The 57671-nt window shown below is 49.1% G+C and carries 35 protein-coding genes, 1 tRNA gene, 4 pseudogenes and 1 riboswitch (2 of these 41 only partly in view); of the genes and pseudogenes, 6 read left to right on the forward strand and 34 right to left on the reverse strand.

Features of this window, described 5'->3' with window-relative positions; all coding sequences use genetic code 11:
* The 7 genes in view from FND36_08840 to gcvT are tightly spaced (at most 36 nt apart) and all read right to left on the reverse strand, a layout consistent with a single transcriptional unit that may run on beyond the window.
* A protein-coding gene (locus FND36_08840; protein QDW74123.1) for a formate--tetrahydrofolate ligase crosses the window boundary here: on the reverse strand, positions 1-438 show its 5' portion. 1242 nt of this gene lie to the left of the window's left edge; the window shows 438 of its 1680 coding nt (coding positions 1-438); its start codon is at positions 436-438; its stop codon lies beyond the left edge, outside the window.
* Positions 439-464: 26 nt separating this feature from the next.
* Entirely contained in the window at positions 465-1871 is a 1407-nt protein-coding gene (gene lpdA / locus FND36_08845; GenBank protein ID QDW74124.1) for a dihydrolipoyl dehydrogenase, read from the reverse strand.
* Between the two features lie 20 nt (positions 1872-1891).
* Complete coding sequence (locus FND36_08850; protein ID QDW74125.1) at positions 1892-2890, reverse strand: lipoate--protein ligase; 999 nt, start codon at positions 2888-2890, stop codon at positions 1892-1894.
* Positions 2887-4341 (reverse strand): glycine dehydrogenase subunit 2, encoded by a 1455-nt coding sequence (locus tag FND36_08855; GenBank protein QDW74126.1) that lies wholly within the window; start codon positions 4339-4341, stop codon positions 2887-2889. The genes FND36_08850 and FND36_08855 overlap by 4 nt, the downstream gene beginning before the upstream one ends.
* 3 nt (positions 4342-4344) lie before the next feature.
* Positions 4345-5655 carry an aminomethyl-transferring glycine dehydrogenase subunit GcvPA gene (locus tag FND36_08860; protein QDW74127.1) on the reverse strand — a complete coding sequence of 437 codons (1311 nt, stop codon included), beginning with the start codon at positions 5653-5655 and terminating at the stop codon, positions 4345-4347.
* Positions 5656-5681: 26 nt separating this feature from the next.
* Positions 5682-6056 carry a glycine cleavage system protein GcvH gene (gcvH, locus tag FND36_08865; GenBank protein ID QDW74128.1) on the reverse strand — a complete coding sequence of 125 codons (375 nt, stop codon included), beginning with the start codon at positions 6054-6056 and terminating at the stop codon, positions 5682-5684.
* Positions 6057-6092: 36 nt separating this feature from the next.
* Positions 6093-7181 carry a glycine cleavage system aminomethyltransferase GcvT gene (gcvT, locus tag FND36_08870; GenBank protein ID QDW74129.1) on the reverse strand — a complete coding sequence of 363 codons (1089 nt, stop codon included), beginning with the start codon at positions 7179-7181 and terminating at the stop codon, positions 6093-6095.
* A 104-nt stretch (positions 7182-7285) separates the two neighbouring features.
* A riboswitch (glycine riboswitch) is annotated at positions 7286-7384 on the reverse strand.
* A gap of 237 nt (positions 7385-7621) precedes the next feature.
* On the opposite strand from gcvT, the pseudogene FND36_08875 reads away from it, so the two are divergent.
* The 3 pseudogenes from FND36_08875 to FND36_08885 all read left to right on the forward strand — a co-directional run bounded on the left by FND36_08875 (position 7622) and on the right by FND36_08885 (position 9259).
* Positions 7622-8065: pseudogene (locus FND36_08875) on the forward strand (helix-turn-helix transcriptional regulator).
* Position 8066: 1 nt separating this feature from the next.
* A pseudogene (locus FND36_08880) lies at positions 8067-8708 on the forward strand (ABC transporter ATP-binding protein).
* Positions 8692-9259: pseudogene (locus tag FND36_08885) on the forward strand (ABC-2 transporter permease). Before FND36_08880 ends, FND36_08885 begins: the two co-directional pseudogenes overlap by 17 nt.
* Before the next feature lie 55 nt (positions 9260-9314).
* Here the strand turns inward: FND36_08885 and FND36_08890 are convergent.
* The 17 genes from FND36_08890 to FND36_08970 all read right to left on the reverse strand — a co-directional run bounded on the left by FND36_08890 (position 9315) and on the right by FND36_08970 (position 31401).
* On the reverse strand, positions 9315-10544 hold the full coding sequence (locus FND36_08890; protein QDW74130.1) for an NAD(P)/FAD-dependent oxidoreductase: 1230 nt from the start codon (positions 10542-10544) through the stop codon (positions 9315-9317).
* The gene (locus FND36_08895; GenBank protein ID QDW74131.1) at positions 10541-11506 is read right to left on the reverse strand and encodes a MurR/RpiR family transcriptional regulator; all 966 of its coding nucleotides are present in this window, start codon (positions 11504-11506) and stop codon (positions 10541-10543) included. Before FND36_08895 ends, FND36_08890 begins: the two co-directional genes overlap by 4 nt.
* 158 nt (positions 11507-11664) lie before the next feature.
* A complete protein-coding gene (locus FND36_08900; protein ID QDW74132.1) occupies positions 11665-13080 on the reverse strand; it encodes an oxaloacetate decarboxylase subunit alpha in 1416 nt (471 codons plus the stop codon).
* Positions 13081-13102: 22 nt separating this feature from the next.
* A complete protein-coding gene (locus FND36_08905) occupies positions 13103-14254 on the reverse strand; it encodes a sodium ion-translocating decarboxylase subunit beta (protein ID QDW74133.1) in 1152 nt (383 codons plus the stop codon).
* A 56-nt stretch (positions 14255-14310) separates the two neighbouring features.
* Complete coding sequence (locus tag FND36_08910) at positions 14311-14670, reverse strand: acetyl-CoA carboxylase biotin carboxyl carrier protein subunit (protein QDW74134.1); 360 nt, start codon at positions 14668-14670, stop codon at positions 14311-14313.
* 21 nt (positions 14671-14691) lie between these two features.
* Entirely contained in the window at positions 14692-15468 is a 777-nt protein-coding gene (locus FND36_08915; GenBank protein ID QDW74135.1) for a DUF3887 domain-containing protein, read from the reverse strand.
* Positions 15469-15483: 15 nt separating this feature from the next.
* The gene (locus tag FND36_08920; protein QDW74136.1) at positions 15484-16923 is read right to left on the reverse strand and encodes a carboxyl transferase; all 1440 of its coding nucleotides are present in this window, start codon (positions 16921-16923) and stop codon (positions 15484-15486) included.
* A 284-nt stretch (positions 16924-17207) separates the two neighbouring features.
* On the reverse strand, positions 17208-18815 hold the full coding sequence (locus FND36_08925; protein ID QDW74137.1) for an IS1182 family transposase: 1608 nt from the start codon (positions 18813-18815) through the stop codon (positions 17208-17210).
* 115 nt (positions 18816-18930) lie between these two features.
* A complete protein-coding gene (locus FND36_08930) occupies positions 18931-20919 on the reverse strand; it encodes a 2-isopropylmalate synthase (protein QDW74138.1) in 1989 nt (662 codons plus the stop codon).
* A 123-nt stretch (positions 20920-21042) separates the two neighbouring features.
* The gene (locus tag FND36_08935) at positions 21043-22572 is read right to left on the reverse strand and encodes a sodium:solute symporter (GenBank protein QDW74139.1); all 1530 of its coding nucleotides are present in this window, start codon (positions 22570-22572) and stop codon (positions 21043-21045) included.
* 158 nt (positions 22573-22730) lie between these two features.
* Positions 22731-23210, reverse strand: a complete 480-nt coding sequence (locus FND36_08940) for a methylglyoxal synthase (GenBank protein QDW74140.1) — start codon at positions 23208-23210, stop codon at positions 22731-22733.
* A 40-nt stretch (positions 23211-23250) separates the two neighbouring features.
* The gene (locus FND36_08945) at positions 23251-23916 is read right to left on the reverse strand and encodes a UDP-N-acetylglucosamine pyrophosphorylase (GenBank protein QDW74141.1); all 666 of its coding nucleotides are present in this window, start codon (positions 23914-23916) and stop codon (positions 23251-23253) included.
* A 2-nt stretch (positions 23917-23918) separates the two neighbouring features.
* Positions 23919-25970, reverse strand: a complete 2052-nt coding sequence (locus FND36_08950; GenBank protein QDW74142.1) for a type IA DNA topoisomerase — start codon at positions 25968-25970, stop codon at positions 23919-23921.
* 21 nt (positions 25971-25991) lie between these two features.
* Positions 25992-28103 (reverse strand): polyphosphate kinase 1, encoded by a 2112-nt coding sequence (ppk1, locus tag FND36_08955; protein ID QDW74143.1) that lies wholly within the window; start codon positions 28101-28103, stop codon positions 25992-25994.
* Between the two features lie 148 nt (positions 28104-28251).
* Complete coding sequence (gene asd, locus FND36_08960) at positions 28252-29337, reverse strand: aspartate-semialdehyde dehydrogenase (GenBank protein ID QDW74144.1); 1086 nt, start codon at positions 29335-29337, stop codon at positions 28252-28254.
* Positions 29338-29352: 15 nt separating this feature from the next.
* Positions 29353-30732, reverse strand: coding sequence for an argininosuccinate lyase (gene argH, locus FND36_08965; GenBank protein QDW74145.1), 1380 nt, complete (start codon positions 30730-30732; stop codon positions 29353-29355).
* A gap of 60 nt (positions 30733-30792) precedes the next feature.
* Positions 30793-31401: an epoxyqueuosine reductase QueH gene (locus FND36_08970; protein QDW74146.1), complete on the reverse strand. Its 609-nt coding sequence runs from the start codon at positions 31399-31401 to the stop codon at positions 30793-30795.
* A 157-nt stretch (positions 31402-31558) separates the two neighbouring features.
* On the opposite strand from FND36_08970, the gene FND36_08975 reads away from it, so the two are divergent.
* On the forward strand, positions 31559-32323 hold the full coding sequence (locus FND36_08975; protein QDW74147.1) for an ABC transporter ATP-binding protein: 765 nt from the start codon (positions 31559-31561) through the stop codon (positions 32321-32323).
* Positions 32320-33117 carry an ABC transporter permease gene (locus tag FND36_08980; protein QDW74148.1) on the forward strand — a complete coding sequence of 266 codons (798 nt, stop codon included), beginning with the start codon at positions 32320-32322 and terminating at the stop codon, positions 33115-33117. The genes FND36_08975 and FND36_08980 overlap by 4 nt, the downstream gene beginning before the upstream one ends.
* A 274-nt stretch (positions 33118-33391) precedes the next feature.
* Here FND36_08980 and FND36_08985 read toward each other — a convergent pair whose 3' ends face one another.
* On the reverse strand, positions 33392-33730 hold the full coding sequence (locus FND36_08985; protein ID QDW74149.1) for a hypothetical protein: 339 nt from the start codon (positions 33728-33730) through the stop codon (positions 33392-33394).
* Positions 33731-33816: 86 nt separating this feature from the next.
* A complete protein-coding gene (locus FND36_08990; protein QDW74150.1) occupies positions 33817-34560 on the reverse strand; it encodes a hypothetical protein in 744 nt (247 codons plus the stop codon).
* Between the two features lie 192 nt (positions 34561-34752).
* Here FND36_08990 and FND36_08995 point away from each other — a divergent pair.
* Positions 34753-34825: transfer RNA gene (locus tag FND36_08995), tRNA-Thr, on the forward strand.
* Positions 34826-35103: 278 nt separating this feature from the next.
* Here FND36_08995 and FND36_09000 read toward each other — a convergent pair.
* The 8 genes and pseudogenes from FND36_09000 to ylqF form a co-directional block, all read right to left on the reverse strand.
* Positions 35104-36495 (reverse strand): annotated as a pseudogene (locus FND36_09000) (IS1182 family transposase).
* 226 nt (positions 36496-36721) lie between these two features.
* Positions 36722-53080: a hypothetical protein gene (locus tag FND36_09005; protein QDW74151.1), complete on the reverse strand. Its 16359-nt coding sequence runs from the start codon at positions 53078-53080 to the stop codon at positions 36722-36724.
* A 361-nt stretch (positions 53081-53441) separates the two neighbouring features.
* Positions 53442-54344: a mechanosensitive ion channel family protein gene (locus tag FND36_09010; GenBank protein ID QDW74152.1), complete on the reverse strand. Its 903-nt coding sequence runs from the start codon at positions 54342-54344 to the stop codon at positions 53442-53444.
* A 2-nt stretch (positions 54345-54346) separates the two neighbouring features.
* Positions 54347-55183, reverse strand: a complete 837-nt coding sequence (gene pgeF, locus FND36_09015; protein QDW74153.1) for a peptidoglycan editing factor PgeF — start codon at positions 55181-55183, stop codon at positions 54347-54349.
* 15 nt (positions 55184-55198) lie between these two features.
* Complete coding sequence (locus FND36_09020) at positions 55199-55561, reverse strand: YraN family protein (protein QDW74154.1); 363 nt, start codon at positions 55559-55561, stop codon at positions 55199-55201.
* A 19-nt stretch (positions 55562-55580) separates the two neighbouring features.
* Positions 55581-56246: a ribonuclease HII gene (locus FND36_09025; protein ID QDW74155.1), complete on the reverse strand. Its 666-nt coding sequence runs from the start codon at positions 56244-56246 to the stop codon at positions 55581-55583.
* Positions 56239-56805 (reverse strand): signal peptidase I, encoded by a 567-nt coding sequence (gene lepB / locus FND36_09030; protein ID QDW74156.1) that lies wholly within the window; start codon positions 56803-56805, stop codon positions 56239-56241. Before lepB ends, FND36_09025 begins: the two co-directional genes overlap by 8 nt.
* Before the next feature lie 37 nt (positions 56806-56842).
* Positions 56843-57671, reverse strand: the 3' portion of a protein-coding gene (ylqF, locus tag FND36_09035) for a ribosome biogenesis GTPase YlqF (GenBank protein QDW74157.1). Its footprint extends 23 nt past the window's final position; the window shows 829 of its 852 coding nt (coding positions 24-852); its start codon lies off the right edge, out of view — the gene reads right to left on this strand; its stop codon occupies positions 56843-56845.

Here is a 57671-nt window from a genome sequence, read left to right on the forward strand (position 1 = left end):
CATAGCGGCGATCAGGTTATTGGCCGCCCCAATGGCGTGAAGGTCTCCGGTAAAATGCAGGTTAATATCTTCCATCGGAACCACCTGGGCATATCCGCCTCCCGCGGCCCCGCCTTTCACTCCGAACACCGGCCCAAGAGAAGGTTCCCTTAAAGCAACCATGGTCTTTTTCCCCAGCCGGTTCATCGCGTCGGCCACTCCGATGGTGGTCGTGGTCTTGCCCTCTCCCGCCGGCGTAGGATTGATGGCTGTCACCAGGATCAGCTTGGCATCCGGCCTGGATGATAATTCATCTTTGTAATACCGATAGTCGATCTTCGCTTTATATCTTCCGTAATTTTCTACATATCGCTCTGGAATCCCAAGTTCCCCCGCGATCTCATTGATCTCTCTCATCTGCGCTTCCTGGGCAATCTCGATATCACTTTTCCATCCCATTTCTTTCCTCTCCTTTCTTTAGAAATCTACCGTTTCCCGCGCGGCATCACATGGATCGCTCCGCCTTCCAGCTCTTCCAGCGCCTCTCCGATTCCTTCATTATAAGTGGGATGAGCCCGCATCCCTTTTTCCATCTGATGGATGGTAAGCCCATTCGCGACTGCCGTCACAAATTCCCCGATCATATCGGTGGCTCTGGCGCACATCATATGGGCGCCCAGGATCACACCCGTGTCCTCCCTGGCCACGATTTTTATAAATCCCCTGTCTTCCTTTGAGATCAGGCTTCTTCCATTGGCGCTCATGATAAATTTTCCGGTCCGAACCGGTATCTGCTGTTCTTTGGCCCCTTCTTCCGTCAGTCCCACAGAGGCGATCTCCGGATCGGTGTAGACACAGGATGGTACCACATCCAGGTCTATGGCCGGATCCTTTCCCGCAATTTGCTTTGCTACAGCCATCCCTTGAGCGCTGGCCCTATGGGCCAGCTGGACTCCAAAGGTCAGGTCTCCGATGGCATAGACACCTTCCAGGCTGGTCCGAAACCGCTGGTCCACCAGAACTCTTCCCTTTTCCATCTCAGGCTTGGCCTCTTCCGCAAAAAGCCCTTCTGTATTGGGAATCCTTCCCACAGCGCACAGCACATATTGAGCGGACACAGACTGCTCTTTTTCCTTTTCCAAAAAGCGGCAGGCGTATCCCGATCCACCGGCCTCTATCCCCTGAACAGCCGCCGAGGTATGGATATCGATGCCTCGCTTCTTCAAGATCAGTTTCAGATTCTGGGAAATCTCTTTATCCATGTTGGGCACCAGCCGGGGCATAGCTTCCAAAATGGTCACCCGAGTCCCCAAGCCCGCAAAGGCGGCGGCAAATTCCACACTGATCACACCGCCGCCGATAATGATCAGGCTTTCCGGCCGCTCTCTCAATTGGAGCAGGGTATCACTGGTCAAAACCCCCGGAAGGTCCATGCCAGGAAGCGGCAGCAGCAAAGGCTTTGAGCCGGTCGCCAGAATGATATGGTCCCCGGCGTAAGTTTCTTTCCCTTCTCCGGTCTGGACCTGGACTCGTTTCCCCGGAAGCAGCGTTCCTCTTCCGGAGATCCATTTGGCTCCATTGGCCTTCAAAAGCTGTTCCACCCCATGTACCAGAGTTTCCGTTGTTTCCTCTTTATAGGCCAGGATCTTCTCATAATCAAAAGACGCCTCCGGCACCTGGATGCCGAATCTTTCGGAAGCTTTCGCCTCCTGGTAAACTCCCGCCGCGTGTATCATAGCCTTGGCCGGGATACACCCCCGGTTCAGGCAGGTGCCTCCTGCTTTTCCTTCTTCCACCACGGCAACGGAAAGCCCCAGCTTTGCCGCCTCAATAGCCGCCACATATCCTCCCGGGCCCGCGCCGATGATGATACAATCATAATGCCGTTCCATCTTTTCTCCTTACTTTCCATCTATAAATCCACTGTCCGCAGCCATCCGCAGATCTCTTCCACCATGTTTTGTTCCTCCGGGCCGGCCGCCGGAAGCGTCCCAAGAGCCTGAAGGAGCTCCCGCTTCTCATAACGAAGTCCGCAAAGCCACGGGCCGATGGCTTCGATCAGTTCCGGTTTCAGAGAGTCGGAATACACGCCCGCATCCTCCACCTTTCCGCCGCAGATCTGAAACTGTATCTGAAGCGATCCCCAGGGGAACCGATGGGACTGTTCATACTGAAACCTTAGTTTCTTCCCATATTTCCACTCCCAGGAACTATATTTTGCCCGCTCCCGTTCTATCTCCTTCTGGTCTAAGTCCTCATCTCCAATCACTCTGGCCGGATATCCATAGACTTCTTCAAATGCCTCCCGAAGCGCCTTTTTCAACTCTCCTACGGTCAGATCCGGCACGAATTCCTTTAGGTTCGCAACTCTTGACTTGACGGAGGCGACTCCTTTGGAACGCAGTTTCTCTTTGGATACGGTCAGGTACTGAGTCAGATTATCCAAATCCACGTCCACCATCAGGGTCCCGTGGTGATACCACTGTTCCCCCTGTTCATAGAACGCGTTTCCAGAGAACTTCTTCCCCTCCGCCAGAATGTCATTGCGCCCGGACTTCTCCGCCTTTACGCCCAGCTTTCGCGCCGCCTGGAGGATCACCTCCATCTGCCGCTTTATATTGTAATCTTCTTTGCATACCAGAAAGGTAAAATTCAGATTCCCCAGATCATGGAAGACGGCTCCGCCTCCGGAGAGCCGGCGCGCCAGCTTTCCTCCGTCTTCTTCCAGCGCTTCTGTCCTGCACTCCGCCCATGCGTTCTGGTTCTTTCCGATCACTACCGTTTTCTGATTCTGCCATAGGTAGAGGATACACTGGCCTTTCCGGCAGTGCCGCAGCAGATATTCTTCCAGCGCCAGATTCTCATACGGGTCAAAGGAATGGCTCTCCAGATACGCCGTCTGGACGATCATGCTTCTTCCTCCAAAGGATCTGTCTCTTTAAATATATACCGAAGCACCGGATGCCTTGCCGCATTTACCTCATCCAGCCTGGTTACCGGCGTTGTGACCGGCGCCTGATGGAGCCTCTCCGGATCTGTCTCTGCTGCCTGGTACAGCTCCCGGAATACTTGGATGGCCTCATCCAGAGTGTCTTTGGATTCCGTTTCTGTAGGTTCCGCCATCAGCGCTTCCTCCACGATCAGCGGGAAGTACATGGTCGGAGGATGGATTCCCCGGTCCAAAAGGCCTTTCGCAATATCCATGGCAGAAATTCCATCCTTTTTCTTCAGCTCTTTCAAACTCATGACAAATTCATGCATGCAGAGAGTGTCATAAGCCATGGGATACAAGTCTTTCAGACCGTTCATCAGATAATTTGCATTGAGCACCGCGTTCTGGCTTGCCTGGGGGATTCCTTCTCTTCCAAGGGTCAGGATATAAGTCAGCGCCCGCACTACCACCAGGAAATTCCCATAGAAGCTTTTCATCTCTCCAATGCTTCGGGGCGCTTTTTCCACTCCGTATTCCGTCTCCCCAGTCACGCGTATGGAGGGCAGGAAATCTTCCAGGATCTTCTTGCAGCCTACCGGACCGTTTCCCGGTCCTCCGCCTCCATGAGGAGTAGAAAAGGTCTTGTGAAGGTTTAAATGGACCACGTCAAATCCCATATCGCCGGGGCGGGCCATTCCCATGACCGCGTTCAGATTAGCGCCGTCGTAGTAGCATAGTCCCCCGCAGGCATGGATGATATCTGTGATCTCAAGAATATTTTTATCAAACAGCCCCAGCGTATTCGGATTGGTCAGCATAAGCCCGGCCACCTCCGGCGTGGCCGCCTCTCTTAGTTTCTCCAGATCCACACAGCCGTCGGCCCCTGAGGGGATACTGACTACGGTAAATCCTGCCATCACCGCGCTGGCAGGGTTGGTGCCGTGGGCGGAATCCGGAATCAGGATCTTGGTACGCTTCTCGTCCTTCCTGCTCTTATGATAGGCCTTGATCAGCAGCAGTCCCGCAAACTCTCCGTGAGCTCCTGCCGCCGGCTGAAAACTCATAGCATCCATTCCTGTGATCTCGCAAAGATATGTTTCCGCCTTTTTCAAAACTTCCAGACAGCCCTGCACCGCAGAGAGGGGCTGCAGCGGATGGATCTTTGCAAAGCCCGGAAGATTGGCCATTTCCTCATTGATCCTTGGATTATATTTCATTGTGCAGGAGCCCAGAGGATAAAAACCATCGTTCACGCCATGGCTTTTTTTCGCCAGTTCTGTGTAATGTCTGCTAAGTTCTCCCTCGGAAAGCTCCGGCAGGTGTAAGGGCTGTTTTCTCTCATCCTGGGTCTTAAGACTTACGACCGGCACATCACAGGGAGGCAGAAGGTCGCAGTGTCTTCCTGGTCTGCTCTTTTCAAATATCAACATCGCTTACACCTCCTTTAAGATCTGGACGGCCCGGTCCATTTCCTGTTTCGTATTCATTTCCGTACAGCACCAGAGGATCTTGTGTTCATCCAGAGGAAAGCCTCCTAGGATATTCTGCGCTTCCAGCGCGGACAGCGCCTTTTCGGAAGGCACCTCTGACACCGTCACAAATTCATGAAAGAATTCTCCCTGGTTTACTGCATGAAATCCGGCTTTGTCAAGTTCCTCAGCCAGATAATGGGCCTTGGACATACACTGCCGCGCCGCTTCCTTTAATCCTCCGCTTCCCATGGAAGCCAGGTAAGTTCCTACCGCCAGGGCGCACAGCGCCTGGTTGGAGCAGATATTGCTGGAAGCTTTCTCCCTGCGGATATGCTGTTCTCTTGCCTGCAGCGTCAATACATATCCGATTTTGCCATTGGCGTCCGCTGTCTGTCCCACAATCCTACCAGGCAGCTTCCGGGTCATTGCGGCCACGCAGGCCATGAACCCAAGGTAGGGTCCTCCAAAAGCCAGCGGAAGTCCCATGGGCTGGCCTTCTCCTACCGCCACGTCCGCTCCGTATTCCCTTGGCGTCTTTAAAATGCCCAGGGAAATGGGATTCACTCCCATGATGTATTTCGCTCCCGCTTTATGTACGATCTCTCCGATCTCACCAGCCGGTTCCAGATTCCCATAATAATTGGGATGCTGAATGTAGACGCAGGCCGTCTCTTCATCCAGATGGGTTTCCAAAAACGCAAGGTCTGTAACCCCCTCTTTCTCCGGAATCACTTCCACTTCCATTTCATTTCCAAAGCAATAGGTCTTCACCGTCTCTAATACGCCCGGATGTACCGCCGCTGAGATCCATGCTTTCTTTCTTTTCCGCTCCCTGCACATAGCGATTCCTTCCGCCGCCGCGGAGGCTCCATCGTAGACAGAGGCGTTGGAAGCATCCATCCCCGTCAGCTCACAGATCATCGTCTGATATTCAAAGATAGACTGCAGGATTCCCTGGCTGATCTCTGCCTGATACGGTGTATACGCGGTCTGCAGGTCTTCTTTGGAAATCACGTTTTTCACCATAGCCGGAATGTAATGGCGATAGGCTCCGGCGCCCCGGAAAATGGTGGGAAAAATATGATTTTTCGCCGCCATTTCCCCTATGATCCGCCGGACTTCTAATTCCGACTTTCCTTTCGGAAGATCCAATGTCCTTTGAAACCGGACTTCCTCTGGAATATCGCGGAAAAGTTCCTCTATTGAAGCAAGGCCGATGGTTTCCAGCATTGCCTGCTGTTCTTCTTTAGTTCCTGGTACATAACTGCCCATAGCAGGTCACCACCTTTCCGCTGAGTCTAGCCTTCCTCTACAAACGCCTGATATTCCTGGGCGCTTAACAGTTCCTCCATCTCTGTGATCTCCTTTACTTTCACAAACCACGCGTCATAGGGCATCTCATTAATAGATTCCGGCGCGTCCAGAAGCTCCTCGTTGATCTGGCTGATCACTCCTGATACCGGGGAATACACATCAGACACTGCTTTGACAGATTCCACATCCGCAAATGCCTCTCCCACCGTCACTTCATCTCCCTCTTCCGGCAGATTGACAAACACCAGATCCCCAAGCTCAGACTGGGCGAAATCGGTAAGCCCGATGATCACTTCGTCTCCCTCTTCTTTTACCCATTCATGGGATTTTGAATACCTCAGTTCTTCTCTTAATTCCATAGCTGCTTCTCCTTTCTTTTCCCTTGAATTTAAATTTTATCTGCTTCGCTTATAAAATGGCAGGGGCACTATCTGAGCTTCCACCATACGCCCTCTTACCTCCACGCTGACCAGGTCTCCTTCTTCTCCATAAGAAGCGTCTACCAGGGCCATTGCCGCCGGATATCCAAGATATGGGCAGTGGGTCCCGGAAGTAGTCCGGCCGATCGGTTTCCCATCCAGATAAACAGGCTGATCCTCCCGGATGATACCCCGGCCCGTAACTTTCAGGCCTACTCTTTTTCTCCTTGGTTCTCCCATCTCTTTTAAAGCTTTCCTGCCGATAAAGTCTTCTTTAGACATCTTTACGGCAAATCCAAGCCCAGTCTCCAAGGGCGTCACTTCCTCGTCCATCTCATGGCCGTAGAGGGGCATCGCCGCTTCCATGCGAAGCGTATCTCTGGCTCCCAGTCCGCAGGGAATCAGCCCTTCTTCCGTCCCCGCTTCCAGCAGAAAGTTCCACATCTCTTCCCCCCGCCGGCTTTCCAGGTATAACTCCACTCCATCTTCGCCTGTATATCCAGTTTTGGAGACGATACAGGGAATTCCCGCCGCCTCCGCGTCGAATACGGCATGATAATATTTCTTGGGAATATTCTCCTCCGCGGTCAGTTTTCTAAGGATTTCCATAGCCTTTGGCCCCTGCAGCGCCAGCTGGGCATAGGAATCTGACACATCTGTAAAGGTCACCTCCCCAAATTGATGGTCTGACATCCACTGGAAATCCTTGTCTTTGTTGGCCGCGTTGACCACGATCAGATAGTGATCCTCGCATCGCTTGTACACGATCAGATCATCCACCGTTCCCCCCTGTTCATTGCACATGGGGCTGTACCTGGCCTGGCCGTCTGTCAGATTGGTAAAATCATTGGTCAAAAGCATCTGCAGGTTGGCCAGCGCATCCTTCCCTTCGCACAGCACTTCTCCCATGTGAGACACGTCAAACAGCCCTGCCGCCTGGCGCACCGCCATATGTTCTTTGATCACACCGGTCTGGTACTGTACCGGCAGGAGGTAGCCTCCAAAAGGCACCATCTTCCCGCCAGCTTTTACATGGGCTTCGTAAAGCGGGGTTTTTCGTTCCATACTAATTCCCTCCTGTCTGATTCTCTGCAAAAAATAAGGAGATATGGCCCTGCTCCGCCCGGATATGCATAAGCCTCCTATCTCCCTGTCCATCTCCAGAGTCTCGTCCGGATCCAATCCCTTTGCCTGAGAGTTTCGATGTGACTCTTGCCCCTTCGGCGTTACTGCGGGATAGCTGCAATAAACTCTCTTGGATCCATCATCCGATTCTTTGTTTTTTTCTATCATACACGCGCCATAATTGTCTGTCAATAATAGTTTTTAATTTAACATGTTTGACATTTATTGCCGGTTCATTCTATCTACTATTGCGGCCTTGTGCCGCCGGATCTATTGTTTGACAACAGCTTATGCAACCAAACATAACATTTTTGGCTTGCCATAGTTGGTAGAACTTTCAAAAAGCCGTGAGTATAATAAGTTTAGGAGGTGTGAAAAGTATGAAAACGCAGAAAAATAATATTGCCCGCAATTTAATCACCCTGCGGCAGTTTCACAAGTTTTCCCAGGAAGAGGTGGCAGAGCGGATCGGCGTTTCACGGCAGGCTGTCGCAAAATGGGAGGCCGGTCAGTCTCTGCCAGACATCCTAAATTGTGACGCGCTGGCAAAACTGTATGATGTGGAACTCGACGACCTGATCCATTACGACCAAAAGCCAAGCGGCGAGAGCATACCGCCTAAGGGCAAGCACATATTTGGAACCGTACGCGTAGGTGAACGCGGCCAGATCGTACTTCCCAAGCAGGCCAGAGATGTGTTCAAAATAAAGCCGGGAGACATGTTCGTTGTTTTAGGAGATGAAGATCCAGAACATCCGGGAATCGCGCTGATGAAAGAAGATTTTTTCCTGGGCATTGCGCGGCTGTTCAAAACTGCTTTGGATTGGGAAAAGTACAGCCTTAAAGGCTGTTCTCAACATGGCGTCTCCGGAAAGCGGCAGTGTCACCATGTTCCAAAAGAATTTCCGCCAGCATGAAAAGGAGTGTAAACAGCGAATAGGCGTTGTGTTTGGCGGGATTGACTTTTATCCGCTGAAGAAGCTGTCTGCCATCACGTCTGTTACTCGGAAATTTTACGCAAACTGGGACCAGACCCAGTATCAAAAATATATCAAGCGTTTTGCTTTGGATGAAAGCAAAAGATTCAAAGAACTTTCAAATGGAATGAAAGTAAAATACCTGCTTGCGCTGGCCTTGTCCCACCACGCCGAGTTATTGATCTTGGATGAACCGACTTCTGGTTTAGACCCGGTATCCCGCGAGGAACTGCTTCATATTTTCCGGCAAATTGTTAAAAATGAAAATTGTTCTATTCTGTTTTCCACGCATATCACTTCTGATTTGGACAGATGTGCAGATGATATTACCTATATTCAAAATGGACGGGTATTACAAAGCGCAGATAAAGATACGTTCCTGCGATCCTTTGAGCATTTGAAAACTCCGGACGACACAGGGCCGCTTACTTTAGAAGAAATAATGCTTCGCACAGAAAGGAGTGAATGGGATGATGACATTACTGTATAAAGAAATGAGGCTTGCAGCCCATCCAACCTCGATTGTTTTTGCCTTTTTGGGCTGCCTTGTCCTGGTGCCCGCTTATCCATACAGTGTTATTTTTATGTTTGGGTGTTTAGCGCCTTACCTTACTTTTTTGAACGCGCGGGAGACGAATGATGTCTGGTACACAGCTGTTTTGCCGGTGACAAAGCGGGAAATTGTTCTGGGAAAATGCCTGCTGGTTGTTTTCTTTCAGCTGTTCCAACTGCTTTTTTCTGTCCCGTTTGCGATTCTGCGAAATACTCTGGATATCGCCAATAACCCTGTCGGTTTAGACGCGACCGCCGCATGGTATGGTTTTGGGCTCCTTCTATACGCGATGTACGATCTGGTATTTCTAACGGCATTCTATAAAAACGGCTACAAGGCAGGAACAGCATTTGTTCTCGCGGCAATTCCCATGCTGCTTCTTATGGCAGCGTCAGAAGCCCCCGCCCATATTCCAGCGCTTGTTTGGATGGACTGTCCCTCTGGCATACCGGATTTCCGCAAAACACTTTGAAAAGGTTGATCTGTAAAGTCAATATATTCGCAAAAGCCCGCGGCGTTTGATCGTTTGACACACCTGCCGCTCTACAAAATCCCATTTCCGGCAGCATAGGCCGTTGACCAGGCGATCTGCAGATTAAAGCCTCCGGTAACTCCGTCCAGATCCAGTACTTCGCCCGCGAAATAAAGATCCTTCACCAGTTTTGATTCCATAGTCCCAGGATCGATCTCCTTTACATTCACGCCTCCCTTGGTGATGATCGCTTCCTCAAATCCCCGCAGCCGGGTCAATGTCAAAGGCAGCTTCTTGACCAGCGCCGCGAAATTCCTTCTCTCTTCTCTGGAGATTTCATGGACCTTTTTCTCCGGCGGGATCTGACTGAGGTCTATCATTACCGGTATCAGCTTGGCTGGGAAAAGCTTTCCCAGAGAATTTTTAAACTGCCTGTTTTTGTTTTCCTCAAAATCCCGCAGGATCCTTTGATCCAGCTGGTCCGCCGAAAGGGCGGGTTTCAGATCAATATAAAGCTGCAGCTTTTTCTTCGCGAGCCGTTCTCCAACATAGCTGCTGGCGCTTAACATCAGCGGGCCGCTGACTCCATAATGGGTAAAGAGCATCTCCCCGAATTCTTCATACAATTTCTTCTTTCCATCGCGGATTTCCGCCGTCACGTTGCGCAGGCTCAGCCCCTGGAGCTGTTTGGTCCAGGCTTCCTCCGTCTCCATGGGAACCAGGGATGGACGGCACTCTTTGACCGTGTGGCCCGTTTCTTTCGCGAAGCGGTAGCCGTCTCCGGTAGAACCTGTAGAAGGGTAGGAAATCCCACCAGTAGCAATGATACACGCATCTCCTTGCGCCTGTCTTCCGTCCGCCAGCAGAATTTTGCGGAACCGGCCATATTCCGCCTCTACCTTTCGGACCTCCTCCCTCAGAAATATCTGCACGCCGAGACGGTAGAGTTCCTGCTCCAAAGCCCGAATCACATCAGAAGAATGGTCGGATTTCGGGAATACTCTTCCTCCCCGCTCTATTTTTGTCTGAACACCCAGTTCTTCAAAAAAAGAAATGGCGTCCTGATTGGTAAAACCGTAGAAACTGCTGTAAAGAAATCTGGAATTAGTAACTACGGATTCAAACAGAACGTCAATGTCACAGGCATTCGTCAGATTACATCTGCCCTTGCCCGTAATGAACAATTTTTTCCCCAGCTTTTCGTTTTTTTCATAGAGACACACCTGATGGCCATTTCTGGCTGCCGCTGCCGCCGCCAGCATTCCGGCGGCGCCTCCTCCGATCACCAGTACTTTTTTCATGCGTTCGGCTCCTTTTCCTTTGGTTCCTGTCTTTCGTTTTCACCTTTTTGAGCGGAAGCCGGACCTGACAGTTCCACCTTATCTCCCACCAAATTCAGTTCATCCTTGCTGTAGACCTGATACTCGTCCCAAATCTGTTCTAAGGTTTCTAAGGTGGAGATCACTTCCTTCTGTTTCTTCATACACAGGGCCACCACAAGAGCGTTTACCACACTTAGCGGCGCTACCAGTGAATCCACGATAGAAGCCATGTCGCTTCTGGCGATCAGATTACAAGACGAATACAAAGTCATTGGCGAATGGACGCTGTCTGTCAAAGTGATCACCTTAGCTTTCCGATTGCTGGCGAATTCCAAGGCTTTCAGCGTCCGCATAGAATACCTTGGGAAACTGATCCCAATAATCACATCATCCTCACCGATACGGATCAATTGTTCAAAAATCTCGCTGGAACTATTTGTCGTTACAGCCGTTACATTTGGACAGATCAGGTTCAAATAAAAACTCAAGAAACTGGCCAGGGGCGCGCAGCTCCTGATCCCGATCACATAAATCCTATGGGCGTTCTGGATCGTATCTACCGCCATCTCAAAAGATTCATGATCAATGACCTCCATCGTCATTTTAATCTTTTCAATATCTGACTGCAGCACTGACGCAAGAATCTGTCCCTGACTGATACGTCCGTAAGTCACTTCCATCCGCTGGATCGAATTCAGCTTGGTGCGGACCAATTCCCCCAACGCCCTCTGGAATCCCGGATAGCCGTCATATCCTAAGGCCATAGCAAACCGGACCACCGTAGACTCGCTTACGCCTACTTCCTCACCCATTTTCGCCGCCGTTAAAAAGGCCGCCTTATCATAGTCCTTCTGAATAAAATCAGCCAGTTTCTTCTGGCCTTTACTGAACTTCTGATAGCCGTCCTCTATTTTCTGCAACAAATCATTTTTATTCCCCATATCTTTAACCTTCTCGATCGTTATCTTAACATCTGCTTAACATTGTTCTTATTATAAAGCTAACCAGCAAAATATTCAAGAGACGGATTCCGCAAAAAGGGACAGGGCTTTTTCAATTGGGGCCGGGGGCTTTTTAAAAAGCCCCCGGCCCCAATTGATTAAACCGGATAACTTCCATTCTCTGTATCTGCTATCGTCTGATCTACTTTTGTCTGCTGCGCCTCCCGGTATTTAAAGAATTCTACCGCCACCTGGGGGAACAGCGCGTATGTCAGTACATCCTCATCCTGCTGGCTCCACTGTTCCATCTCTTTCCTGAGGGTGTCCAATTCATCGGGGATCAGATCTGCCGGCCGGCAGGTGATCACTTCCGCGTCATCTCCCAGAACTTTCTTCTTGACTTCCTCATTAAATGGCTTTACAGTAGCTCCGTATTTTCCGGCCAGGATATCCTTGGTCTCTTTAGTAGCCATCTTATAACGCTCACCCATCAGCACATTGAAGACCGCCTGGGTCCCCACGATCTGGGAAGACGGTGTGACAAGAGGCGGCTCGCCCAAGTCTTTGCGGACTCTTGGCACTTCTTCCAGCACCTCGTAATATTTATCCTCCGCATTCTGCTCTTTCAGCTGAGAGGTCAGGTTGGAGAGCATGCCGCCCGGCACCTGATATAACAGCGTCTTAATATTCACACCCAAGTTCTTTGGATTAAGCAGTCCGCTCTCCAAAGCCTCATCCCGGATTGGCCGGAAGTAATCGGCAATTTCTGACAGCAGTTTCTGGTCAAATCCTGTATCATATGGAGTACCCCGGAAGGTTTCCACCATAACCTCCGTGGCTGGCTGTGATGTTCCCAGAGCAAATGGCGACATTGCGGTATCGATCACATCCACTCCTGCTTCCACTGCTTTCAGATAAGTCATGGACGCCACTCCCGAAGTATAATGGGTGTGAAGCTGGATCGGCAGATCCACCGCTTCTTTCAATGCCCCTACCAGTTCTGTGGCCGTATAAGGCAGCAGAAGTCCTGCCATATCTTTGATACAGATGGAATTCGCTCCCATATCCTCAATCCGCTTTGCGATATCCACCCAATATTCCAGCGTGTAGGCATCTCCCAGAGTATAGGAGAGAGCCACCTGAGCCTCCGCTTTCTCTTTATTTGCCGCCTTGACCGCCGTCTCAAGGTTTCTCAGATCGTTGAGGCAATCAAAGATCCGGATGATGTCAATTCCATTCGCGGCAGACTTCTGCACAAAATATTCAACCACATCATCCGCGTACGGCCGGTATCCCAAGATATTCTGTCCCCGGAACAGCATCTGAAGCTTGGTGTTCTTGAAGCCGTCCCTGAATTTCCGAAGACGATCCCATGGGTCTTCCTTCAAGAATCTGAGGGAAGCATCGAAGGTAGCGCCGCCCCAGCACTCTACAGAATGATACCCTACCTGGTCCATTTTATCTATAATCGGAAGCATCTGTTCTGTTGTCATCCTTGTCGCGATCAGAGACTGATGCGCATCCCGCAGAATCGTTTCTGTAATCTTAATTGGTTTCTTCTCAATTTCCGCCATGATTTCTTCCTCCCTAATTCTTCTACATCACTCCAAAAATCGCCATAAATGTTCCCGCGGCGACCGCTGTTCCGATCACGCCGGCCACATTGGGGCCCATGGCGTGCATCAGCAGGAAGTTCGTCGGATCCGCCTCCGCCCCAACCTTCTGCGAGACTCTGGCAGCCATAGGTACCGCCGATACACCTGCGGAACCGATCAATGGATTCACTTTTCCATGGGTAATGACGCACATCAGTTTCCCAAGAAGGACTCCGCCTGCCGTACCAAAAGCGAAGGCGACCAGACCCAGGATCACGATCTTAACGGTATCCATATTCAGGAACGCTTCCGCGCTTGTGGTAGCTCCTACCGATGTTCCAAGCAAAATGACTACAATATACATCAGCGCGTTGGAAGCGGTATCCACAAGCTGTCTTACCACTCCTGATTCCCGGAACAGATTTCCCAGCATCAACATTCCCACAAGGGGCGCCGTGGTAGGCAGGATCACGCAGACCACGATCGTTACGATGATCGGGAACAGAATCCGCTCCAGTTTGGACACTGGACGCAGCTGCTCCATCTTGATCTTTCGCTCCTTTTCTGTAGTCAGAAGTTTCATGATCGGCGGCTGGATGATCGGAACCAGCGACATATATGAATATGCCGCCACCGCGATCGGACCTAAGATTGCCGTCTGCTCCAATTTCCCCGCCAGGAAGATGGATGTAGGGCCGTCCGCCCCGCCAATGATGGAGATAGCCGCCGCCGCTTTATCGGAGAAGCCCATCCACATCGCGCCCAGATACGCCACGAAAATTCCAAGCTGAGCCGCCGCTCCCATCAAGAAACTCTTTGGATTCGCGATCAGCGGCCCAAAATCTGTCATCGCGCCTACCCCTAGGAAGATCAGCGACGGCAGGATCGACCACTCGTCAAGCAGATAGAAATAGTATAGCAATCCGCCTGTTCCGTTCTCCGCATCCTCAATATGCAGCATGATATCTGGATAAATGTTGACCAACAGCATACCAAAAGCAATGGGGACCAGAAGCAGCGGCTCAAATCCATGCCGGATTGCCAGATATAGGAAAAGACATGCTACCGCGATCATCACAAGGTTTCCCCACGTAAGACTGAAAAAGGCGGTCTGACGCACAAGATTTCCCAATGTTGTTACGATATATTCCATTTTTAGACCTCCAGTCGTGTTCATTTCAAAGGCAAAAGCCCTTGACAGGTTTCACATTAGTTCAAGGTAGCCAGGACAGCGCCTGCTTCTACCGCTTCACCTACAGCGACCTCAATGCTGGCCACTGTTCCGTCTTCCGGAGCCACGACTGGAATCTCCATTTTCATAGCCTCGATGACCACAACTGCGTCTCCTCTTTGTACTTTCGTACCTACGCCCGCTTCAATTTTAAATACTTTTCCAGCCGCTCCAGCCTTTACCTCGATCGCTCCAGCCGCCGCTTTTGCCGCCGGCTTTGGCGCCGGAGCCGCTTTCGGCGCTGCCGCCGCTTTTGGAGCCGGGGCCGCTCCAGCTCCTTTTTCCTCTACGGTTACATCATATACATTTCCATTGACTGTAATGGTATAATTTTTCATGTTCAGATCCTCCTACATTCTTTATGATTTCCATTTATTTGACGGACGGCGGCGAATGCTGCGCACCACAAATCCGTCAGCAGCGGTTCCTTCCGCGGCAGCAACAGCCGCAGAGATCACCGCGATCAATTCCATATCATCTGTCAGATCAACTTCCTCTGAAACTGCCTGTCCTAGTTCCTCGTTCCCTGTTTCCGCCTTCACTGGTTCTGCTTTCTTTCCCCGAAGCTTCTGCTCGATCACGGGAATGAATTTCAACAGCCAGATCACGATCGAAATAAAGATCAATACCACGAATACGGTACCCATTCCCAGCACAGTGTTCAGGCCGGCCTTCTCAAGGATCTCTCCCGTAGAATAGATTCCGCTCACCGTCATGCTGTCCAGATACAGGTTCTCGTCATAAATAAATTCCAAAGTGGCCTCCCGCTCTTCAAATCTCGCCGGAACAGTCACTGTAAGCTCGTCCGCGGTCGCTTCAAAGGTAAAATCCCCATGTTCAATATAATCCCCGCATTCATCTATGCCAGACTGCCAACTGTCCATAGCTCCCAGGAAACTCTCCGGGGTAAAAGGAAGTTCCGCGTTATACAGTTCCTGCTCCACAGCAAAATCTGTCCTGCTGTTCCACTCTTCGATCGTGTCCTCGTCCACCGAGTTACAGTACTCGATCAGGAATTCTGTAGCCTGCTGGATCGTTTCTTCATCATATTCCAATGTCTCGCTGTTGGAAGTACAACCGGCAAGGCCCAAAAACGCCGCAAGGACGACGATTAATACACTGATTCTCTTTTTCACTTCTGCCTCACCTCTCTAAACCGTTCCATGTTTTTTCGCGGGGCGGTCCTCCCGTTTTGTAAACAGCATCTCAAACGCGCCGATCACATATTTTCTCGTGTCCGCCGGCTGGATGATCGTGTCGACATAGCCTCTTCTGGCAGCAGACAGAGGACTTGCCTGGAGTTCCTCATACTGGGCGGCCATCTCCCGCTGTGTCTCGGCGTCTTCTTTGGCGTACATGATCTTGGCCGCCAGGGCCGGCTCCATCATGCCGATCTGAGCGGATGGCCAGGCATAGACCATATCCGCGCCAACAGATTTGCTGTTCATGACAACGTAAGCGTTGCCGTAGGCCTTCCCTGTGATCAGATTGACTTTTGGCACGGTGGCATCCGCAAACGCAGCCGCAAGACGGGCCGCCGCCCTTGCCAGGTGCTTTTCCTCATATTCCGCGGCCTTGAAACCGGACACATTTGTCAATGTCAGGACCGGGATGTTAAAAGCGTCACAGAAATTTACAAAATCCGCGGCCTTCTGGGCGCCGTCCGCAGATAGAGATCCATCGAACTCAGCCGCCACACTCGCTTCTTCGTCAAAGATCTTCCATCGGTTTGCCACCGCTCCTACCGTCATTCCATTTAAACGGATAAAACCAGTCACCATGTCTTTCGCAAATTCCTTTTTCGTTTCAAAGAAAATCCCGCTGTCAGAGATTTCCGCAAGAGCCACCGCTCCATCAGCCGCCGCTCCCTCCATATTCTCGCAGGCTCGGTTCAGATCATCGGTACACTCTTCATAAGAGACATCTTCCTCATTGTTGCACGGCAGCATACAGATCAAGGTCCTGATATTTCCCAGAATCTCTTCTTCCGTTCCTGTTCCATCTATCAATCCCGTATTCTCGCTTTGGAAACCAGCAGAAGAAGTATCACATTTCTCCACTGTATTTCCTAAAATCGCATTGGGGGAGTTTACAAAGATTTTGCCCTTGTCCTTCTCCATGAAAGTAAAATCTGTCAATGCCGGGATGAGAGAAAGACCTCCTCCGCAAGAACCAAAGACCGCTGTGATCTGTGGAATCACTCCGGAAGCCATCGCCTGCTTCCGATACAGACTTCCAAACGCTTCCAGCGCGTCAGTCGCCTCCTGGAGTCTTAAACCGGCGCAGTCCACAAGACCTATGACCGGCGCGCCCATTTTCATCGCCATATCATAGAGATTCGTGATCTTCTTGGCGTGCATCTCGCCCACCGCCCCGTTCAATACAGCGGCATCCTGGCTGTACACATAAACCAGATTGCCATCGATCACTCCATATCCCGTGATCACTCCATCAGACGGGGTTTTTTGTTCCTGCAGGTTGAAATCTGTGTTTCTGGCTGTCACCGCTCCACCGATTTCAACAAAGCTGCCTGCGTCAAGCAAAGTCATGATCCGACTGCAAGCCGCATGTTCTGTTGCCGTGTTGCCCATAGTAAACCCTCCATTTTCTCATATATTTTAGTTGGTTTTTACTGAAAACAATTGTGAGGCAAAGAAAAATTTCTGCCAATTATATTATACTCTCATTGATTTAATTTCGCAATATTGTTAATTAATTGGCAATATCACAATGGGGGTGTCGCAAAATCATCAAATTAGGTGATGGAGCGATACCCTCGCTCCATTTAAAGGAAAACGGAAGTGATTCCACTTTGTTCTGTGGATTACTTCCGTTTTTGAGCATACTTTAATAAAGCTGCTTAGTTTCTGTTTGATTAAGCAGATTCCTTCACTGGAAACAGATGGTTTCCGGTTCGGTCATTTTGTATTTTAGCGTGAAGTTTGTTGAGATTATAGCCCATACTCAATAAAAGAATCTCCAGTTTTACTTTGGTTTTTCCACGGAGTAAAAATCTTTGAAATTCATAGTCGTTTTTCAGGACTCCAAATGCTCCCTCCACCTGGATCGAACGGTTCATCCGGTATAGGATCCCGGTTTCGCTCAGGATGTTTTCATAGGATTCCTGTCGTTTCTCCAAAAAGCTTTTGGATACATACAGCCGTTTGTTCCCTTTTGCTTTTGTACATTTCTCTTTATAAGGACAGTCCGTACAATCTTCGCATTCGTAGACGGTGACTTCGGATTCATAGCCACTTTTACTTGTCTGCTTTTTCAGGAAAATCGGCCGCAGTTTCTTCCCGGCATGACACGTATAGGTATCTGTCCTTTCATCATAACCCATGTTCTCACGTTTACTGATATCCTTTTTAAAACTCCTCTTTTTCCATTTCTCATACGTTTGCGGTTTGATATAGGGCTTTTGTTTCTGGTCTCTCAGATAGCTGTATCCTTCTTCACTTTCATATCCTGAATCTGCCGTCACGCTTGGATAACGGAATCCCAGTTTTTCTTCCATTCTCTTTAAAAAAGGGACCAGCGTCCATACATCATTCCGATCCTGAAAAATATCTGTCGCGACAATATATTCGCTGTCCACTGCGATCTGTACGTTATATCCCGGCTTCAACTGGGCATTCCGCATATGGTCATCCTTCATATGCATGAATGTGGCGTCCGGATCCGTCTTACAATAATTATTCCGTCCCCGGAAGCTGGCTGTATGCCAGTCGTAGATGGTCTGCCGTTCCAGAAAACGTTGGAACAGTTCCAGATATTTCTGGTTCCGGCTTTTCTGTTTCCCTCTTCCATGGACAAAAACGGTATGCTGTTCTTTACAGCTCTGTTCCAGAAACCGACAGATCTTCTGAAGATCCTGTGTTCTTGTTCCTTCCGTTACAGAAAAACTCTGTAGATACTCCTGGTTCAGAAGAGCTACGGCTTCCTGTACTTTCTGGAACATTTTTGTTTCCCATTTCCCTACGGATTTTTTCCAGACAAAGGTATATTTGTTTGCGCATGCCTCCAGCTTTGTCCCATCAATAAAAACGGTTTCCTTCGACAGCTCGCCCGCATTTTTCAGTCTCTTTACCATTTGATAGAAGAGATCTTCACAGGCATCCGCCAGGAATCCGGTACGGAAACGTGCGATCGTGCTGTGGTCAGGTGCTTTCTGCCCGGCGAGCAGCCACATAAAGTTGATATCTCGTCTGCATGCGGTTTCAATTTTTCTGGATGAATAAATGTTCTGGGAATACGCATAGGTCAGGATCTTGAACATGGTCTTAGGATCCACTGCCGGATTTCTGCCTTTGGCAGAGTAAGCCTGATACAGCAAGCTGTAATCCAATCCCTCCAATTCGTGGCTCAGCAGTCGGACAGAATCATCATCAGGAACCAAACCTTCCAAATTTAATGGCAAAACCAGTTGATAAGGTTCGCCGAATTCGGTATAATTTTTATGGTATTTTTGGTTAGTAGGCATATCTAATTATACCATGGATTATGGACTCTTCGGGGTCCGTTTTCTGTTTTTGGATATGAAAAAGGAGCGTTGCTCCATAGATGATTACTCATCTATTTTGCAACGCCCCCATTGCTTATTTCTGATTCCGGAACTGCATTGGAGTCATTTGATACGCCTTTTTGAAAAGTCTGTTAAAATGTTCTACATTTTGGTATCCCACGGTCAGCGCGATGTTTTCTACCGTCATATTACTGCTTTTCAGCAGCGCTCTTGCTTTTTTCATCCGGATCTTCTTTACAAATTCTCCAAAGGTCATTCCTGATTTCTCTTTGATATATTTAGAAAGATACGGCTTTGAAAGATAAAATTTCTTCGCCAGGTCATCCAAGGTGATATCGATATAGTTTGCCTGTATATAATTCATGATCTCGATCATCCGAGGGTCCTTGCAGCCGTCCGCTTTTCCAATCTCCTCGATCTTATTGACGGCCACAGTCAACGCTTCGATAGAAGCTTTGATGATATCCGCGTCGATCCCTACGCCCCAGAATGTCTTTTCCTTGCAGATGATCCCCACATAAGCCACCGCTTTAGAAGAAGATCCCTTTGTCTGAGAGTGTTCCTCGTAGAAGGTCAGCTCGTAGCTGATATTGAAATACTGTTTTATAGCGTTGCTGACCGCATCCAAACGACCATTTCCCATCGCTGTGATGGTATGCGTCTCGCCCCCGTGATTGATAGAGGCCTCTGCCGTGATCCCATCTGCCTGTTTGAAATGGCACTCGTCAATATGGAATACCGGTTTGGTATTGATGTAGTTATCAGAGAAGATCTGGTATACCCAGTCTGGCGTTAATTCTTTATGCGCTTTGTCGGATACGTCTTTCACAAGGTATCCCACTTCCTCTCTCATCTGCTGCGGCAGATTGATGCCGTGGCTCTGCTTCAGGATATAGTTGACGCCTCCTTTTCCGGACTGGCTGTTGATCCGGATCACATCGGAATCGTATTTCCGTCCCACATCCTGCGGGTCGATAGGAAGATATGGAACCGTCCAGGTATTGCAGTCCTTCTCTTCTCTCCAGTTCATACCCTTGGCAATCGCATCCTGATGTGAACCAGAAAAAGCCGTAAATACCAGGTCGCCCGCATAAGGCTGACGGGCGTCTACATGCATCCGTGTCAGCCGCTCATAGGTCTCACGGATCTTCTTCATATTAGAGAAGTCCAGTCCCGGATCTACGCCGTGGGAATACATATTCATTCCCATGGTCACCACATCCACATTTCCGGTCCGCTCTCCATTTCCGAATAAGGTTCCCTCGATCCTCTGGGCTCCCGCCAGGATTCCAAGCTCTGCCGTAGCCACACCGCAGCCTCTGTCATTGTGGGGATGCAGGCAGAGGATCACATTGTCTCTATATTTCAAATGCTTATCCACATACTCCAGCTGGCAGGCGAAGACATGAGGCATCGCGTTTTCCACTGTCGTTGGAATATTGATGATGGCCTTATTGTCCGCCGTTGGCTTCCAAACATCCAAAACCGCGTTGCATACTTCCACCGCATAGTCTACCTCTGTTCCCGAGAAACTCTCAGGGCTGTACTGGAACGTAAAGTTGCCGTCCGTCTCAGAGGCCAGCTTCAAAAGAAGTTCTGCCCCATCCACCGCGATCTGCTTAATTTCTTCCTTGCTCTTGCGGAACACCTGCTCTCTCTGAGCTACTGAGGTAGAATTATAAAGATGTACCACAGCGTGCGGCGCTCCCTTTACCGCTTCGAAGGTCTTTTTGATGATATGCTCCCTGGCCTGAGTCAATACCTGTACCGTCACATCGTCAGGAATCATATTTTTCTCGATCAAGGTCCGCATAAATTTATACTCTGTTTCAGAAGCCGCGGGAAATCCCACTTCAATCTCCTTAAAACCGATATCTACCAGCATCTGAAAATATTCCAGCTTTTCCTCCAGACTCATAGGCTCGATCAGCGCCTGATTTCCATCCCGCAGATCTACGCTGCACCAGATCGGCGGATGATCGATATATTCTTTCTTCACCCAGTCATAGGTAACTTCCGGCGGCATAAAATAGCCTCTTTGATACTTGCTGCAATTTTTCATTACCAAAAACACTCCTTAATAATAATCATCAATTTTATTGTCGTTTTTTACACTCCCTTATCCTATCACAGGAATATCAAAAAGGAAAGTGACAATTTTAATCACTTTCCTTGATTATTTTTATTATTTCGTTTCTAGAGATCGTTTCTTAGTAATCGTCACCTTTTCTTCATAGCAGCTAAACAGCTCTTCCATCCGTTGGGCATCCGGCTTCGGCGTCAGTACGCTCACCGCCGGAACAACGATAAGCCCTGCCAGCATAGCGGCCGCTCCCGCATTAATAGAGGATTCGATATAATGCAGAAACATGTTGGATACGGTGATCCCAACGCCGATAATAAAGCTAGCCCAAACAGCTGCCTTTGTCACTCGTTTCCAATACAGTCCGTACAGAAACGGAGCCAGAAAAGCGCCCGCGAGAGCGCCCCAGGAAATTCCCATCAACTGAGCGATAAAAGTGGGAGGGTTGACTGCCAGTACTACAGAGACCGCAATAAAGAATACGATCAGCATCTGCATGGCACGGACGAGTTTCTTGTCATCCGCGTGTTTTAGCAGATTCCCTTTCAAGAAATCCAAGGTTAACGTGGAGCTGGAAGTCAGCACTAGGGAGGCAAGGGTGGACATGGACGCGGACAATACCAGCACCACCACGATTCCGATCAGCACGTCCGATAAGCCGGACAGCATATAGGGAATGATACTGTCAAACACCACATTTCCCGCTTCATCATAAACCGCGGGACTGTCAAACAGTCTTCCAAATCCTCCAAGGAAATAGCAGCCGCCTGAAATGATCACCGCAAATATAGTAGAGATCACCGTCCCCGTATTGATTGATTTTTCATCCTTGATAGCATAAAATTTCCCGATCATCTGAGGCAGACCCCAGGTTCCAAGAGAGGTTAGAATCACCACCCCAAGCAGATTCAGCGGATCCGGCCCAAAGAAGGAAGTAAACGCTCCCGGCTGTCCCAAGGTGACTTCCACATCACTGGGAATCTCCGCCATCTTCCGGACAGCTTCCATAAATCCTCCCTGCCCGCTCAAGACAGCGGCGATCACAGCTATGATCCCGCCCAGCATGATGATCCCTTGGATGAAATCATTGATGGCCGTGGCCATATATCCTCCCAAGATCACGTAGATTCCAGTGAATACTGCCATGGCGATCACACACCAAGTATATGGCACGTGAAAGGCCATCTCAAAAAGCCGGGACAGGCCATTATAAATCGATGCCGTATATGGAACCAAAAACACAAATACGATCGCGGAAGCTGCCAGCTTTAAAGCCTTGCTTTCATACCGCTCACCAAAGAAATCCGGCATAGTCTTTGACTTCAAATGCTGGGTCATGACCTTAGTCCGCCTTCCCAATACCACCCAGGCAAGCAAACTGCCGATGACCGCGTTCCCCAGGCCGATCCATGTGGAAGCCAGTCCATATTTCCATCCAAACTGCCCCGCATATCCCACGAACACCACAGCCGAAAAGTAAGAAGTCCCATAGGCGAAGGCTGTCAGCCATGGCCCAACCGAGCGTCCTCCCAGCACAAATCCATCCACACTGTTCGTGTGTTTCCTGGCATAGACCCCGACCGCCACCATCACAGCAAAAAATAAAATCAGCATTGTCAGTTTAATACCCATTTTTCTCTCCTCATTCCTCAAGATGTTTGTTACTTTAAACCGTTGCGCTTTAAAGTATTAAAGTTTTGACAAAAAATAAAATAGCATATTTCAGGGACTTTGTCAATTAGGGCCGGGGGATTTTTAAAAATCCCCCGGCCCTAATTAAAAATGCCCTGTCACTTTTTCATCTTTTCTACCCGGTCGCGAATCGTTTTATCAAAGTTTTCTACTTTTCTCTGGTAAGGCTCTTCCATGTATTTTGACTGCAGCATGAAGTCCGCCGTTGCCAGGTTGTTTGCGATGGGAATATCATAGACTACGGCGATCCTAAGAAGCGCTTTTACGTCCGGGTCATGGGGCTGGGCTTCTAATGGATCCCACAAAAAGATCATAAAGTCAATCTGGCCTTCTACAATCTTGGCGCCGATCTGCTGGTCGCCCCCTAAGGGGCCGCTGCTGTACCCTTTCACAGGAAGTCTGGTTTTCTCAGCGATCAGCCGGGCTGTGGTCCCGGTTCCGCACAGGAAGTGGCCTTTCAGGATTTCTTTGTTCTTATCGCACCACTCTACCAGTTCCTTCTTCTTTCCATCATGGGCAACCAAAGCGATATGCTTTGTTTTTCCGATTTCAAAGGTTACATAATTATCTTCCAGCATCTGCTTCCCTCCTTACTCAATCTTTCTTCTCTCTGTTTTCCTACTGCTTTTCTACAACTTCTCCCTGCTTTTTGTAAATGCTTCCCGCCGGCACATAGCCTCTTACACTGGAAAGGGGATAGATATTGCTGTGTTTTCCCACAACGCTTCCCGGATTCAAAACAGTACCGCAGCCTACCTCCACTTCGTCTCCCAGCATTGCCCCGAATTTTTTCATTCCTGTCTCGATATTTTCTTCCGGCGTCTTGACCACTACCAGCTTTTTGTCTGATTTGACATTGGAAGTGATAGAGCCTGCTCCCATATGAGCTTTGTATCCCAGGATCGAATCTCCCACATAATTGTAATGCGGAACCTGTACTTTGTTGAACAGGATCACGTTTTTCAACTCTGTGGAATTTCCGACTACGGCTCCCTCGCCTACAATAGCGTTTCCGCGGATAAACGCGCAGTGGCGCACTTCCGCTTCCTTCCCGATAATGGCCGGTCCGTGGATATAAGCGGTCTCAAATACCTTCGCGGATTTCGCGATCCATACGTCCTCTCCCACTTTGTCATATTCATCGGCAGGAAGAGTCTCCCCTAATTCTTTAATAAAACCGCTGATCTTCGGAAGCACTTCCCAAGGGTAGGTCACTCCCTGGAAAATATCTTTGGCGATGGTCTCTTCCAACGTGTACAACTGTGCAACTGTCAATTCTTTCATGTTTACATCTCTCCTGACTTTTTAGATTTTATATTTTTGGGCATTGCCGCCTTTTTCCTGTAAAATGGAGCCACTCGGTCATAACAGGCCCGAAGCTGCCCTTGATTGTTAAGTTCTTTCACGCCCTGTGTCCTGCTTGTGATAAACCGGTCCAGTTTCTCCATATATTCATCCGGAGTGATCTCTCCCTCCGCCACATAGGTCAGTCCTTTCTCCCAGCTCGCGGTCAATTCCGGATTCAACAGTGAACGTATGGAATGATCTACCACGTCATAGATCATTTCTCCCGTCATGGTGGGTGTCACGATCTGCGTCTTCTTATTCAGCGCCAGATACTTATTATTGAACAGTTTCTTCAAGATTTCTCCTCTGGTAGCGCTGGTTCCTATACCGCTGCCTTTGATCTGGGAACGGAGCTCCTCATCCTCAATAAGCTGTCCCGCGTTTTCCATAGCCAGGATCAGCGATCCGGAATTATAGCGCTTAGGAGGAGACGTTTTCCCTTCTTTTATGTCAAAAGACCGGATCTTAAGGATCATCCCTTTTCTCAGCCCTTTAATCTTCTCAAAGAAATGGATATCCGTATCCGTATCCTTCTCCGCTTCCTTTCCTTCCTCCGCGGCATCCTTCTTCTGTCCCGGCACACCGGCCACTTCCAGATAGCCTTCCTCTGCCAGCACTTTGAAATTGGAGAAAAATTTCTCTTCTTTTCTCTGTGTCACGATAGCCACTTTCTGGTATACCGCAGGCGGATAGAAGATGCTCAGGAACCGGCGGACGATCAGATCGTAGACTTTCCGGGAAATATCCGGAAGCTTCTGAAGGCCGGCGATTCCCTGTCCTGTAGGGATGATCGCGTAGTGATCTGTGATCTGGCTGTCGTTGACATACCGGGTCTTCTCGATTCCTTTGTGGCTTCCCATAGAAGCAATCTTATTCAGAAATGGGACCGCCGCCGGATACTGCATAAGTCCATTGAGATTCTTATGGATCTCTTTGGCTACCGCTGAGGAAAGCACTCTTGCATCCGTTCTTGGGTAAGTAGCTAATTTTCTTTCGTATAATTCCTGAACGATGCGCAGCGTCTCATCCGGGCTGATCTTAAACCGTTTTGAACATTCATTCTGCAGCTCCGCCAGGTTAAATAGGAGCGGCGGATTCTTCTTCTCCTTCTTCTTTTCCACAGAAAGCACCTGACATTCCAGCGGTTCCGGAGATTTCAGCCACTCGATCAGCTCCCTCGCTTTGTCTTCCTTCAGGAACCCGTTCTCCTTATACAGATCTTTCGACCCAAACCACCGGGAGCCTTCTGCGGCTCTCCACTCTCCCTCAAAAGAGCTTCCTTCCTCTCCAATAGAGGCGATCACACGGTAGAAAGGTGTCTCTTTAAATTCCCGGATCTCCCGCTCTCTGCGGACCACCATTCCAAGTACGCAGGTCATAACCCGTCCCACCGAGATCACCGCGTATCTGGTATGCAGGTAATTGGATATGCTATTTCCATATTTTAATGTAAGGAGTCGGGAAAAATTAATCCCCATCAGATAATCTTCTTTGGCTCTCAGATAAGCAGATTCGGAAAGATTATCATATTCTCTTAAATCCTTTGCCTCCCGGATCCCCCGCAGGATCTCTTCCTCCGTCTGAGAGTCGATCCAGACTCGTCTTCTTTCCTTTCCGCGGACTCCTGCCTGCTGTTCCACAAGGCGATAGATATACTCTCCCTCCCGTCCCGAATCGGTACATACATAGATGGTATCCACGTCCTTCCGGTTCAGGAGAGACGCCACAATCTGATACTGCTTTTTGACAGCGGGAATGACCTCATACCGGAATTCTTCCGGGATAAAAGGCAGAGTCTCCAAGCTCCAGCGCTTCAGAGAAGGATCATAGGCCTCTGGATAACTCATGGTCACCAGGTGCCCGACGCACCAGGTGACCACTGCTTCTTCTCCTTCCAGATACCCATCCTGCCTCCTCGTCTTCAATTTTAACGCCTTGGCAAATTCCTGTGCCACACTGGGTTTCTCCGCAATATAGAGTGACTTCCCCATAAAATCATTCAAACTCCTTCTCTATTTCTTCGAGAAGAGACCTTTCACCTTATCCATTAGAGTCTTCTTCTCTTCTACAGGCCGCTCTTTCGCTCTCTGCAGAGCTTCCTCCATAAATACCGCCTGTGAATCCACGAAAGGCTCTTTCTGTTCTCTCTTACGGTAAGTCCCATCGCTTTGCAGTACTCTGGCCTTAATATTGTCACTGAGCATAACCTTAAGATAATGATTGATCTGCCGCTTAATATCCGGATCCAGGATCGGACAGGCCACTTCCACCCGCTTCTCCGTATTCCGGGTCATCATATCAGCGGAACCGATATAGATCTTCTGCTCATCTCCCGCGCCAAAGCTAAAGATCCTGGGATGTTCCAGATATCTTCCCACCACGCTCATAACACGCAGATTGTCTGTGTATCCCGGAATCCCCGGAAGGATACAGCAGATCCCGCGCACAATGATGTCGATTCTGACGCCGGCCCGTGACGCTTCGGATACCTTCTCGATAAAGTCTACGTCTGTCAGCGAATTCATCTTCATAATGATCCGGCCCGAAGAACCTTTCCTTATTTCCTCATCCATCAGCTGGAGCACCTTCTGCTTCAGACTGGTAGGAGCGACGATCAGATGCTGATATACGCCGTCCAGATTTCCAATAGACATATTTTTAAAGAATTCGGAAGCATCCTTGCCGATTTCCGGATTGCCTGTCATAAGCGACAGATCTGTATACATTGCCGCCGTTTTCTCATTATAGTTTCCTGTTCCGATCTGGGTGATGTACTGGATCTCATTCCTGTTCCGGTAGGTGATAAGACATACTTTGGAGTGCACCTTATACCCCTCAAAGCCGTAGATCACCCGGCAGCCAGCCTCCTCCAGCCGTTCTGACCAGTCGATATTATTCTGCTCATCAAACCGCGCCCGCAGCTCGATCAGTACCGTTACTTCCTTTCCATTCTCCGCCGCCGCGCACAGATACTCTACCAGACGGGCCTTTTTCGCCAGACGGTAGATGGTGATCTTGATCGTCATGACAGAGGGATCCGCGGCCGCCTCTTTGATCAAACGAAGAAATGGATTCATACTCTCATAAGGATAGAACAAAAGAAGATCCTTGCGCTTGATCTGCCGCATCATAGGGATACTCTCCTGCACGCGGGCTGAATTTTGCGGTGAGAAAGGCGGATAAGTCAAAGACCGTTTCATAGGTTCCGGCAGATTGCCGCTAATCGCAAACATATAGGCCAGTTTCATAGGCATTTTCGTCCGAAAGATCTGGTTTGGTTTGATCTTGAATTTTTCGCAGAAATAACTCTCTGCTTCCGGGCTTAATTTTTCAGCTACCTCCAGACGCACTACCGCCATCCGGCGCCTTTTATGCAGCGTCTTTTTCATCAGCTTCCGGAAATCTTCCTCCACTTCCAAAGCCTCGTCATCCGGCGCCACATCCGCGTTTCGGGTGACACAGATATAATTCGGATCAGACACTTCATACTGAGGGAATACCAGAGAAAGGTATTCCATGATTACTTTTTCCATCCTGATATAACGGATGTCATGCCCCGGAAGATACAGAATGTCCGATACAAACTGCGGCACCGGTACGATTCCGATCATATCTTTCTCCTTCATCTTCAGTGTGGCTGTCACATAGATCTCTTTATTCAGAAGATGGGGGAAGGGGTGGTTCGCGTCCACAATCTGGGGTGACAGGATCGGAAGGATCTGGTCTTTAAAATATTTCTTTACATATTTCTTTTCATTTTGTTCCAATTCCTTAAAATCCAGACCGCATACCCCATATGGATGGAGCTGCCGTTTAATATCCGCATACGTTTTATCCCGCTCTTTATAGAGCGGGGCTACGGCCTCTAAGATCTTCTCGATCTGCTCCCCCGGCGTCATCCCGGAACGGCTGTCTCTGGCTCCCGCATCCGTATGGGCCATGTCAAACAAGCTTCCCACGCGGATCATAAAAAACTCATCTAAGTTACTGGTAAAGATCGCTACAAATTTCATCCGTTCCAGAAGCGGCACCGTAATATCCCTTGCCTCTTCCAGCACTCTCTGGTTAAATTTCAGCCATGATAATTCTCTGTTCTGAGTATAATTCAAAATCTCTTTTTCCATCTGTACTGACCTCTCTTTTCTTCCAGATCCTGAAAAATTACAGAATCCGCCATTTTTATAATCATGCTCCAGCATACCATTCCGATAGGCTTCTTTCTATCCCGGCTGGTTTAACAGCAGGTTAATTCTAGGTAAAAGAGATTTCCGTTTATTTTGCCTGGATGTAACCCTTCGCCGTCAGCGCTTCCGCGCACAGCACCGCGCCTCCGGCCGCGCCCCGGACCGTATTGTGGGAAAGGCCAATGAATTTATAATCATAAATCGTATCTTCTCTCAGACGCCCAATCGTAACTCCCATGCCGCGCTCGTAATCCACGTCCAGTTTTACCTGCGGGCGGTCGTCCTCTGTCAGATATCGGATAAACTGTTTTGGCGCGCTTGGAAGGTCAGCCTCCTGAGGGAATCCTTTGTAGCTTTCCAGCCGCCGGATCAGTTCTTCCTTAGAAGGCTTCTTCTCAAAATTAATGAAGACCGCGGCTGTGTGGCCGTTGAGGACCGGCACCCGGACGCACTGGCAGGTGATCTTGGGAAGATCCGCCTTCACAATCTGTCCATTTTCTACCCGGCCAAGCACACGCAGCGGCTCCTGCTCGCTTTTTTCTTCTTCCCCGCCAATATAGGGAATCACGTTTTCTACCATCTCCGGCCAGTCTTTGAATGTCTTTCCCGCCCCGGAGATGGCCTGATATGTGGTAGCCACCACCTCTTTGGGACCGAATTCTTTCCAAGCCGCGAGACATGGCGCATAGCTTTGGATCGAACAGTTGGGTTTGACCGCGATAAAGCCTCTGGCTGTTCCCAGACGTTTTCTCTGGTCCGCGATCACGTCAAAATGATCGATATTGACCTCCGGGATAACCATGGGCACATCCGGGGTCCAACGATGGGCGCTGTTGTTTGAGACCACCGGCGTCTCCGTCTTTGCGTACGCTTCCTCGATCTTACGGATCTCCTCTTTCGTCATATCCACCGCGCTGAATACAAAATCCACGCCCGCGGCCACTTTTTCTATTTCATTTACATTTGCGACTTCCAGTTTTTTTACCGCTTCCGGCATAGGGGAGGTCATCTTCCAGCGGCCGCCCACCGCTTCTTCATAGGTTTTCCCCGCGGACCGCGGGCTTGCCGCCACCGTTACTACTTCAAACCAGGGATGATCTTCCAGAAGAGAGATAAATCTCTGTCCCACCATTCCTGTAGCTCCTAAAATTCCGACTCTTAATTTCCGTTCCATCCTTTTCTCTCCTTCCTAATGCTCCTCCATGGCTTTATGGTAAATCTCTAAAACCTGTTCCATTGCCTCACGTCCTGGCGCCCCGATGGTAATCCGCTTGTCTACGCAGGTCTTCAGGCTGATAGCTTCGTAAATATCCGCCTGAAATTCTGGCGATATCTTCTGATATTCCTCAAGAGGAAGCTCGTCTAAAGCAATCCCCTTCTCGATGCAAAGAAGTACCAGACGTCCTACGATGCCGTGGGCATCCCGGAACGGCACGCCCCGGTTCACCAGGTAATCCGCCGCATCCGTCGCGTTGGTAAATCCGTTTTTCGCGCTTTGTTCCATCCGGTCTTTCTTAAATTCCATGGTCCGGAGCATACCGGCGAAAAGGGTCAGGCAGCCTTTGGCCGTGTCGATGGCGTCAAAAGCCCACTCTTTATCTTCCTGCATATCTTTATTGTAGGCCAGAGGAATTCCCTTCATGGTCGTCAGAAGGGCCTGCAGAGCTCCATATACTCTTCCCGTTTTTCCCCGTACCAGTTCCGCGATATCCGGGTTCTTCTTCTGGGGCATGATGCTGCTTCCTGTGCTGTACCCATCGTCAATCTCTACAAATTGGTATTCATTGGAATTCCACAGGATGATTTCTTCTGAAAACCGGCTCAGATGCATCATGACCAGAGACAGGTCTGACAAGAGTTCTATCAGATAGTCCCTGTCGGACACGCCGTCCATACTGTTTAATGTAGGGCCTTCAAAACCCAGAAGCTTCGCTGTATATTCACGGTCTAAAGGATAGGTGGTCCCTGCCAGCGCTCCAGACCCCAGAGGGCAGGTATTCATCCTGGCATACAGTCCTTTCAGACGCTCATGATCCCTCCAGAACATTTCAAAATAAGCGCCCATATGATGGGAGAGCGTCACTGGCTGAGCCTTCTGCAGGTGGGTAAATCCCGGCATATAAGTGTCCAGATTTTCATCCATGATCTGAAGGATCGCTTCCAGCAGCTCTTTGACAAGCCCATCCAGATTCCAAACTTCTTCTCTGGTATACAGCTTCATATCCAGCGCCACTTGATCGTTGCGGCTCCTGCCGGTATGCAGTTTCTTTCCCGGCTCTCCGATCCGCTGGATCAGGATCGCTTCCACAAAGCTGTGGATGTCTTCATATTCCTCTGTGATCTTTAATTTTCCTTCTTCTACATCCTTTAGGATTCCTTCCAGGCCCTCGATGATCTGCTCTTTTTCCCGCGCCGTCAAGATCTTCTGCTTTTCCAGCATCGTCACGTGGGCAATGCTGCCTTTGATATCCTGCCGAAAGAATCGTTTATCAAAAGAAATTGACGCGTTGAACTGATAAACCAGCTGTTCCGTTTCTTTTGTAAAACGCCCGCCCCATAATTGTGCCATAGTTTCTTCTTCCTTCCTTATAAAATACTGTAATCGATTTTAACATATTCTGTTCTAAAGTCAATGGCGGGCTCGCAATGAAAACTCGCAGCCGCAGTAGTCCTGACGATACAGATCATATTCTTTTGAGAGCTCGATGGAACGTTTGTAGCCGTTCTTCTTTTTAAAATCTGACTGCAGATAAGGTACGCCGTACTTCTCTCCCATCCGCGTCCCGATCTCATTGAGCCGGTCCGCGTTTTTCAGAGGGCTGATGCTAAGGGTCGTGGTAAAATAGTCCGCCTCTGTCTTTACCGCCATCTGGGCCGCTTCCTCAAGCCTCAGCGCGTAACACTTCAGGCACCGTTCTCCCCCTTCTTTCGCCTGTTCAAGCCCCTTGGCCATCTCATAGAATTTTTCTTGATCATAAGGGCCTGCCAGAAAGGATACAGGATGGACAAACGGCATCCTGCCGATCAATTCCTGCTGTTCCCAAATCCTCTTGGTGTATTCGCTCTCAGGATAAATATTGGGATTGTAGTAAAATACCGTGATCTCAAAATATTTATTTAAATATTCCAGCACATAACTGCTGCATGGAGCACAGCAGCTGTGGAGCAGAAGCTTTGGCGTCCGTTCTTCCAGCGCCAGACGCTCAAGCAGTTTATCCAGCTCTTTTTGGTAATTCATGAACCTGTTTCTCCTTTTGTAAAACCTCTTCCTAAAATTATAACTTTTCCCAGTTGTTCTGACAAGGATTTTCTCTCCATCTCCCGCTGATACAGCGGCTGTAACCTTCCTTTTATCTTCCACATAAAATAAGATATAGTCGTTACTGGAGGTTGCCATGGAACGAGTTCTGGAACTAAAACATATTTACTATGCCTACCATACTCTGGAAGGAGAGACTTCGACTCTCACAGACATTTCCTTCGCTCTGGGGGAAGGGGAGTTTGTGGCTATCGTAGGCCCTTCCGGCTGCGGGAAATCCACGCTTCTATCCATCATCGCCGGACTCCTTACGCCAGAACGGGGGCTGATCAAAATCAATGGAAAATACTTAAAAGAAAGCACCACTAATGTAGGATACATGCTGCAGCACGATGAGCTTTTTGAATGGAGGACCATCTACAACAACGTGATCCTGGGCCTGGAAGTCCAGCATATGCTGACGGCCCGCACAAGAGAAAGGGCGCATGAGCTTCTGGATATCTATGGGCTGAAACAATTTTCCGCAAGCAGGCCTTCCGAGCTGTCCGGCGGAATGCGCCAAAGAGCCGCCCTGATCCGCACCCTGGTCCTGGAGCCGGATATCCTCCTTTTGGATGAACCATTTTCCTCCCTGGACTATCAGACTCGTTTGGGCGTAGGAGACGATATTGGTCAGATCATCCGGCGGGAGAAAAAAGCGGCGCTCTTGGTGACCCACGATCTATCAGAAGCCATTTCTCTGGCAGATCGTGTCATTGTCCTTTCCGGCCGTCCCGCTTCTATCCGGCAGACGATTCCTCTGATCTTCGACCTGACCGAGGATACTCCCATGAACCGCCGAGGAGCCCCGGAATTTAAAACATATTTTAATCTTATCTGGAAGGAGTTGAATAACCAATGAGCGAACTGTCAACCGGTCAGAAACAGTATCTGACCGCATATCGAAGAGGGCAGCGCATCATACGCATCTCCCGGATCCTGATCTTCTTTAGTTTCCTCTTTATCTGGGAGTTCACCGCAAATGTAGGAATCATAGATTCTTTCATTTTCAGCAGCCCATCTAAAATAGCCTTATGCTTCTGGGAAATGGTGCTGGACCAAAGCATTTTTCTTCATATTGGCGTCACTCTTTATGAGACTATCCTAAGTTTCCTCCTTGTCATTGCCATCAGTATCCTGATGGCAGTGCTTCTCTGGTTCTCCGGGAAACTTTCGAAAATCCTGGATCCTTACCTGGTTGTCTTAAACAGTCTTCCCAAATCCGCCCTGGCGCCTCTTCTTATTGTGTGGCTGGGAGCCAACCGGACTACCATAATCGTGGCCGGAATGTCCGTTGCGATCTTCGGAAGCATCCTAAACCTGTATACCAGCTTTACCACTGTAGATCCCGGAAAGATCAAATTGATCTACACCTTTCAGGGAACCCGGCTGCAAGCTTTGACTAAAGTAGTACTGCCAAGCTCTATCCCCGCCATAATCAGCAACATGAAGGTCAATATCGGGCTGTGTCTGGTGGGAGTGATCATCGGAGAATTCCTGGCCGCCCGGAATGGGCTTGGATATCTCATCATCTATTCCAGCCAGGTATTCAAGATGGATTGGCTGCTGATGTCCATCGTCCTTTTATGCATCATGGCGATGGTGCTGTATGCGGCGATTGAGCTGATAGAAAAATTGTGCAGGAAAAGATTTTGATATGCCAAATTTGTCTCACGCCATCCGGTACTATGTAATCTGCATGTTCTCTTTGGCGCGGCAGCAACAGGCAGCAGCAATGGATAAAGTAATCAAGCAGTTCAACCCCCCGCCTTAAGCATAGCGTGTAGTGCTGTGTTTAAGGCGAACAAAAAAGTACTATAGTTCTAGTTCAGTCTGAATGCCGCAAAAGACTCTATATAATCATGAATTTTCATTGCTAACTCAGGATTTTCTGGAATATTAATATCCATACTTTTTCTCCTTAATGACACTACTTACATTTTCTCAAAATCGCCTCTATTTGCGATTTAATTTGTTCATATTCATGGTTTGCCCGATATCTTACCTCATAGCTATTGTCCCATATATAAAACTCACTCAATCCTCCTCTCGGCGGAAACATACTTTTATATTGCCTTGCCGCCTCACTGACTAATTCTTCATATCTTATTGTATCATTGGCTAATTCCACATCAAGGTATTGAACCATATTCTTTATGGTTCTCTTACCATAATTGATATCGTTGTTAGGATTTGAAATAATAATATCGTACAGTTCTTTCAATAATTTTATAAGATTTATAATAAGCTCTCTTTCATTGCTTTTCATAGTTTCCTCCAAGGTATTTACACCATTCGGCCGCAGCATCCCAGAACTCCTCCCAGCCACTTTTCTCAGCCTCCCGCTTCAGGTAATTAAAAGATCCCTATTTCTTCCAGTTGTTCCGCGTCCTTCAAATTACTGATGATATCCATGAATTTCTCCGCAACAAATTCCAATTCATCATAGATATTTTCTTGACTGTCCTCATCGTAATATCCTGCAGGCGTCCTTAACCAAATCTGCCCATAAGTATCTGCTCCGGAATCGCAGTTCAGTACGGCTACGCAGCCGCAACTATCTAGAATGGGCAGGTGATATTTCTCAGTCATCTTTTCCTCACAACAATTTTTATATATTGCTGGTATTTTATCAGGCGTAAACCATTCTGATATTTCTAACGTATTTTCTTCATCAATAACATAATATTTTCTTACCGTCGAATCAAACTCTCCCTTTTTCAAAAAACTCAGATACTCTTGCGGAATCAGGCAGCCAAATTCTTGTTTTGCCCACGCCATAAAATTTTCAAATTCTCTATATTTTTTATATATTTTCTCAAGCTCTTCTCCGTTAAAATCAATACCGTATTTGTCCTTTGCAATGACTCTTAAATATTCATCATAACACGCCTCTAAAAAGGCCAATCCTTCTATTGTGATCATCTCTTCATTTAAAGAGCTACCATCGTCTATCCCATCTTCGAGTTCTTCTTTTCCTTCTGCCGACAGCATCTTATGATCGGCAAGCCATGTAAATACCGTATCAAAATGACGAATCACTAAATCCTCTGGAATTCCTCCATCAATCTGCCATGCAGCTTTGTCAATAATAACCATAGATGAGTTCCCCCTCTCTAATCTTATGACTATATCACATTGTAAAATATATCCATTTTCACGTAAAGTTTATTTTTCTTTCGATAATAAGTCTTTCAACAATTTCTTCGCATTTCATAAAAAAGTTCTTGCAAATCTCCAGAAATCCGATATAATATATTTTGTGGCCTGACAAGATCGGGGCGTAAATGCGCTGGAATAGCTCAGTCGGTAGAGCACTTCACTCGTAATGAAGGGGTCGTCGGTTCAAGTCCGATTTCCAGCTTTGCAAGAAAAGAACGGAATCCTATGATGGTTAGGATTCCGTTCTTTTTCATTCGGGTACACCCCTTTCGTCATTTTGGTACAGGGCAAAATGCAATTCCAGACGTAGCCTTTTTGCAAAAGGCTACGTCTGGAATTTCAGACTGTAGACAAAGTTGGTGCTGGAGCCTAGCTCCAGCACCACTCTTTTTGCCAAAATGCCAACTCCCATATTTTTTTATAAAAGATAAAAAAGAATCCTGTTTTTTTGTCCTGCCTTTCCCTTACATCCAGAATCTTTGCCAGCTTTTTCAGATTCATGCACGCAAAGGTCAGCCCCGCTTTCATTCTCATTCGGGCGTTGCCGATATATTGTGTGTATCGAAATCCATGCTGTTCTTTTGCACTTCCGAACAATCTCTCAATGGTTTCTTTTCTCAACATATAGATCTCTTTGTTCCCAAGAGTATAGCGGATATCCTCACTGGTTTCCAGATACTCTTCCCAAATGTGGCGGGAGATCGTTTTTTCATGCTCTTTGCTTTCTGTACAGTTGGAAAGGTAAGGGCAGTTTTTACAGATGCTTTTATCGCTCTTGTATTCTTTGTACCCTTCCCGGTTCGTTGTCCGATAAGTAAGGATCTGATCCGCCGGACAGATATAGCAGTCATAGTACTCATCGTAGACATACTCATATTTCTTGAAGAATCCATCTTTTGTCATGGGCCTTTTATACGGAAACAGAGGCTGTATCCCGTCTTTTAACAATTCTCGGGCGATTGCTGGAGTCTTATATCCGGCATCCAATACCATCATCTCCATATCCAGGTCTTTCAACTTGTCGTACAAAGGCTTCCATGTCCTGCTGTCATGTTCATTCCCTGGATGCACAGTATAACCTAAGATCCACCCGTGCTTGTCACATGCAGTCTCTATGCTGTATGCAAAAACATGTTTATGTTCGCCTTTTCGGAACCACCCGCTTTCCGGATCTGAAGTACTGCATTTTTGCGTTTTGGCTCCTTCCGGGATCTCGTCTGAAGAACCGCTTTCACCAGAAGTGCCGCTACCCGCTGCAGGCGGTGTAGTTGAATCATCCTTTTTTTCTTTTAAAGGTTTCTTTCCATGATTTTTGCGGTCTTCATTGATTTCTTTTTTTAACTCCTCCTCATACCATAGAGCTTCTTGAGATGCAATCCTCTTTCGCCTCTTTTTGCTGTTCGCACAGGCTTTTACATGGGTAGAATCCACAAACACGGTAGACGTATCTACCAGATGAAACTTCATACATTGTTCGAGGATATGGGAAAAGATCTGTTCAAACAGTTCCGTATCCTTAAAACGCCGGGTATAGTTTTTCCCAAAAGTAGAAAAGTGAGGAACTGGATCCAGCATATCCAGACCGAGAAACCAACGATACGCTACATTCACTTCGATTTCTTTGATCGTCTGGCGCATACTTTTAATCCCATAGAGATACTGGATAAAAGGGATTTTGATCAGCATCACCGGATCCATGCTCGGCCTTCCGTTATCTGCACAATACTTGTCTTCTACAAGATCGTAAATAAAGTTCCAGTCAATTGCCCGGTCAATCTTTCGGAGCATGTGATCCTTTGGCACCATGTCATCCATGCTGAACAGCATCATTTGTTCTCTTTTTTTATCGGAATCTCTTGTCATCATAAGCAGGCCCTCCTTATAGGATAATTATACCATGTGCAGAGAACGCACCGCTTAACTTTCGAGTTGATAAGTAGGGGATTTTTCTTGATAAAAACCGGAAGAATCATTGAAATGTTGATAACTACAATAGAAAAGCTCCGGTGTAAACCGGGGACTTTGTCTACAGTCTGCAATTCCAGACGTAGCCTTTTTGCAAAAGGCTACGTCTGGAATTTAAACGTCTGGAATTTAATTATTCTTCTTTCCGTCTCCTGCCCATCAGGATCAGGATAAACAATGCCGATACGCTCAGCGCCGCCAGTGCTCCTGGCAGATCTGCCGGATCTCCGGTCTTTACGTTTCCGCTTACCGCGGCCGCCGCGCTGTATTCGTTGGTGAATTCCGCGGCGTCGGTATTGCTGTTAAAGGTGCCGATCTTCTCGTATTTCACATCGGCTATGGTAAGAACGCCATCTGTGTCTTCTACTTCTACCGTCAGTCTCCAGATATGTTCATCGTAGGTGTATCCGGCTTCGTGGCCATCTGCCTCACGGATGTCAAACTGGTAGGTTCCTGCTTTGGCAAATGTGATCGGCGCAAACGCGGTCTGTCCCGCTCCTTCCACAGTTGCGGATGTGCTTCCTGCTGCCGCGCCTTTCGGATTACCTTCCAGCGCCTGCAATGTGAATTCAAATATCGCGTGGCTGGATGCAGAGTCTCCGGTCAGGTGCTTCACTACTTTGGGCGCGTATGCCGCCTCATCCGGCTGATAGTGGTTCTCAAAGTCCGCCGCGTCAGAGGTGATTCCATCCTGTCTGCTGTAGCTTATACTGTCTACGCCCAGAATATGTTCGGTATCCTTCACTACCACAGTCAGCGTCCAAACGCTTCCATCGTACTGGTAGCCGGTCAGCTTATCGTTGATCTCGGTAATGTCGAACCGGTAGCTTCCCGCCTGTTCAAAACGGATTTCTCCAAAGGAGGCTTCCCCGTTTCCGTTGATCGTAACCTTTGTCTCCTGCGGAAGAACGGCTCCCTCAGGATTGTCCTCCCTTGCTGTAAGCGCGAACCGGAACTGGGCGTCTTGGCCCTCCGGCACATCGCCGGTCACGGTTTTCGTCACCTCCGGGATATATCCGGTCTCTTTTACCTGGTAGTCATTGGTAAATGAAGCCTGTTCCTCGGAAGTCTCTCCAGCAACAGCCGCCCCATCCTTATCCAATTTTGTGTAGGTGTGGCTTACCACAGTCAGGAAGCCGCCCTGGTCTTCCACTGCCACTTCCAGATCCCAGGTGTGATCGTCGTAGTTATAGCCTAGGGCTGTCCCTTCCTTCTCCGCGATAGTAAAGTGATAGATTCCTTCTTTTTCAAACCGGATCTTTCCAAAGCTTCCGGTTCCCGCTCCTTGAACGGATGTTTCCGTATTCCCAAGAACCGCTCCGTCCTCTGGAGTCTGTGGTTCTTCCACATTCCGGTTTCTGGTCAGGGTAAAGATAAACGTCTGGTCTCCCGGCGTCCGGTCTCCGGTCAGCTTTTTCTCTACCTTAGGATCATAAAAGGCTTCTGTCGTACTATAGCTGTTGGTAAATACCGCGCTGTCCGGGTTTGCTCCCGTGTTGTCTGTCTTCACATACTGAACGCCATCTTTGGATATCTGAAGTTTTCCTCCCACATCTTCCACGGTTACTTTCAAGATCCAGGCGCTTTCATCATAGCCGTATCCTTGCTGGCCATCTTTTCGCTCCTTAATCTGGAACTCATAGGTTCCGGCATGGATAAACCGGATCTCTCCAAATTCGTCCTGCCCCTGGTCTGCGCTGCTGCCAGAGCTGTCTTCTGGCTTCAGTGTCACAGAGGCTTCCGTATCTGTTCCCAGTTCCGCCCCGTCTGCCGGTTTCCATCCGTCCTTTTTCGCGCTCAGTTCAAAGGTGAAACTTGCATCCTCTGGCCGCGCATCGCTGTCTGCGCTTATGTTCTTCACCACTTCTGGCGTAAACCGCGTCGGCTCTACCTCGTAGGTATTTGTAAATATGGCATGATCCTGGCTGTTGGTATCGCCCGTCCTGCTGTAAGTATGGCTCTTGATCACAAGCTGGCTGTTCTCGTCTTTTACCACTACCGTCAATGTCCAAGGTTTAGGATCATAGATATATCCCTTGGCATCCTCTTGTTTTTCCTCGATCTGGAATTCATAGGTTCCGGCCTTGGTAAAGGTGATGGCTCCAAATGGATCCGTGTCAGCCCTTCCCTCTCCGTCATTTCCTTCCACCGTCACCGCTGCTTCCCGGTCGTCTCCCGCAATGGTGAAACCATCTCCTGCTGGCGGCGTCAATGTAAAGCGGAAGGTCTGACTGCCAGTTTCCGGCCTTGCCTCTCCTGTGATCCTCTTAAGGACTTCCGGTGTAAACGGCACGGAATCTGTTGTCTCGTAGCCGTTGGTAAATGTGGCTGACGTTGGATCTGTCTCGCCTGCCCGTGTATAGGTATGATCCGTAACCGTAAGCTTACTATTCACATCCTCCACCTTCACCGTCAGCGTCCAAGGAACTTCATCGTAGCTATAACCCAGCTCGCCTTCTTTCGTCTCCCGGATGGTAAAGGTATAGGTGCCAGTCTTGGTAAAGGTGATGGCTCCAAACGCGTCTTCTCCTGCTGCCGCCGTGTCGCCTATTGGAACTGTATCCGTGGTTTCCTCTTTTCCAAGGGTAATGGCCGCTTCCTTGTCTGTTCCAAGAACGGCTCCATTTCCAGGATTGCTTCCCTGCTCAATGGTAAATCTAAAGGTTTTCTCTCCCGGTCTTGGATCGCCGGTCATCACCTTGGTCACTTTCGGCACGTAAGTGATGTCTGTCACCTGATAGCTGTTGGTAAATTCCGCCATAGCATTTGGTCCTGAGGCCGGCGTTCCGTTTTTATCTTGATAAGTTACTCGCTTCAAGCCTAACGCGCCGCCTTCATCCTGAATCTCTACCGTCAGCGTCCATGGTCCCTGCTTTTTGGTATCAAACTCATATCCTTCCGCCGTATCTCCGGTATCTGGAATCTCGGCAATGGTAAACTTATAAGTGCCTTCCTTCGTAAAACGGATATCTTCAAAGGTCGCTTCCCGTATACCATTATCTTTCTCATAGGTAACCGCCGCGCTTCCTTTTTCGATTGGTTTTCCCGTCTCATCGATGATCTGGAAACCTTCTGCGTCATTTCCGGTATCTGGCGTCAGTTCAAATGTAAAGGTCTTCTCTCCCGGAGGAATATCTCCTTCCAGGGTCTTTCTCACCTTTGGAGTAAAATCAAACGCCTCTGTCTTATAGGAATTCTCAAATATCGGTTTTGACGGCTTATCCGGTGTTGCCCGATAATATACCGGGGCTGAAGCTTTCAGGGTTCCTCCCTCGTCTGTTACCGTCACTTTTGCGTACCAGGACCGCTGGTCATAGTTCACGCCCGGCTCCCGGTCTGCTTCAGACGGGGTTACTTCTGTAATCTTAAAGTAATACTCCCCTGCGGCTGTGAAAGTGATCGTTCCAAACTCAGAAGTCGGCTCTGTTGCATCAAGTTGCTTGATCGTCACTGTCGCCTGATTTTCTTCCGTTGTCTCCGGCATGATCACGGAATCAGGTTTTGTTCCATCATAGCTCTGCTCAAAGGTAAAGGTCATGTCATGGGGCAGCTCATCTGCCAGATCACTGGTCATGGTTTTCGCCGCCTGGAGTTTTACCTTGGCATCCGATGGATCATAAGGATTGACGAAGGCTGCTTCAGTTCCATTCTCTACGCCTGTCTTAGAATAAATGGTGGATTCCCGCGTTAGGTTCCCTTTTCCATCGTCGGCGACTACTACCGTCAGCGTCCACTGACTCTTATCATATCCTTCAAATCCCGGCCTCCTAGGATCTGCTTCCGCAATGGTAAAGGTATAGGTTCCGGCTTTCTCAAAGGTGATCTTACCAAAGCTGTCAGTCACTGTTCCGGTTGTCGCACCCTTTCCTACCTTAATCTTGGCCTCGGTATCCGCCGGCATCTGGGCGCCATCGTCTGGTGTAAAGGTTCCTTTTGTCAACGTAAAATCAAAGGTCTGGTCTGCCGGCAGGGCATTGCCTGTCACCATCTTGGTAATACTCGGCGTGTAATCGATCGGCGTCGGTTTATATTCATTGGTAAATACTACGCCTCCCTGTGGGTAAGTTGGTGCCACATTCAAAGTTCCGTCTCCATTGTCACTTACCACTACCTCCACAGTAAAGGAGGCACCGTCATACTTCACACCTTCGCTGGCAGTCCCGCCGCCAACTTCTGTGACCGTATAGGTATGGGTTCCCTTATCCTCCAGGTCATAAAAGATTTCTGTAAATTCGATGGCCTTGGGGGTTCCATCCTCGGCTGGCCCCTGTACCTCTCCGGTGCTGACCACCTGAGTCTTCTCACCTATCGTCTCCGTTACCTGGAACTTGTATGTCTCTCCCGCTTCCATGGCTCTTCCCGTCAGGATCTTATTCCCTTCCGGTTTCCAGTTCTTTGAAGCTTGATATTCATTCCCGATCGTCAGCTCCTGCCCTGTGATCGGCTGATACCCTTCCTCTCCATTCGGTTCAAAATACTGAGTCTTTGTTACTTTCAGGCCGGTTCCCTCTTTCCACTCGGTAGTCACCTGCGCCTGGTAGGTCTTCAGATCATAGGTCACGCCCTGGTATGGGTTCTGGCCCTTAGCTTCTTCTGGAAGCAATTCTTTTATAAAGAAGGTATGGGTTCCTTCTCCCTTCAGCAGAACATCGTTAAAAGTAACGGTTCCATCCGCCCCATTTGTAACCCTTGTGATCTCACTGCCCTTCTCATCTTGAAGCAGGAAGGTAAATGCTCCTGCTGTCAGTTCTTTTCCGGTCAGACTCTTCTTCAGGGTCAGATCTGTTGTCACTGTACGGGCATTGGTCACTTCCACCTCATCTGTCACCACCATACTCTCGGTATCTGGAATACCCAAAAGCCATGCATTGGAGATTCCCTGGATCGGTGTAATGTTCTCGCCCTGCGCCGCCGCGCTGTCCAGGTCATAACCGGTCTTTGTCCCTGTCTCCTGGATGATATAAGCGCCAAACCACTTCAGGTCTTTCAGTTGTGCCGTTCCGTCTGCTCCAGTCGTTATCGTCTGTACATTCGCCGGGTTATCCTTCTCGTAATTCTTCAGTTCGTCCGCAGTCGCCGGAATCGCTGTTCCCTCATAGAACGGTCCATATACCTTGAAGGCTGCACCATCTACCGGAACTGTTTCCTTATCTTCCGCTGTCTTCGTAATCTTCAGATCCCGGTGCAGGATAAGTCCCAGGTCTTTGGTAGCGTCCCAATACGTACTGGGCCACAGGTAGAACCGCTCGGACCAGCCGTCCACATCACTTGCCGTAGAACCATTCTTCTTGCTGAAGTTGCTGTCTGTCTGCTCGTCAGATGGAATACTTTCTGGATTATGGGAAATCTTCTTTTTCTCTTCCAGTAATTGTTTTGTCAGCCCAAACTTTCCAACCGTCTCGCCCGTTCCTTTTGGAACCGTAGCCCAGATCTGATAGGTGGCTGGATCGCCTCCCTTTAAGTGATCTGGAAGGATTCCATTTAAGTCATGAGCGCTCTCTTGTGTACTGTCTTCCTTCAGCGCTCCCGTCAGCAGTCTGTCAAACTGGAACTTGCCTGTTGTCATCCAGGTAGAGTCTTCCTCTATATCCTGCCTATAATGGGTCCGGTTCGGTTCCTCATCATTGGTTCCCCGGTACTCATACAGATCGATCTCAACATTCTCCAGCATATTTTGGATGATCTTGTAGTCCTTTACATCTTCTATATACTCTCCTGTCTGCCGTATACCGTCTTCATTTTTATCGATCCAGATCCGGCCGCCCACTTTGGTCTCTGCCGGTGAAAGCGTTGCTGAAACACTGTTGGATCCCATACTGTATTCATTTTTCTGCACATTATAGTCTGCCGGATTCTTCCCTTCTTCTGCCAGCAGATTATACCAGTTATACTGGATGGCAAAGCTGTTGACCGCATTTTCATAGGAATAGCCTGCCAAAGCCTCTGGATCCAGTTCCTGTCCCCGGTTTACCTGGGCCGTATATTCGATCACCAGGCTGTCGCCGCTTTCCAGACAGATATTCCTTGGTGTCACAAGGATAAAAGCTTTGGTATCCCCGGTGGCCGCTCCATCGTGCCAGCCGCCTGGAATCGTATCATAAGCCGCCTCATCCACGTCTTCATATAAAGCCGCGAAAGCCGCGCTGTCCTGGATTTCTCCATCATAGAAATACAGCTTATACTGATCTTGCGTCACTGTCGTCTGGGTTCCGTCCTTCGCGATCTTCGTCACGGACTTGATCTCTCCAAAGTTCAAGGGCCACTGGCTTCCTCGATCCGTTCCTCCCGCAACCAGATCTCCATATCTTGGGAGAATATCGATTACTGCCATATCGGTACGGCCTTCCACTCCGGAAAGATTGCTTGCGGTCAATTGATAATAGACCGTCCCTCCGTTGCTGATATTCGCCAGATCGCTGCTGCTGTAGCTTCCAGTGGTTTCGCCTTCCGGAATATCCAGATCCCCATAGCTGGATTTGATCAGAGCCATATCCGAATCTGAATTCCAGGTAGCTCCCGCAGACGCCGCTACATATCCATAGTCACTCAAATTATTGATCAAGTCTTTTAACGTCTGCAGCCGGTCGTCGTCCAGGTCCCCTTTGACCTGATCCAGAGATCCCGGCCACTGGCCGTCTCCATTCTTAAAGGAGGCTGCCTGAGGATTCTCCTGACTCTCCTCTCCCCGTACATCGCTGGTCACAAAAGCATGGTTGATCAGGGAAGCTCCGTAGCGTACCACCGCCGGATCCGCTTTCACATCGATCTCAATGGTCACGCTCTCTCCTGGCTGAAGCTTGGCGTCTTCTCCCTCCTGACTGCTTGTAAGCCGGATGGTATGCGCCGTATTATCTCCCTCATGGGCATACTCCGGTGATAGGCCATCGATTCCTTCTACCGTATTCGCAAGCCGGATTCCCCCGTCATTGGTCCGATCCAGAGTAGCACCTTCAGGGAGAAGTTCTACCAGAACCGGATTCAGCATAGGAGCCTTCGCATCCGCCGCGTTGGTAATGGTCACTTGATAGGTGGCCGTTCCGTTGATCTTGACAGAGTTTGACATAGCTGTCTTCGTCACAGAAACCTTTGCCGTATCAATCTCTCCAAAAGTATTGGAGGCTTTCACAGGCTCCGTCTCTTTTGTAACAGCCTGTTTTGCCCGCTGGCCCTTTTCATCCCACGGCCGGTAGCTCAGACTGGCCTTTGCGGTGTTATCGATCCGGTCAATGGTCAGCGCCCCGTCAAACCCTTCCTGTTTATCCACATCCGCCGTGATCTTCACCGATCCTGGCTGGAAATTCTGTCCCAGGGCATAGCCGATGCCATCCTCATTTATAGTTTTCTGATAAAATCCCTCCGATCCATAAGAGATCTCTACGGATTTTGCCTTTCCAACTCCTGCCTTCAGGGTAACGGCCGCTCCATCTGTTCCCAGAGCTACTGTCTGCGTATCGATCGCCTGGCCGTTAAATCCTTTAAAAGTAACGGTAGCGGAAATACTGTTGGCAGCCACATCGTCCTTCAGGCCATACATGCTCACGTCATGGGAGGCTTTTCCCAGCTCCACTTTGCTGATGGAGTAGCGCTCCTTCAGATAATCGTCAAACGGAAGCTCTGTCGGATTCTTTTCCCCATTCCATGCGGACAATCCGCTGTCCGTCAGGATATAGCTGTCCAAAGCATAGGTATTTCCTCCGGCCTGCGGCGTCAGGGTATAGGTCAGGGTCTGGCCTCCTTCCATCAGACTGTCCAGAGTGCCGGTGCGGTCTGCCGTTTTTGTCACGGAAGGTACTGCCTTTCCCAGCACGTTTTTCAATTCGATGACCTGTTCGCTGGTGTCGCCCCGCTGGATCTTACGGACGGCGTACCATACCACCCGGTTATCTTCCTTGATGATGGAATCATAAGCGCCGCTCTTTCCTTCCACGGCGGTCTCCACCACCAGATAAGTCTTCCCAGACTCTGCTCTTCCAAGCATAGGCTCTGTCGTTTTATCCGCATAACTGGTATTCCCCGCGTCTCCGGCGGTCTTTACATCTGTCGCCAGAACCTTGTCATCTTCAACCGCCTTCGCAATCACTTTTTCCAGTGCTTCTTCGTCCAGTTTTTCCGGTGTCTCTTCCGGCACCTCATATACGGAAACGGTGGATATCGGCACCACGGATGCGCCGCTTACATCCTGTTTCTGGATCCGCAGGGATACATACGGCTCATTATAGGCATGGTAGGTATAGGTTTTCCCCGCTTCCAGCACATCCTGGTCGTTTAGCAGATAGATGGTATTGCCGCCCACTTCTTCTGTAGTAAGGGCTGGTCCATCACTGCCCGCGGTTACCGGGTAGATTCCTTCCAAACCTTTATAGTCTGTCATCCGCGATGTCTCCGCGATCGCATATCTGCTGTTTCCAGGCAGTGTGATATGGAGTTCTCCATTCCCGTCTGTGGTATAGATCTGCTGCAGCGGGGTCCAGTTTCCATCCTCCGTCTGGTTATAAATCTGGAAAGCGATTTCCTTCATAGGTGCTTTCGTCCCCGCTTCCGGCACATTATCATATTTGATCAGATCAATATGGGTCCCCTCATAGTTGGGGATCACAAGGTCACCTTTTGCTTCCGGATTCCAGCCTGCTGCCCAGTCTTTCTCATAGCGCAGGTCATCCCCTGGCTTCAGCGTGATCTGCTCGGCAGGCGTCTGCTCCAATACGTACTTATCCGGCGCTTTGGTCTCCCGAATCTGGAAGGTTCCGGGCTGACCATCCTTCAGGCGGATCCGCACTGTATACTCTCCTTTTTGCTCTCCTTGTGTCCCATAAGTCCACTTTAGCCGCGCATCGTCCACCTTCGCCCAAGTTCCGGAAGTCTCCTGTTCATAAACGTCAAACAAGGCTCCCGTCAGAGGCGCTTTCGTCTCTCCATCGATCTTCAGGAAGGTAGCCTGGGCATACAGATATTGGTTGACCGCGGTTGCTGACACCTGGTAGTCTGCCGTTACGGCCGCGTCACCATCTGGAATCGCAAGGGCATATAGGGTTCTTCCTTCCGAAGGAGTAACCGGCGTTAACGAAGTTCCGTCAGCCAGACTTATGCCATCCAGCGCAAAGTTCTCTCCATCCAGGCCTGCTTCTTCCAGATAATAGGTCTGGCCCTGGGACAGTCCAAAGATCTTGCCTGATCCTGTGGTCTGGCCTTTTTGAACGGTGATCTTTGCTTCTCCGGCTTTCTTCGTTCCAGCCGCATCTTTATACAGAATAAACTGGAATTCATGATCCTCCGTCAGATCCAATCCCTCGGTTTTCTTCGTAATAGTCAGATCCACCAGCTTCCGGTTTTCGAAGGTCACTTCCGCTTTCGCGCCGGCGCCTTCTCCTGTTCCGGTTACTGTGGTCACCTTCTCACCGCCATAGGTCACGGAAGTAATCTTAAGCCCGCCTGTCAGGGCGATCAGCTTTGCTGCTGCCTCAGTCTTTTCATAGCCTTCCGGCGGATCGGTCTCTGTGATCCGGTACAATCCCGGCTTCTGCCCGGTCAATGTGAAAGTTCCATCTTCGCCTGTTTCCTTAGCGTCCTCCACTGGCTCCCAGGTTCCGTCTGTCATTGCCACATCTCCGGAAAGCCCTGAGAACGCCTGATACTCTACCTGGAACTTGGCTCCCTTCAATGCTTTTTCATGATCCTGTTCATCCACCTTCTTGACCGTCAATGCTACGGGAAGCGGATTTTGCGCCGTCAGTTCCAGGCTGTCGACACCGTAAGAAGCCAAGTCATAGATTGCCGTGATGACAGTATCTCCATCCTTTCTCGCCGTGGTATAGCCAAGCTGAATCCCATCTGTGGGGAATTTGCCAAGTCCTTTGTATGCCTCGTCTTTATAGGTCTCCTGGAACCATTGCGCGAAATAATCCTGGATGATACCGCTTCCGCTCTCAGACAGCTTATAGGTTCCGCTTACAATGTTCTCTATCTCAGCAGTCCCGTCATTTCCTGTCGCCTGACTGGAAACCCTCGTGCCTCCCTTCACCGGGGTCAGCGTAAAGACAGCGCCCGCCAAAGGATTGCCGTCTATATCCGTCTTTTTGATCTTCATGGACTGCTTCGCCGGATTGTACATGCTAAGGGTTACGTTTTCATTTACTACAGAAAATTCCAATCCCTGATCACCGGTATAAATATTCTCATAACCAGGGTCTCCTGTAACCTCCTGGATACGGTAATCCCCTACCATCAGCCCCTTAGGGAAGGAGAAGATCCCGTTTTCTGTAGCAAATTCCGCGTCTGAAGGCGCATCTGCCCATCCCAGTTTCTCATAGTCGTAATTCTGCCACTTTCCGTCCGCCGTCTTCCTCTGCAGCCGCATGGTGATTTTGAGAGGCGTCCTTTGATCCTGGGCGGCGGCAAAGTAGGTATCCAGTTCCTGGGAAGTCTTATTCAGGGTTCCGTCTGTCCCCTCCGGATCGATTCCCTTCTTTGGCGTATAGCCGTATTTCTGAAGGGTTACCGCAAAGTTATCCTGAGGCTCGTTGACCAGGCGGTACTGCTTGCCGTTGCCTTCAATGCCTTTGATCAGCTCTAATTTCGTCCCGGTTCCGTCTTCCGATTTCACTTCTTTATAAGCCGCGGCCGGCCACTCATTTGTGGGCTGGGTACTTGCCAGGGGCTGATCTCCCTCTGCCTCTGTCACATAATAGACATCGTTAAAGGTATTGGAACTCTGCCCTTCTGGTGTGTCCGCAAAGCACAGCAGCATATGATGGACGCCTGTATCCTCTTTATAGCCGCCGGGCGCGGAGGTTTCTTCCAAAGAAACACGGGCATAACCGATGTCATCCTTCATCCAGATGATATTATCGTCTCCCAGGTTCTCTTGGTTTCCATACTTATCGAAAAGGGTGTCCCACCGGAAAGACTCGGAAGCCGCCCAGGCTTTCAGTTTTCCTTCTTCGGTCTCATCGGTATTATCCAGTCCCGTGGTCAGTACGTCCAGTTTTTCAATATGGTTTCCATTCTTGTCTACCAGCCACAGGTCGAACTTGACATTGCCGAGGGGCTGATAGCCGCTCTTACTGTCCGCCCATTTTGCAATGCGGACAGAAGCATAACGGAGATTCCCTTCCCCATCCGCGTCCAGATTTTCTACTTCTTGATAGGTAACGGAATTTTTCGTATAGTCCACTTCTGTCGTGCACTGGAACTGTCCATCATTTCCCTGATTGCTGGCGTTGGTATATGTGCTGCCCTCTGGCCTAAAGAGGATGATCCGGTTTCCTTCCTTGATCTCAGAACCTGGTCCCGCCTCTGTCTCAACCAGCCAGTACACCACATTATCTCCCGCTTTCAGGATGTCGGTGGCAAACAAGCCTTCCTGCCGGATCCCATCATCATCATAGAAGGTGCCGCTACTGTAGCTTCCAATCTCTGTGTACTGGTCAAGATTTTTTTCGTCAAAGGTCAGTTCCGTTTCATTCCCTTCCACCACCTGCTGATAAAGGGTGAATTTGGCGTGGTCCACCGCAACTTCTTGTTGAGGGTCTAAATCATCTTCCGTCTTCCATTTATAAATCTGAAGCTGCGCCCAGTTCTCCACGTTGGTCATGGTCTCGGAGATTGTTCCCTGAGGATTTTGGGCATCTGTGTTGGCAGGTTTTTCTACATAGTAGACCTGTGCTGCCTCTTCTGCTGTAAGTGTTTTTGGCACACCCTCGGGATGCAATTCATCCAGATATTTCTTGTCCCCCTGAATCGGTTCCAGATAAGCATAGGCCGGGTCTTCCGGTACGCTCACCTCTACGGCAATATAGTGATCCTCCTGGGTCAGTCCGGTGAAGCTCACCGTTCCCAGCTCGTCTGTTACCATTGTGTCTACCAGCTCATAGCTTCCATCCTTCAGCTCTTTATAGAGGGCAATGGTGGTTCCCGGAAGCTTATATTCCTTATGGGTAAACTGATGCTCCCACACATTATAGTATTCCTTGGTGATATTGAAGCTGACCTTGGGCTGATCCACAATGGTAAGAGGACCCCCATCCGTTCCGCTTGTTACCGTCTTCCCAGGAGTCAATGTAAAGGAAAGTTCCGTCTCACTGAGATAATAGTCATCCGGCGCTTTGGTCTCTTTTACAAAGTAAGTGTAGGGCTGGCCATTTTCGTCATAAATAGGAAGCTCTTCAAAAATCGCGGTTCCGTCCCCACCTGTCTGTACCGTCAGCGGATTTCCACCTGCTCCAAGATGGATGATTCCCCCATCTGCTCCTTTCCGGTAGATCTCCAGGGTCGCCCCTGACAGTCCTTTCTTGGTATCTGCCGCCGTCTTCGTGATCTTGGCAGCGCCCAGTTCGGAAAGATTCACAATGGGACCCAGCGTCTGTGTTTCTCCATTTTCATCCGCATTTACCGTATAGGGGCCAAAATAGAAGCTGCCTTCCTCCACTTCCCCTTTGCCCGTATATAGATTTGGATATTTGGACGGATCCAGAACTCCGTCCGGATTCCCAGTTGGAACCATTTCCTTCAGATAGTAAGTTCCTGGAGGAAGCATTTTTTCCTGTCCTGGAGTCAATTCCAGGTTGGTCTTCTCGTCATAGTCCTTCACCTCTTTAAAGGTACCGTCCTCTTTTGTATATACCTGGAAGGTGACATTCGTAAGACTTGTCTTATTTCCGTTTGCCCCCTGGATCTGTTTCAGCACTTTTACGGTAGGATCCGGCTCGTTTTCCAAAGTACGCTCTCTTACAAGAACCTTTTCGGTATCGGTGACGTTTTCCTGCGTAAGGTCAATCTCAATGTTTCCTGTCACGTATTCATAGCCCTGGGGCTTCACGGTCTCCCGGATCACATACTGATATCCCGTCTCTAGAAGAGAGACTGTCCCGTCTTTCGCCACTTCCACATCCTTATAGACAGGCTGGGGCTCTTCGGTTCCTGTTGCCGGATCGATCCGGTAAATGCTGTACTTTGCGCCCGGCACAAATTCTCCGGTGTGGGAGTTTTCTTTTTTGATCCTTACCGGAACTTTCTGTTCTACATTGACGGCGCTGATGGTCTGGGCAAGGACGATCTCCCCTGGGGATCCATCGCTGGTTTCTCCTTTAAAGTTAAAGGGTCCCAGCGCCTCCACTGTCTGCGTGTTTCCTGTCGTCCCTACCTGGATCGGCTCTGCGCCCATCAGATCATAGCCGGCGTTTCCAGTCTCGGCCCAGTAGTAATAATAAGTCTTTTGTGCTGCGGATTCTCTTGGCAGATCCCGGACCTCCAGCTTCCCGTTTTCCGTTGTATAAGTTCCAGTCGTATACGGAAGGATAGGGCCAGCTTCTCCTTCCTGCTGATACAGGATGAAGGTACCTTCCTTGGATGTGTCGGGAATGAGAGCGCCGTTATTGGTCATATTCTGGAATGTCTTCGTTAAGGAGAAGCTGCCATTCCGAGTATTCTTCATAGTAGTAATATATTTCCCATCGCCGCCATTTTCCGCATCTAGTTCTTTTGTCAGAGTAAATGCTTCACTATAGACAATGCCATCCTTTTCGTTTACGGCATGCCACCCCTCTGGAAGCGTCTCCTTGAAGCGGTATGTAATCGTCTTCCCATTCTCATCGTAAACAGGCAGGCTCCTTACGATGGTTCCCTGAACCGTTAAGCCAAGTCCAGTTTCTACATCTGTCCAGTCTGATCCTTCTGTCTTACTCTGCAGCGTAAAGGCTCCGTTAAACTCCTGGTAGTTACTGGAATCTACATCTTTATCTTGATTCTCCGTATAGTTGAAGTATTGTTTCTGGAGTGTCACCTGAACGCTATTGTACAGATTGTTCAGTTCTTCTGTCGCATCTGGATTGTTCTGGTCGATCGTTACCGGGATCAGATCTTTCGCGATCTCATAGCCATCCGGAGCGCTTACTTCCTTGAGATAGTAAGTTCCATAAGGAAGGCGCCCAAAGGTATAATTCCCGTTCACATCTGTAGAACCAGAAGCATAAGGCTGATCCGTTTCTCCTGGCTTATCTGTCGTATATAATTCATACGTTACGCCCTGAAGACCGGCATCTGTAACACCGTCTCTGGTTCCCGTCTTATGGATCTTAATACTTCCCAGAATTTCTTTGTTATAAAAGCCGGTCGTCGCCGGAGTTCCCAGTGCGGCTGTCACTTCCCGTTTATCCGCGTTCTCACCTGCGTTGTCCTGCGCAGTGATCTTAGCTGTATTTTTAGGCAGGCCGGTCTCCTCTACCTGGTACGTCCCCGGATTGAGGTAGACAGTCACTTCTCCGTTTGCTTTCGTCCCATCGCTGTTTCCATTGGGATCGATGGATACCGTATTTCCCTCAAGCTTTTTATATACTCCATTTTCTAAGATATATAAGTCCGCCTGCTTTCCTTCTTGAGTTGTGACCGCAAAAGTGGCCGGTCCGCTGACAGGAGTGTTCTCTTTTGTATACAAAGAACCATCAATATATTTCTGAATGGTCAGCTTGGCCGGTTCTGTCACATCCCCGACTTTGCCGGAAACTGTCGCACTATCTCGCCTCTCTGTCTGGCCTTTCAGCTGATAAGTCAAGTCTGCCGTATTCTTGACATCCAACTTGGACTGATCTGTTTCATAATATTCAGAAATGAAAGCTTTCGCATCATACACTGCCTCCACCCGATAGGTAGACAGATAGGGAGCCTCCACAGGTGTATCTGGATTTGAATCCGTATCTGTAGTCACTCTCTTCATCCGGATTGGTACATTTTGAACAACATTTCCATTTTCCACCGTAATGGTTGTCTGATCTCCGAATTGGGGCGTGATCCTAATCGTTTGCGGGGTCAATGGATTCCCTTCTTTATCCGAAACCGTCAAAGTCTCCTTCAGAGAAATCGTATTCACCTCAAAAGGAGAACGTCCATGGACATTGTAGGCGCTTTCATCGGTTAAGACTTTCCCGTTCTCATCCACCAGACCAACTGTCAGTTCATATGGAACCGTCACAGTGCTGCCGTCCTCGGCAAATTCCACTTCACTCTCCTGGAATCTTTTTTCAATCCCCCACTGGTCGTCGGAAGCCGCGGTTAAAGAATCCAGCTTGCTTACTGTATTGACATCATCCGTATAAGTCCCTACTGACTGATCGTCCTGGGAACGGTCTAACACATCAAAACTGGTATGTAAAGAAGCGCAGCTTTCATCAAATTTGTAAGCTTTCCCGATTGCGACCGCTCCATTATCCTCCACCAACAGATTCAGAAGAAATGACTGGCTGGTATCTGTGGCAGCGCTGATCTTATCATTTTCTAATGTAAGGATCCAATTTCCAGAACCTTCTGGCGTCTCCGCCACGCTTTTGATCCCTGCCAGGTCGCCCTCATCCGTATCTATGATTTTAATTCCTTGGGGCAGCTTGATCTGGATCGTCGTACTATTATAGGTATCAAAAATCCGTTCATGGATCTCGCTGTAATTAAAAGTAGGCGCCGTAAACAGATGATAATTAACCCTTAAGGTCAGAACATCCCCCGCCTTGACCGTATTTCCAAGACTGTCATACCGGTTAACGAAAATCTCTCCCACTGCTGTGGGATTTTGGGCATTTGGTCCATAGTAGTCATCTGCCATATCTTTTACGGAATCGTATGCTCTGTTATCTGCATTTGGGGCAGATTGCTTTTGCGCCTTCTCCTTCTGTCCCTCATCAGACTTTGACGCATCTGCTTTTGATCCGTCTGTCTTATCTGTCTCTTCCTTCTTGGGCTCGCTTACGCTCACCGCGTACAGGCTGAAGTGATCCGTCAGGAAAGTATAATATCCTTCTGTATCCTCAGCCTCCCTTTCCATATAAGTGACTAATCCGTTATCATCAATATACCAGGCATGAAGCTGGCCGCTCCAGTCCTCCGGCACAGGGAGTTTCACTTCAATTTTCCCATCCGGCTGGCTTCCTCCCAGGTCAATATCATAAAAAGCGATCCGGTCCTGCATGAGGCCTTCTTGGGCAAGCTTGTCCGTGATGGTTTTCTCTGCCGCCTCCGGGTAATCCTTTTCCTCTGCCTTCTTCTCTTCTGCCTCAAGCTTCACATTCTCCGGAAGCTGACTCGACAAATAGACCAGTTTCACGCCGCTTTCCTGATCGGTAAGCGTCTTCTCCTGATCTGTTTCACTGGCAGAATCGTTTTGTTTCCGCCCCTCGTTGGAGTCTGTATCGGTCTTCGGCGTCTGGCTGCCATTTTCCGGTGTTCCCCCATTGTCTTTTGTCTCGCCGGCCGACGAAGTTCCCTTATTTTTATCCTGGCCAGAATCTGTATCTGCTCCAGAACTATCCGTTCCGGCAGACTCCGTATCTGATGCCTCCGCTTCCTGACCGGATGGCTGAGTCTCTTTGCCAGAATCATTCTCTCCAGCCGCTCCTTCCTCAAACAAACTTTGTACAGTGTCTGCCGCAGATGCCATGCTTTGACTTGTTATCAGCATAGCTGCCGCCAGAAGGATCGCAAGAAATCTTGTCCATGGTTTCCCTCTCTTCATACGTTGCCCTCCTCTTTCTATGATAATTTTCAACAGGTCTGTTTCTGACCAATTCTTGCATCCGGTTTCACTCTCCAACCGGATACTCCTAAACTCTCCGCCTTCAAAAAAAGACAGATCCTCTCTTCCGTGATATAAAAAGACTACCCCCCCCCACAAAAATTCAGCACATTTGGGAGATTGATAGCCTCTTTAGTCAAAATCTTATGCAAATTGTATATGTCTTATTAATTATACCATTTAGAATATTCCATGTCAAACATGTCATGTCTATTTAGGTACACCCCCTTCGCCATTTTGGTACAGGGCAAAAGTTAATTGGGGACGTAGTAAAATGCAAAAATACTACGTCCCCAATTAACTAATCCGCTGTATGCACAACCACCTGCCGGTAAGGTATCTCAATCCCGTTTTCATCGAAGGTGAGCTTGATCTTCTCCAGCAGCCGCCACCGGGCGGGCCAGAATTCTTCGTTTTTCACCCAGGCTCTAGCTCCAAGGACCACGGCGCTCTCTCCCAAGCTGTCCACAAATACGCTGACATCTTCTTCTTTCAAAATGCTCGCGTCTTCCATCAGAAGCTGTTCGACCAGCATCTTGGCCTTCTTCAGATCGGCCTCATAGGAAATGTCTACTTTCAAATCCAGCCGGCGTTCTTCTTTTGCCGTAGCATTGGTCAGACTGTTGTTGGTCAGGATTCCGTTGGGAATCACGATCGTCTTGTTGTCAATAGTGCTCAGCTTCGTATAGAAGATCTGGATTTCCTTGACAGTTCCTTCGTTCTTGTTCGTATCCTCGATGATATAATCCCCTACCTCAAACGGCTTTAAGATCAGGATCAGCACGCCGCCCGCGAAGTTAGAAAGGCTTCCCTGCAGGGCAAGACCGATGGCTACCCCGCAGGATGCCACAGCAGCCGCCACAGTGGCCGTATCCAGTCCAAAGTTTGTCGCGATGGAAAAAAGCAGCAGGATATAAAGCACGAATTTCAACAGGGAATCTACAAACTGCCGCACTCCCTGGTCTGCCTTAGAACGCTCCAGGGATTTCCGCACTACTTTGCGCAGCCACTGGATCAAAAATCTTCCTATAAAAAAGACTACCAGGGCAAAAACCACTTTGAGCCCAAACTGAATCAAGGAAGGAAGCTGGTCCTGGATAAAGCCTGGAATCTGACCCACACTTTCCGCGGCTTCCTTTACCGTCTCCGTCCCTTCTGCCAGTTCCAAATTATTTTCTTCCGCACTTGCTAATAATGTCAGCATTTTTACTCCTTTAACGCAAGAAACGCGCTTAAATTTCCTCTTTTCTCCCCTTGTGCCCGGTGAGAAAACAAGATCTTCGGGTTGCAATGGGTACACAGATTAGTCACCGCGATCTGTTCTTTTGGAATTCCGGCTTCCATTAGCACCGCCTCGTTGGCCGCCCACAGATTCAATTGATACTTTCCATTCCCTTTCCGGTAGAACAGCCGGTCCCAAATCTTTTTGGCAAATGCTTTCTGGAATTCTGATATCACGTCTTCACTGACTTCATAGCAGTCCTGGCAGATCGAAGGTCCGATCGCGGCTGCTATATCTTTGGGATCGCTTCCGTATGCCTCCCGCATCTGTTCTACCGTCGCCCTGCCTATCTTTCCCACGGTCCCCCGCCATCCCGAATGACTGAGACCAATGGCTTTTTTCACCGGATCCACAAAATACAGCGGTACGCAGTCCGCGTAGAAGGTGACCAGACAGATACCCGGTACGTTGGTGACCATTCCATCTGTTTCCATGAACCGAGTTCCCCTGTCCTCTGCTTTCACCACCTCCACATTTGTGGTGTGGGTCTGATGGGTATAGGTCATGTCCTCTGGCTTCACTCCCAGGGCTTTGGCCATCCGCCGCTTATTCTCCTCCACCGCTTCCGGGTCATCTCCCCTGGTACTGCTCAGGTTCATGGACGCCCAAGGTCCCTGGCTTACGCCGCCAAGCCTGGTGGAAAACCCATGCCGTACGATTCCAGTCTGTTCCAGCAGGGGATAGGCCAGATAGGGAACTCCAAAGGCTTCTCTTTCTTCTAGAATTATTTCCTGATTTTTATAAACCAATCCTAATTGCATAGATTGTTTCCTCTTTTACTCTTGATAATCAAATGCGTTCTGGTAAAGCAGCGGCTCTCCCTCTTCCCCGCATATGCACACCACGTCAAACCGGCACGGCACATCCGTCAGATTCCTGCTTGTGAGATAATGGAGGGCGCACCGGGAGATTCTCTTTTGCTTCTTTTGATCCACCGCCTCAGAAGGATGACCGCTTCCTGTCCGGAAACGAAACTTAACTTCCACAAATACCAAAGTTTCTCCATCTTTTGCGATCAGATCGATCTCTCCCTGCCTGCTGCGGTAATTTATCTCCAGAATTTCATAACCCCGGCGCTTTAGACAGGCAGCCGCTTTCTGCTCATAGAACCTGCCTGTTTCTCGTTTGTTTTGTCTCATACACAGTCTCTTCTCCACTTTACCGGCGCACAAAGTTCTCGATAAAGCTCTGCCGGTGGATCGGAGTCGGCCCCAGGTTTTTCAGCGCCTGAATATGCTCCTTTGTACCATATCCTTTATGCTTTGCGAATCCATATCCTGGAAGAACCTGATCATACTCTTCCATCAGCCTGTCTCTGGTCACTTTTGCCACAATACTGGCCGCCGCAATGGAGATACTTTTCGCATCTCCCTTTATGATCGGTACCTGAGGGATCTCCACGCCCGGTATCGTAACCGCGTCGTTAAGCAGGATGTCCGGGTTCACAGCCAGCTTCCCCACCGCCTCCCGCATAGCCTCATAAGTAGCCTGAAGGATATTGATCTCATCGATCCTTGCCGGGGAGGCCATTCCAATCCCCACGGCCACCGCCTTTTCCATAATCTCATCATAAAGACTGTCCCTTTTCTTAGGTGACAGCTTCTTGGAATCATTGAGATACAGGATCGTCTCATCTTTAGGCAGAATCACAGCTCCCGCAACCACCGGGCCGGCCAAGGGGCCTCTTCCCGCTTCGTCAATCCCGCAGATATAGGAAGCCTCTTCATATTCCTTTTCATAAACGCTCATGGCGGCCAGACGCTCCAATTCTTTTTCGAGTTTCTCCTGCTGCCGCCGTTTCCGCTCTTCTTCCCGTTTATTCATGCTTGATGACTCCCATCTTGTCAAACGGATAGATTCGTACCCAGGCTTTTCCAACCAGTTCGTTCCTCTTCAGCACGCCAACGCTTGGATCCCGGCTGTCTGAGCTGTGGTTCCGGTTATCGCCCAGCACAAAATATTCATTTTCTCCCAAGGTGATCGGTTCCGCCGCCTCTCCAGCCGTTTCCATTGGCTCCAGCCCGTAAATGTCGCTGGTCAGCTGTTCTCCATTGATATAAACATAACCTCCGGATACTTGGACCGTCTCTCCCGGCAGCCCGATGATCCTTTTAATATAGTAAGTATTTTCCTCATAACGGTAGGGAAATACAACGATATCATAGCGGCGGGGATCCTGGAATCGATAAGAAATCTTATCCACGATCAGATTATCCCCATCACTCAGCGTTGTCTCCATAGAAGAACCGCTTACGCGCGTCCTCTGCCCCACATAAGTAATGATCAGGAAGCTGAGTCCCGCAATGATCAGTATGTATACGATCCAGCCAAAAAGCTCTTTCAAAACACTCCCCGACTGGCCTTTCCGTCTGCGTCTTGCCATAATCTTTTTCCGTCCCTTTCCTGAATCTTTTTCGATTCTACCACATTTCGTCTGGATATTCCAGTGTGATCCTTCCCAGTCTTCCGTCTCGGAAATCATCCAGCAGGAGCCTGGCCGCTTTTTCCGTATCCAGTTGGCCTCCCTTTCCGACACACTGTCGGTTCCTGGCGGTCTCCATCAGCAGTTCCATTCCCTTAAGCCCTTCTGTCAGCTGGTATTTTTCTTCCAGCGCTCCCGGATAGTGTTCCTGAAGGAATCCAGCCAATTCCAGCGCCAATTCCTCCTGGTTCAAGAGTTCGTCTTTGATGGAACCGATAAAAGCCAGCTGCCGTCCCACTTTCTGATCCTCGAATTTAGGCCAGAGTATGCCCGGCGTATCCAAAAGCTCCACCTGCTTATTTAGGCGGATCCACTGTTTTCCCTTTGTTACTCCCGGTTTGTTGCCGGTCTTGGCGCAGGCTTTTCCCGCCAGTGTATTGATAAATGTAGACTTCCCAACATTAGGGATCCCTACCACCATTGCCCGGACCGGACGGTTTAAAATCCCCCGTTTCCGGTCCCGTTCCATTTTTTCCCGGCAGGCAGATTGGATCACATTTTGGATGGATTTGATGCCTCCGCCTTTCTTGGAATTGACTTTGACCGCCTCAAATCCTTTTCTTTTAAAAAATTCGATCCAAGCATCGTTCCAGCGCTCTTCCGCAAGATCCGCCTTGTTTAAAAGCACCATCCTTGCTTTGTTTTTCGCCAGTTCATCAATGTCCGGATTCCTGCTGCTTTCCGGTACTCTGGCATCTAGAAGCTCAATGATCAGATCCACCAGCTTCAGGTTTTCCTGCATCATGCGCTTCGCTTTTGTCATATGT

This window comes from Lachnospiraceae bacterium KGMB03038, from assembly GCA_007361935.1.
Classification (GTDB): domain Bacteria; phylum Bacillota; class Clostridia; order Lachnospirales; family Lachnospiraceae; genus Massilistercora.

Coding starts and splice junctions, on each gene's coding strand:
- lpdA (QDW74124.1), bottom strand. CDS start 1,871: ATGGAACGGCATTATGATTGTATCATCATCGGCGCGGGCCCGGGAGGA.
- FND36_08850 (QDW74125.1), bottom strand. CDS start 2,890: ATGATCGTCCAGACGGCGTATCTGGAGAGCCATTCCTTTGACCCGTAT.
- FND36_08855 (QDW74126.1), bottom strand. CDS start 4,341: ATGTTGATATTTGAAAAGAGCAGACCAGGAAGACACTGCGACCTTCTG.
- FND36_08860 (QDW74127.1), bottom strand. CDS start 5,655: ATGGGCAGTTATGTACCAGGAACTAAAGAAGAACAGCAGGCAATGCTG.
- gcvH (QDW74128.1), bottom strand. CDS start 6,056: ATGGAATTAAGAGAAGAACTGAGGTATTCAAAATCCCATGAATGGGTA.
- gcvT (QDW74129.1), bottom strand. CDS start 7,181: ATGGAACGAAAAACCCCGCTTTACGAAGCCCATGTAAAAGCTGGCGGG.
- FND36_08890 (QDW74130.1), bottom strand. CDS start 10,544: ATGAAAAAAGTACTGGTGATCGGAGGAGGCGCCGCCGGAATGCTGGCG.
- FND36_08895 (QDW74131.1), bottom strand. CDS start 11,506: ATGGGGAATAAAAATGATTTGTTGCAGAAAATAGAGGACGGCTATCAG.
- FND36_08900 (QDW74132.1), bottom strand. CDS start 13,080: ATGGCGGAAATTGAGAAGAAACCAATTAAGATTACAGAAACGATTCTG.
- FND36_08905 (QDW74133.1), bottom strand. CDS start 14,254: ATGGAATATATCGTAACAACATTGGGAAATCTTGTGCGTCAGACCGCC.
- FND36_08910 (QDW74134.1), bottom strand. CDS start 14,670: ATGAAAAATTATACCATTACAGTCAATGGAAATGTATATGATGTAACC.
- FND36_08920 (QDW74136.1), bottom strand. CDS start 16,923: ATGGGCAACACGGCAACAGAACATGCGGCTTGCAGTCGGATCATGACT.
- FND36_08925 (QDW74137.1), bottom strand. CDS start 18,815: ATGCCTACTAACCAAAAATACCATAAAAATTATACCGAATTCGGCGAA.
- FND36_08930 (QDW74138.1), bottom strand. CDS start 20,919: ATGAAAAATTGCAGCAAGTATCAAAGAGGCTATTTTATGCCGCCGGAA.
- FND36_08935 (QDW74139.1), bottom strand. CDS start 22,572: ATGGGTATTAAACTGACAATGCTGATTTTATTTTTTGCTGTGATGGTG.
- FND36_08940 (QDW74140.1), bottom strand. CDS start 23,210: ATGCTGGAAGATAATTATGTAACCTTTGAAATCGGAAAAACAAAGCAT.
- FND36_08945 (QDW74141.1), bottom strand. CDS start 23,916: ATGAAAGAATTGACAGTTGCACAGTTGTACACGTTGGAAGAGACCATC.
- FND36_08950 (QDW74142.1), bottom strand. CDS start 25,970: ATGGGGAAGTCACTCTATATTGCGGAGAAACCCAGTGTGGCACAGGAA.
- ppk1 (QDW74143.1), bottom strand. CDS start 28,103: ATGGAAAAAGAGATTTTGAATTATACTCAGAACAGAGAATTATCATGG.
- asd (QDW74144.1), bottom strand. CDS start 29,337: ATGGAACGGAAATTAAGAGTCGGAATTTTAGGAGCTACAGGAATGGTG.
- argH (QDW74145.1), bottom strand. CDS start 30,732: ATGGCACAATTATGGGGCGGGCGTTTTACAAAAGAAACGGAACAGCTG.
- FND36_08970 (QDW74146.1), bottom strand. CDS start 31,401: ATGAATTACCAAAAAGAGCTGGATAAACTGCTTGAGCGTCTGGCGCTG.
- FND36_08975 (QDW74147.1), top strand. CDS start 31,559: ATGGAACGAGTTCTGGAACTAAAACATATTTACTATGCCTACCATACT.
- FND36_08980 (QDW74148.1), top strand. CDS start 32,320: ATGAGCGAACTGTCAACCGGTCAGAAACAGTATCTGACCGCATATCGA.
- FND36_08985 (QDW74149.1), bottom strand. CDS start 33,730: ATGAAAAGCAATGAAAGAGAGCTTATTATAAATCTTATAAAATTATTG.
- FND36_08990 (QDW74150.1), bottom strand. CDS start 34,560: ATGGTTATTATTGACAAAGCTGCATGGCAGATTGATGGAGGAATTCCA.
- FND36_09005 (QDW74151.1), bottom strand. CDS start 53,080: ATGAAGAGAGGGAAACCATGGACAAGATTTCTTGCGATCCTTCTGGCG.
- FND36_09010 (QDW74152.1), bottom strand. CDS start 54,344: ATGCTGACATTATTAGCAAGTGCGGAAGAAAATAATTTGGAACTGGCA.
- pgeF (QDW74153.1), bottom strand. CDS start 55,183: ATGCAATTAGGATTGGTTTATAAAAATCAGGAAATAATTCTAGAAGAA.
- FND36_09020 (QDW74154.1), bottom strand. CDS start 55,561: ATGAGACAAAACAAACGAGAAACAGGCAGGTTCTATGAGCAGAAAGCG.
- FND36_09025 (QDW74155.1), bottom strand. CDS start 56,246: ATGAATAAACGGGAAGAAGAGCGGAAACGGCGGCAGCAGGAGAAACTC.
- lepB (QDW74156.1), bottom strand. CDS start 56,805: ATGGCAAGACGCAGACGGAAAGGCCAGTCGGGGAGTGTTTTGAAAGAG.